The 57671-nt window shown below is 45.4% G+C and carries 55 protein-coding genes and 5 tRNA genes (2 of these 60 only partly in view); 34 read left to right on the top strand and 26 right to left on the bottom strand.

Annotated elements, in window-relative coordinates:
- Positions 1-609 carry the 5' portion of a phosphoserine phosphatase SerB gene (gene serB, locus AOB49_RS05195; RefSeq protein WP_062308707.1) on the bottom strand. The gene continues 282 nt to the left of window position 1, outside the view, so the window shows 609 of its 891 coding nt (coding positions 1-609); its start codon is at positions 607-609; its stop codon lies beyond the left edge, outside the window.
- 14 nt (positions 610-623) lie between these two features.
- Complete coding sequence (mfd, locus tag AOB49_RS05200; protein ID WP_062308709.1) at positions 624-4166, bottom strand: transcription-repair coupling factor; 3543 nt, start codon at positions 4164-4166, stop codon at positions 624-626.
- Between the two features lie 23 nt (positions 4167-4189).
- On the opposite strand from mfd, the gene ispD reads away from it, so the two are divergent.
- From ispD to AOB49_RS05245, 9 genes are all read left to right on the top strand, one after another.
- Entirely contained in the window at positions 4190-4939 is a 750-nt protein-coding gene (ispD, locus tag AOB49_RS05205; protein ID WP_062309335.1) for a 2-C-methyl-D-erythritol 4-phosphate cytidylyltransferase, read from the top strand.
- Positions 4940-4950: 11 nt separating this feature from the next.
- Positions 4951-5454, top strand: coding sequence for a 2-C-methyl-D-erythritol 2,4-cyclodiphosphate synthase (ispF, locus tag AOB49_RS05210; RefSeq protein ID WP_062308710.1), 504 nt, complete (start codon positions 4951-4953; stop codon positions 5452-5454).
- 81 nt (positions 5455-5535) lie between these two features.
- A tRNA-Leu gene (locus AOB49_RS05215) sits at positions 5536-5622 on the top strand.
- Positions 5623-5679: 57 nt separating this feature from the next.
- Complete coding sequence (gene tig, locus AOB49_RS05220; protein WP_062308712.1) at positions 5680-7017, top strand: trigger factor; 1338 nt, start codon at positions 5680-5682, stop codon at positions 7015-7017.
- A gap of 43 nt (positions 7018-7060) precedes the next feature.
- Positions 7061-7690 (top strand): ATP-dependent Clp endopeptidase proteolytic subunit ClpP, encoded by a 630-nt coding sequence (clpP, locus tag AOB49_RS05225; protein WP_062308713.1) that lies wholly within the window; start codon positions 7061-7063, stop codon positions 7688-7690.
- Between the two features lie 25 nt (positions 7691-7715).
- On the top strand, positions 7716-9077 hold the full coding sequence (clpX, locus tag AOB49_RS05230; RefSeq protein ID WP_062308715.1) for an ATP-dependent Clp protease ATP-binding subunit ClpX: 1362 nt from the start codon (positions 7716-7718) through the stop codon (positions 9075-9077).
- A 178-nt stretch (positions 9078-9255) separates the two neighbouring features.
- On the top strand, positions 9256-11688 hold the full coding sequence (gene lon / locus AOB49_RS05235; RefSeq protein WP_062308717.1) for an endopeptidase La: 2433 nt from the start codon (positions 9256-9258) through the stop codon (positions 11686-11688).
- Positions 11689-11814: 126 nt separating this feature from the next.
- Positions 11815-11890, top strand: a tRNA-Val gene (locus tag AOB49_RS05240).
- Positions 11891-11993: 103 nt separating this feature from the next.
- Entirely contained in the window at positions 11994-13460 is a 1467-nt protein-coding gene (locus AOB49_RS05245; RefSeq protein ID WP_062308719.1) for a peptidylprolyl isomerase, read from the top strand.
- Position 13461: 1 nt separating this feature from the next.
- Here the strand turns inward: AOB49_RS05245 and AOB49_RS05250 are convergent, their stop codons facing one another.
- Positions 13462-14115: an arylesterase gene (locus AOB49_RS05250; protein ID WP_062309337.1), complete on the bottom strand. Its 654-nt coding sequence runs from the start codon at positions 14113-14115 to the stop codon at positions 13462-13464.
- A 21-nt stretch (positions 14116-14136) separates the two neighbouring features.
- Here AOB49_RS05250 and AOB49_RS05255 point away from each other — a divergent pair, with 21 nt between their 5' ends.
- Genes AOB49_RS05255 through AOB49_RS05265 form a run of 3 tightly spaced genes read left to right on the top strand, consistent with a single transcriptional unit; the run spans position 14137 to position 19666 of the window.
- Positions 14137-14817, top strand: a complete 681-nt coding sequence (locus AOB49_RS05255) for an ABC transporter ATP-binding protein (protein ID WP_062308721.1) — start codon at positions 14137-14139, stop codon at positions 14815-14817.
- Positions 14818-14838: 21 nt separating this feature from the next.
- On the top strand, positions 14839-18873 hold the full coding sequence (gene purL, locus AOB49_RS05260; protein WP_062308723.1) for a phosphoribosylformylglycinamidine synthase: 4035 nt from the start codon (positions 14839-14841) through the stop codon (positions 18871-18873).
- 16 nt (positions 18874-18889) lie between these two features.
- A complete protein-coding gene (locus AOB49_RS05265) occupies positions 18890-19666 on the top strand; it encodes a spermine/spermidine synthase domain-containing protein (protein WP_245640620.1) in 777 nt (258 codons plus the stop codon).
- A gap of 83 nt (positions 19667-19749) precedes the next feature.
- Here the strand turns inward: AOB49_RS05265 and AOB49_RS05270 are convergent, their stop codons facing one another.
- The gene (locus tag AOB49_RS05270; protein WP_062308725.1) at positions 19750-22335 is read right to left on the bottom strand and encodes a bifunctional aconitate hydratase 2/2-methylisocitrate dehydratase; all 2586 of its coding nucleotides are present in this window, start codon (positions 22333-22335) and stop codon (positions 19750-19752) included.
- A 389-nt stretch (positions 22336-22724) separates the two neighbouring features.
- Between AOB49_RS05270 and AOB49_RS05275 the strand changes: the two genes are divergently transcribed.
- Genes AOB49_RS05275 through ftsB form a run of 4 tightly spaced genes read left to right on the top strand, consistent with a single transcriptional unit; the run spans position 22725 to position 26948 of the window.
- A complete protein-coding gene (locus AOB49_RS05275) occupies positions 22725-24386 on the top strand; it encodes a CTP synthase (protein ID WP_062308727.1) in 1662 nt (553 codons plus the stop codon).
- Positions 24387-24395: 9 nt separating this feature from the next.
- Positions 24396-25259 carry a 3-deoxy-8-phosphooctulonate synthase gene (gene kdsA, locus AOB49_RS05280; RefSeq protein ID WP_062308729.1) on the top strand — a complete coding sequence of 288 codons (864 nt, stop codon included), beginning with the start codon at positions 24396-24398 and terminating at the stop codon, positions 25257-25259.
- A gap of 47 nt (positions 25260-25306) precedes the next feature.
- The gene (gene eno / locus AOB49_RS05285; RefSeq protein ID WP_062308731.1) at positions 25307-26593 is read left to right on the top strand and encodes a phosphopyruvate hydratase; all 1287 of its coding nucleotides are present in this window, start codon (positions 25307-25309) and stop codon (positions 26591-26593) included.
- A 22-nt stretch (positions 26594-26615) separates the two neighbouring features.
- On the top strand, positions 26616-26948 hold the full coding sequence (gene ftsB / locus AOB49_RS05290) for a cell division protein FtsB (RefSeq protein ID WP_062308732.1): 333 nt from the start codon (positions 26616-26618) through the stop codon (positions 26946-26948).
- Here the strand turns inward: ftsB and hslO are convergent, their stop codons facing one another.
- Positions 26949-27914 (bottom strand): Hsp33 family molecular chaperone HslO, encoded by a 966-nt coding sequence (hslO, locus tag AOB49_RS05295; RefSeq protein WP_062308734.1) that lies wholly within the window; start codon positions 27912-27914, stop codon positions 26949-26951.
- Positions 27915-27983: 69 nt separating this feature from the next.
- Here hslO and gltX point away from each other — a divergent pair, with 69 nt between their 5' ends.
- The 4 genes from gltX (at position 27984) to AOB49_RS05315 (ending at position 29790) form a co-directional block, all read left to right on the top strand.
- Positions 27984-29387 carry a glutamate--tRNA ligase gene (gltX, locus tag AOB49_RS05300; protein WP_062308737.1) on the top strand — a complete coding sequence of 468 codons (1404 nt, stop codon included), beginning with the start codon at positions 27984-27986 and terminating at the stop codon, positions 29385-29387.
- A gap of 81 nt (positions 29388-29468) precedes the next feature.
- A tRNA-Ala gene (locus AOB49_RS05305) sits at positions 29469-29544 on the top strand.
- 34 nt (positions 29545-29578) lie between these two features.
- A tRNA-Glu gene (locus AOB49_RS05310) sits at positions 29579-29654 on the top strand.
- Positions 29655-29713: 59 nt separating this feature from the next.
- Positions 29714-29790: transfer RNA gene (locus AOB49_RS05315), tRNA-Asp, on the top strand.
- A gap of 55 nt (positions 29791-29845) precedes the next feature.
- On the opposite strand, the gene AOB49_RS05320 is transcribed toward AOB49_RS05315, so the two are convergent.
- Positions 29846-30571, bottom strand: coding sequence for a M48 family metallopeptidase (locus AOB49_RS05320; protein WP_156471339.1), 726 nt, complete (start codon positions 30569-30571; stop codon positions 29846-29848).
- A gap of 147 nt (positions 30572-30718) precedes the next feature.
- On the bottom strand, positions 30719-31318 hold the full coding sequence (locus AOB49_RS05325) for a hypothetical protein (protein WP_062308739.1): 600 nt from the start codon (positions 31316-31318) through the stop codon (positions 30719-30721).
- A 148-nt stretch (positions 31319-31466) separates the two neighbouring features.
- Here AOB49_RS05325 and hyi point away from each other — a divergent pair, with 148 nt between their 5' ends.
- The 3 genes from hyi to AOB49_RS05340 all read left to right on the top strand — a co-directional run bounded on the left by hyi (position 31467) and on the right by AOB49_RS05340 (position 33944).
- A complete protein-coding gene (hyi, locus tag AOB49_RS05330) occupies positions 31467-32237 on the top strand; it encodes a hydroxypyruvate isomerase (protein WP_062308741.1) in 771 nt (256 codons plus the stop codon).
- Positions 32238-32328: 91 nt separating this feature from the next.
- On the top strand, positions 32329-32928 hold the full coding sequence (locus AOB49_RS05335) for a YqiA/YcfP family alpha/beta fold hydrolase (protein WP_062308742.1): 600 nt from the start codon (positions 32329-32331) through the stop codon (positions 32926-32928).
- Between the two features lie 26 nt (positions 32929-32954).
- Complete coding sequence (locus AOB49_RS05340; RefSeq protein ID WP_062308744.1) at positions 32955-33944, top strand: DUF3108 domain-containing protein; 990 nt, start codon at positions 32955-32957, stop codon at positions 33942-33944.
- Between the two features lie 7 nt (positions 33945-33951).
- Here AOB49_RS05340 and AOB49_RS05345 read toward each other — a convergent pair whose 3' ends face one another.
- From AOB49_RS05345 to mltG, 6 genes are all read right to left on the bottom strand, one after another.
- A complete protein-coding gene (locus AOB49_RS05345; RefSeq protein ID WP_082784067.1) occupies positions 33952-34491 on the bottom strand; it encodes an ion channel in 540 nt (179 codons plus the stop codon).
- A gap of 75 nt (positions 34492-34566) precedes the next feature.
- Positions 34567-35268, bottom strand: a complete 702-nt coding sequence (locus AOB49_RS05350) for an ankyrin repeat domain-containing protein (RefSeq protein ID WP_082784068.1) — start codon at positions 35266-35268, stop codon at positions 34567-34569.
- Positions 35265-36053 carry a TatD family hydrolase gene (locus AOB49_RS05355; RefSeq protein ID WP_062308746.1) on the bottom strand — a complete coding sequence of 263 codons (789 nt, stop codon included), beginning with the start codon at positions 36051-36053 and terminating at the stop codon, positions 35265-35267. Before AOB49_RS05355 ends, AOB49_RS05350 begins: the two co-directional genes overlap by 4 nt.
- Positions 36054-36064: 11 nt before the next feature.
- Positions 36065-37213 carry a DNA polymerase III subunit delta' gene (locus AOB49_RS05360; RefSeq protein WP_062308748.1) on the bottom strand — a complete coding sequence of 383 codons (1149 nt, stop codon included), beginning with the start codon at positions 37211-37213 and terminating at the stop codon, positions 36065-36067.
- Positions 37210-37854, bottom strand: a complete 645-nt coding sequence (tmk, locus tag AOB49_RS05365) for a dTMP kinase (protein ID WP_062308750.1) — start codon at positions 37852-37854, stop codon at positions 37210-37212. Before tmk ends, AOB49_RS05360 begins: the two co-directional genes overlap by 4 nt.
- Positions 37855-37867: 13 nt before the next feature.
- Positions 37868-38944: an endolytic transglycosylase MltG gene (mltG, locus tag AOB49_RS05370; RefSeq protein WP_062309347.1), complete on the bottom strand. Its 1077-nt coding sequence runs from the start codon at positions 38942-38944 to the stop codon at positions 37868-37870.
- 19 nt (positions 38945-38963) lie between these two features.
- Here mltG and ygfZ point away from each other — a divergent pair, with 19 nt between their 5' ends.
- Both ygfZ and AOB49_RS05380 read left to right on the top strand, forming a co-directional pair.
- Positions 38964-39968, top strand: a complete 1005-nt coding sequence (gene ygfZ / locus AOB49_RS05375; protein ID WP_062308752.1) for a CAF17-like 4Fe-4S cluster assembly/insertion protein YgfZ — start codon at positions 38964-38966, stop codon at positions 39966-39968.
- An 11-nt stretch (positions 39969-39979) separates the two neighbouring features.
- The gene (locus AOB49_RS05380; RefSeq protein WP_062308754.1) at positions 39980-40837 is read left to right on the top strand and encodes an NRDE family protein; all 858 of its coding nucleotides are present in this window, start codon (positions 39980-39982) and stop codon (positions 40835-40837) included.
- A gap of 12 nt (positions 40838-40849) precedes the next feature.
- Here AOB49_RS05380 and AOB49_RS05385 read toward each other — a convergent pair whose 3' ends face one another.
- Positions 40850-41332, bottom strand: a complete 483-nt coding sequence (locus AOB49_RS05385) for a PaaI family thioesterase (RefSeq protein ID WP_062308756.1) — start codon at positions 41330-41332, stop codon at positions 40850-40852.
- A gap of 54 nt (positions 41333-41386) precedes the next feature.
- Between AOB49_RS05385 and AOB49_RS05390 the strand changes: the two genes are divergently transcribed.
- From AOB49_RS05390 to AOB49_RS05425, 8 genes are all read left to right on the top strand, one after another.
- The gene (locus tag AOB49_RS05390; RefSeq protein ID WP_062308758.1) at positions 41387-42853 is read left to right on the top strand and encodes a protein adenylyltransferase SelO; all 1467 of its coding nucleotides are present in this window, start codon (positions 41387-41389) and stop codon (positions 42851-42853) included.
- Between the two features lie 17 nt (positions 42854-42870).
- On the top strand, positions 42871-43269 hold the full coding sequence (gene msrB / locus AOB49_RS05395; protein ID WP_062308760.1) for a peptide-methionine (R)-S-oxide reductase MsrB: 399 nt from the start codon (positions 42871-42873) through the stop codon (positions 43267-43269).
- 15 nt (positions 43270-43284) lie between these two features.
- Positions 43285-43833, top strand: a complete 549-nt coding sequence (locus AOB49_RS05400) for a septation protein A (protein ID WP_062308762.1) — start codon at positions 43285-43287, stop codon at positions 43831-43833.
- Positions 43830-44114, top strand: coding sequence for a BolA family protein (locus tag AOB49_RS05405; protein ID WP_062308764.1), 285 nt, complete (start codon positions 43830-43832; stop codon positions 44112-44114). The genes AOB49_RS05400 and AOB49_RS05405 overlap by 4 nt, the downstream gene beginning before the upstream one ends.
- Positions 44115-44190: 76 nt before the next feature.
- Positions 44191-44964: a peptidylprolyl isomerase gene (locus AOB49_RS05410; protein WP_216634675.1), complete on the top strand. Its 774-nt coding sequence runs from the start codon at positions 44191-44193 to the stop codon at positions 44962-44964.
- A gap of 83 nt (positions 44965-45047) precedes the next feature.
- Complete coding sequence (gene gloA / locus AOB49_RS05415) at positions 45048-45437, top strand: lactoylglutathione lyase (RefSeq protein ID WP_082784069.1); 390 nt, start codon at positions 45048-45050, stop codon at positions 45435-45437.
- A gap of 9 nt (positions 45438-45446) precedes the next feature.
- Complete coding sequence (locus AOB49_RS05420) at positions 45447-46619, top strand: GNAT family N-acetyltransferase (protein WP_062308767.1); 1173 nt, start codon at positions 45447-45449, stop codon at positions 46617-46619.
- Positions 46616-46873 (top strand): DUF1289 domain-containing protein, encoded by a 258-nt coding sequence (locus AOB49_RS05425; protein WP_062308769.1) that lies wholly within the window; start codon positions 46616-46618, stop codon positions 46871-46873. The genes AOB49_RS05420 and AOB49_RS05425 overlap by 4 nt, the downstream gene beginning before the upstream one ends.
- Here the strand turns inward: AOB49_RS05425 and AOB49_RS05430 are convergent.
- Both AOB49_RS05430 and AOB49_RS05435 read right to left on the bottom strand, forming a co-directional pair.
- On the bottom strand, positions 46870-48477 hold the full coding sequence (locus tag AOB49_RS05430; protein ID WP_082784070.1) for an ABC-F family ATPase: 1608 nt from the start codon (positions 48475-48477) through the stop codon (positions 46870-46872). The genes AOB49_RS05425 and AOB49_RS05430 overlap by 4 nt on opposite strands.
- Before the next feature lie 101 nt (positions 48478-48578).
- Entirely contained in the window at positions 48579-49289 is a 711-nt protein-coding gene (locus tag AOB49_RS05435) for a queuosine precursor transporter (RefSeq protein ID WP_062308772.1), read from the bottom strand.
- 117 nt (positions 49290-49406) lie between these two features.
- Here AOB49_RS05435 and AOB49_RS05440 point away from each other — a divergent pair, with 117 nt between their 5' ends.
- Complete coding sequence (locus AOB49_RS05440; RefSeq protein WP_062308774.1) at positions 49407-50585, top strand: acyl-CoA dehydrogenase; 1179 nt, start codon at positions 49407-49409, stop codon at positions 50583-50585.
- Here AOB49_RS05440 and mnmH read toward each other — a convergent pair.
- The 10 genes in view from mnmH to soxB are tightly spaced (at most 60 nt apart) and all read right to left on the bottom strand, a layout consistent with a single transcriptional unit that may run on beyond the window.
- On the bottom strand, positions 50582-51655 hold the full coding sequence (gene mnmH / locus AOB49_RS05445) for a tRNA 2-selenouridine(34) synthase MnmH (protein WP_062308775.1): 1074 nt from the start codon (positions 51653-51655) through the stop codon (positions 50582-50584). The genes AOB49_RS05440 and mnmH overlap by 4 nt on opposite strands.
- An 8-nt stretch (positions 51656-51663) precedes the next feature.
- Positions 51664-52083 (bottom strand): acyl-CoA thioesterase, encoded by a 420-nt coding sequence (locus AOB49_RS05450; protein WP_062308777.1) that lies wholly within the window; start codon positions 52081-52083, stop codon positions 51664-51666.
- 20 nt (positions 52084-52103) lie between these two features.
- A complete protein-coding gene (locus AOB49_RS05455; protein ID WP_062308778.1) occupies positions 52104-52448 on the bottom strand; it encodes a TIGR01244 family sulfur transferase in 345 nt (114 codons plus the stop codon).
- A 55-nt stretch (positions 52449-52503) separates the two neighbouring features.
- Positions 52504-52932, bottom strand: a complete 429-nt coding sequence (locus AOB49_RS05460; RefSeq protein WP_062308780.1) for a YeeE/YedE family protein — start codon at positions 52930-52932, stop codon at positions 52504-52506.
- Positions 52933-52935: 3 nt separating this feature from the next.
- Positions 52936-53373, bottom strand: a complete 438-nt coding sequence (locus AOB49_RS05465; protein WP_062308781.1) for a YeeE/YedE family protein — start codon at positions 53371-53373, stop codon at positions 52936-52938.
- Positions 53374-53388: 15 nt separating this feature from the next.
- Positions 53389-54510: a YeeE/YedE family protein gene (locus AOB49_RS05470; RefSeq protein WP_062308783.1), complete on the bottom strand. Its 1122-nt coding sequence runs from the start codon at positions 54508-54510 to the stop codon at positions 53389-53391.
- 18 nt (positions 54511-54528) lie between these two features.
- Positions 54529-54846, bottom strand: a complete 318-nt coding sequence (locus tag AOB49_RS05475) for a hypothetical protein (protein WP_062308785.1) — start codon at positions 54844-54846, stop codon at positions 54529-54531.
- A 60-nt stretch (positions 54847-54906) separates the two neighbouring features.
- A complete protein-coding gene (locus tag AOB49_RS05480; protein WP_245640621.1) occupies positions 54907-55854 on the bottom strand; it encodes an MBL fold metallo-hydrolase in 948 nt (315 codons plus the stop codon).
- Positions 55855-55883: 29 nt separating this feature from the next.
- Complete coding sequence (locus AOB49_RS05485) at positions 55884-56312, bottom strand: DsrE family protein (RefSeq protein WP_062308788.1); 429 nt, start codon at positions 56310-56312, stop codon at positions 55884-55886.
- Positions 56313-56335: 23 nt separating this feature from the next.
- Positions 56336-57671: the 3' portion of a thiosulfohydrolase SoxB gene (gene soxB / locus AOB49_RS05490; RefSeq protein ID WP_062308790.1), read on the bottom strand. Its footprint extends 395 nt past the window's final position; only the last 1336 of its 1731 coding nucleotides appear in the window; its start codon lies off the right edge, out of view; its stop codon occupies positions 56336-56338.

Below are 57671 nucleotides of genomic sequence, written 5' to 3' on the forward strand. Positions count from 1 at the left end.
AGTTTGCTTGAAACCCAATTCCTTCTTTAGTTTTTCGGTAAAGAATGTGAATCCACCAGAAACTAGCAGCGTATAAAGACCTAAATGATTTGCACCTGATAGCAATTCTGAGGCACCGGGATTAGGGCGAAGTCGCTCCCGATATACCGACTCCAAAACATCGGCATGAACACCCTCTAACAATGCAACACGTCTACGCAAACTCTCTTTAAAGTCTTTGATTTCACCGCGCATCGTAGCCTCAGTTATTTCAGAGACTGCAGTTTTTTTACCTGTGAAGTCGGCAATTTCATCTATACATTCAATATTGATGAGGGTTGAATCCATATCCATTGCCAATACCTTGACTTGATCAGGTTTAAAGCCTGCGGAAAGGAATGCTAAATCAACATTGTGAGCGGCAGCAATATCTCGCATTGCAATACGCGCTTCAGGCGTTAAGGATTTATTACTAGACCAGCGGGACGAGAAGTAAGTTATTTTTTGTTCATTATGTTTGATGCCATGAATCTCGATGCCTAGGACTTTGGCATGAGCGTTCAGTGCATCGTTTAGTGCCGCAGGGATGGGCTCATCAGAAAGTGCGACCAAAGTAAGGTGATTGGACATGACGGATATGTATTTTAGTTAACTTGGGCGCTAGTTAGCATAGCGGATTCATTCAGGCTGCGGAGTATTTTGCGAATGTGGTCTAGACGTTGCTCTAGTTTCTCAAAATCCTTTTCTCTTTGGGGGAGAACTTTTAACTTATCCTGCCCGTTAAGTTGAATGAACTTTGATGACTGAATGAGTTGAATAATTTTCATTGGATCAATCGGCGGATTGGGAATGAACTGGATCTGAATAGATACCGGTGTGGCATCAATCTTCTTGATTCCGAAACCAGCCATCTCCAGGCGCAGGCGATGGGTTTCATAGAAAGACTTTGCTTGATCTGGCAAGTCGCCAAAACGATCCACTAATTCTTCGCGCAATCCCATGAGTTCAGAAAAATCGCTTGTCCCCGCAAAGCGTTTATAGAGCGAGAGGCGTTCATGGACATCCGGGCAATAATCATTTGGCAATAGTGCGGGAACACCCAGATTAACATCGGTAGTCGCTTGGAGTGGCGCCAAGAGATCAGGCTCCTTACCACTGCGCAATGATTTGACGGCACGGTTTAGCATCTCAGTGTAAAGCTGAAAACCAATCTCATGGATTTCTCCAGATTGTTTATCGCCCAATACTTCGCCAGCACCACGAATCTCTAGATCATGCATAGCCAAATAGAATCCAGAGCCTAGCTCCTCCATCGCCTGGATCGCATTCAATCTTAATTGTGCCTGTTTACTCAAAGCTTCTGGGTCGGGTACAAGGAGGTAGGCATAGGCTTGATGGTGAGAGCGACCTACACGACCACGTAATTGATGTAATTGCGCTAGTCCAAATTTATCTGCTCGATGCATGATGATGGTATTTGCGGTAGGGACGTCAATACCAGTTTCAATAATGGTGGTACACAAAAGGATATTGGTGCGCTGAGTCACAAATTCACGCATGACCGACTCGAGTTCGCGTTCATGCATTTGTCCATGGGCAACGCTGATACGAGCCTCGGGTATGAGCTCCTGCAAAGCATGCTTACGATTCTGAATCGTTTCCACCTCGTTATGCAGGAAATAAACTTGGCCACCACGTTTAATTTCACGCAATACTGCCTCACGTATAACCCCATCACCTTCACGACGAACAAATGTTTTGATGGCTAAGCGTTTTTGCGGAGCCGTGGCAATAATTGAAAACTCTCTGAGACCTTCCATCGCCATCCCTAGAGTTCTTGGAATAGGGGTTGCAGTTAGCGTCAATATATCGACCTCAGCACGCAAAGCTTTTAATGCGTCTTTCTGTCTCACACCAAAGCGATGCTCCTCATCAACAATGACAAGACCTAGATTGGCAAATTGAGTTTCTTTTGAGAGAAGTTTATGAGTGCCAATAATAATGTCTGCTTCGCCTTTCGCAATAGCATCTAATGCGGCGTTAATTTCTTTGGTAGTTTTAAATCGCGAGAGTTCTACGATGCGAACCGGCCAATCTGCGAAACGGTCTTTCCAGGTGGCTACATGTTGCTCGGCCAGTAGTGTAGTTGGCGCAAGAATCGCCACTTGCTTTCCACCCATGACGGCGACAAAGCTAGCGCGCAAAGCAACCTCAGTTTTACCGAAACCCACATCACCACAAATCAGACGATCCATCGGAGTGCCACTAGTCATATCGCCAATGACTGCTGCAATGGCATTAGCTTGATCAGGCGTCTCTTCAAATCCAAAGCTCTCAGCAAACGCAGCATAGTCGTGAGCAGAATATTCGAATGCATGACCTTTGCGAACTGCTCTGGCGGCATAAAGACCCAGTAACTCTGCTGCTGTATCACGAATCTGCTGAGCTGCTTTCCGTTTGGCCTTATCCCACTGACCTGAACCGAGCTGATGTAATGGTGCAGAGTCAGGATCTGATCCAGCGTAGCGGGTAACCATTTGTAATTGTTGAACAGGCACATAGAGCGTTGCCTCATTGGCATAAACCAAGTGCAAGAACTCCTCAAAAATGGGTTCTTCCTTAGGAGGCGCTAAATTGAGCAATACCAAGCCTTGATAGCGACCGATACCATGATCCGAATGCACCACAGGATCACCTATCTTGAGCTCAGACAGATCCTTAAACAGCATGTCGGGATCGGCACTCTCGCTATCTTTCCCTTTGCGTCTTTGGCGCGCGGTATTGGTAAATAATTCCGCCTCAGTTACTACGATGAGATTTTCTGCGGGCCAAGTAAAGCCATTAAACAAGGGGGCGGTGACTAATCCAAAAAGAGATTCGCTTTTAATAAAGTCCGCAACACTATCAAAGCCCTCAGGTTTAAGTTGATATAGCGGTCGACCGTGATGCCCAGCGACCCCATTGCTTTCTTCAAATAATTGACGAATTGATTCTTTACGACCTGCGGTGTCGCAGCAAATGAGAATGCGTACTTTTTCCTGCGATACGAGTGAGCGTAGTCGGTTGATGGGGTCTGCATCGCGACGATGGACTGAGAGATCGGGGACAGCTAAAAATTGCGGGGTTTCTTTGGATTCTTTTTCTAGTGCTAGGCGCGCATTAGGTTTGATGGCCGTGAAGAATTGATCTACATCTAAAAATAAAGCGCCTGGTGGAAGTATGGGGCGATCAAGGTCATGCTTTAAGAATTCGTATCTCGAGATCGTGTCCTTCCAAAACCCTTTAATGGAATCTTCAAGATTCCCGGAAGTAACAATCCACACCGGATCGCCTGAGCGAGGAAAGTAATCGAAAACGCTTGAGGTCTCTTCAAAGAACAAGGTGAGATAAGATTCGATACCTGCACTAGGTATACCAAGGTTCGCATCTTTATAGATCGAACATCGCGTGGGATCACCCTCGAAAACTTCACGCCAGCGGCCTCTAAAAGCCGTTCGAGAAGCATCATCAAAAGGAAACTCATGACCCGGTAAAAGGCGAACCTCTTTTACTGGGTATAAGCTTCGCTGAGTGTCGGGGTCAAATGCACGAATCTGCTCAATCTCATCGCCAAATAAATCGAGGCGATATGGCAGGCTCGAACCCATGGGAAACAAATCAATCAATCCACCACGAATACTGTATTCACCAGGGCGCATTACAGCGCTTACTGGGTCATACCCAGCTTGTTGTAATTGCAGTTTTAGTGCTGCTTCATTGAGGCTGTCACCCTGTCTGAAGAAAAAGGTATGACCGGATAGAAAATTCGGTGGGCCAAGCCGCTGCAGGGCGGTGGTTACCGGAACTAAAACAATGTCACAGCTACCGTTTAATAGTTCATATAAGGTTGCTAAACGCTCAGAGACTAAATCTTGATGTGGAGAAAAGTGGTCATACGGCAGAATTTCCCAATCCGGAAGTAAGCGAACTTTGAGTTGCGGACCAAAAGCTGGGATTTCGTCCAAGAGACGCTGAGCCTCTTGGGCTTGAGCGCAAAACACCACCATGACAGAGAATTCAGACCGATGGTGAAGGGCCGATTGGGCGATTAGGGCGGCATCAGAGGAGCCAACCAGGCCCGAAAAGGTAAAGCGCTGCCCAGCCCGCGGTGCAGGTATGGGGGGTGCTTGTTTTAATGCATCAGACATCTTTTGTCATTATAGAATCAGGTATGCACGCTAGAACTCAAACCTTGCCCCAATGCCATGCCTTGCTTCCCACGGCCGGGACAGGCTCTCGCTTGGGTGGGCAGCTACCAAAGCAATTTCAGGAACTTGCCGGTAAGCCAATGTTGGCTTATGCATTGAACGCATTTATCAATACACCAACCATTACCTCTATTTGGGTGGGCGTTAGCCCCAGTTTTATCGATAACCCCGTTTTGGGAAATCTCACGAGTGATATTAAGCCCGTTCACTTTTTAGGTAGCGGCGGCCCCACAAGGCAAGAAACAGTTCGCAATACCTTGGCGGCAATGCTGAAGTCCGGTATTCCGGAGACTGATTGGGTCCTGGTTCATGATGCAGCTCGACCTGGAATCACGCCAGAATTGATCCAAAAGCTCATTAAAGTTGTCAGCGAGTCAGGTGAGGGCGGTCTGTTGGCTATGCCATTAGCGGATACGCTGAAGATGGCCGATGCAAATTCCGCTATTGCAGGTAATCCGAATAGGGTGCACAAGACAATCCCCCGTGATCACCTTTGGCAAGCACAAACACCCCAGATGTTTGGCCTTAAACGCCTGCATGATGCGATTGAAGAAGGTATTCGTCTGGAGGCCGATATTACAGATGAGGCCAGCGCTATGGAGTTAGCTGGTTTAAGCCCGTTATTAATTGAAGGTGCAACTTGCAACTTCAAAGTCACCCATCCTGCGGATTGGGAGTTGATGCAATTCATTCTCCGGTCACGAGGACAATAAAGAACTAGGCCATGACACAACATTCCATCCACATTCCACAATTTAGAATCGGCCAAGGATATGACGTCCACGCCTTGGTAGCCGATCGAAAGTTGATATTAGGCGGGGTACATGTACCAAACGACAAGGGGTTATTGGGTCACTCTGACGCGGATGTCCTGTTGCATGCATTGACTGACGCATTGCTGGGTGCTGCTGGCCTGAATGACATTGGGCAGCTATTTCCAGATACCGACCCCCAATTTAAGGATATGGATAGTCGAATTTTGCTCAGAGCTGCCTTGCAAAAGATTCAGGCGGCAGGATTTCAAGTGGGTAATGTGGATGCGACGATTATTTGTCAAAAGCCCAAATTAGCGACTTTTCTGCCCGAGATGGTACGCAATATTGCTGCAGATCTGGCGGTAACCCCAAGCCACGTAAACCTCAAGGCAAAAACTAATGAATCTTTAGGCCATTTAGGGCGGGGTGAAGGTATCGCCGTCCATGCCGTTGCTTTGCTGTACAAGGCTTAAAAGATCCGCCAAAACCACTAAGCATTGTAGAATTACGGACTTTAGAGTGAAGTCTAGCTCGGTAGCGTTTGCGGAATTCGCGCGAGGATGGCGAAATTGGTAGACGCACCAGGTTTAGGTCCTGACGCCAGAAATGGTGTGGGGGTTCGAGTCCCCCTCCTCGCACCACAAGATTGCTACTTGGCTTGGGCTTCACATATTCTGATTTTCAATTAAGAGACGAGAATGGCTGCGCAGATAGAAAATTTAGGTCAGTTAGACCGCAAAGTGACTTTAGAGTTCGCTCGTGCCGATTTGGCAAAGGCAAGAGAAGCCCAATTAGCAAAATTGGGTAAGTCCATGAAAGCTCCAGGCTTCCGTCCAGGCAAAGTTCCAAAGGCCATGGTTGAGAAACAGTATGGCATGCAAGTTGATTTCGAGCTGCAATTCGATAAAGCTTCAGAGCTATTTTTCGAATTGGCTAAAAAAGAAAATATCCTTTTGGCTGGTCAGCCACGTTTGGACCCCAAGAGCGAATTAGATGCTGAAAAAATTGTATTTGATGCTTTCTTTGAGGTGTTACCAGAAGTAAAAATTGGTGACTTCAGTAAAGCAGAGGTAACTAAGTACACCACTGAAATCTCAGATGCAGAAATAGACCGCGCCTTAGATGTTTTGCGTAAACAGCAAGTTCATTACCATCCTCGTGGTGAAGCTGGCCCTCATGGTGACGGTGGCGCGTATACAGCTGCCCAAGCTGGCGATCAAGTTGTCATCGACTTCGTAGGCAAGATTGACGGCGTTGAATTCGCCGGTGGCAAGGCTGAGAATTTCGAATATGTTCTTGGCGAAGGTCGCATGCTTCCAGAGTTTGAAGCCGCCACATTAGGACTCAAAGCTGGTGAAAGCAAAACCTTCCCACTGAGCTTCCCGGCTGACTACCATGGTAAAGATGTCGCTGGTAAAACTGCCGAATTCACGATTACCGTGAAGGCTGTCAATTGGGCGCACCTTCCTGCAGTTGACGATGCATTTGCATTGTCCTTAGGCGTTACTGAGGGTGGCGTTGCGAAGATGCGCGAAGAAGTCAAAGAAAATCTTGAACGTGAAACAAAACGTCGCATTACCTCCTTGCTAAAAGGTGAGGTGATGGATAAGCTCAACAGTCTATGTGAACTTGATGCACCAAAGTCTTTAGTTGCCCAAGAGCAAGAGCGTTTAGTGCAATCAGCTCGCCAAGATCTGATGCAACGTGGCGTTCCTAATGCTAAAGATGCGCCTATTCCAGCGGAAATTTTTGCTGAACAGGCAATCAAACGTGTTCGCCTTGGTTTAATTTTGAGCGACCTGGTAAAGCAGCAAAATTTAGCAGCTACCGCCGATCAAATTAAGGCTGAGATCGATGAGCAAGCCGCTACTTACGAAGATCCAAAAGAAGTGGTTCGTTGGTTCTATAGCAACCCAAGCCGCCTCAAGGATATTGAGAACTTGGTCCTTGAAGATAATGTCATTAAATACTTCACTTCGCAGGCAAAGGTGATTGATAAGGCCGTTACCTTTGAAGAACTCAGTAAATTAAACTAAGATTGATTAATCTTCAGTATTTATCAAATAAAGGTCTGATCACATGAACCAGAATCATTTCCAGTCTGAGAATTTAGAGCCTAAAGGTTTAGGTTTGGTTCCAATGGTCATTGAAACCTCTGGTCGAGGTGAGAGGGCCTATGATATTTACTCTCGCTTATTAAGAGAGCGCGTTGTTTTCTTGGTTGGCGAAGTTAATGATCAAACGGCAAACTTAGTGATTGCCCAGCTACTGTTCCTCGAGAGCGAGAATCCAGATAAAGAAATTTCTCTGTACATCAACTCTCCAGGAGGTTCTGTTTCTGCTGGTTTGGCAATCTATGACACCATGCAATTTATTAAGCCCCATGTCAGCACCTTGTGCATGGGTATGGCTGCAAGCATGGGCGCATTCTTGTTATGTGCCGGCGAAAAGGGCAAGCGTTATGCATTGCCCAATTCTCGCGTGATGATTCATCAGCCTTTAGGCGGTGCACGAGGCCAGGCTTCCGATATCGAAATTCAAGCTCGTGAAATTTTGTACCTACGTGAGCGATTGAATAAGATTTTGGCCGACCGCACCGGTCAGTCCATTGAGACGATTGCTAAAGATACGGATCGCGATAATTTCATGTCTGCTGAACAAGCCCAGGAATATGGCTTGATCGATAAAGTTATCGATAAGCGTCCTTAATTCGACTATTACCTAGATCTATATTTTGAGCGATACAAACTCCAACAATAGCGCAGAGAAAGTTCTTTATTGCTCCTTTTGCGGCAAGAGCCAGCATGAAGTCAAGAAGTTAATTGCTGGCCCCTCAGTCTTTATTTGTGACGAATGCATTGATTTATGCACTGATATTATTCAGGAAGAGCTGGCAAAACTGCCAAAAACTGAAGGTGATGATTCATTACCAACACCACATCAGATTCGTGAGAACTTAGATCAATACGTCATTGGTCAAGACCATGCAAAGAAAACTTTAGCAGTAGCGGTTTATAACCACTATAAGCGCTTACAGTATTTGCCTAAGCCAAAAAAAGAGAAGTTGGATAAAGATGGCAAGCCCGTTGAAGTTGCCGATAAGAAGGAATCCAAAACACCAGCTAAAGCCATGGTAGATGGCGTAGAGCTTGCTAAGAGCAACATTTTGCTTATCGGCCCAACTGGGTCTGGCAAAACCTTACTAGCTCAAACTCTGGCTCGCATGTTGGATGTACCTTTTGTTATGGCTGACGCAACAACGCTGACTGAAGCGGGTTATGTTGGTGAAGACGTTGAAAATATCATCCAAAAACTTCTGCAAGCTTGCGATTACAACGTAGAAAAAGCCCAACGTGGCATTGTATATATCGACGAGATCGACAAGATTTCTCGTAAGTCAGACAATCCTTCAATTACGCGCGATGTTTCTGGCGAGGGTGTTCAGCAGGCTTTATTGAAATTGGTAGAAGGCACCATGGCTTCCGTCCCGCCACAAGGCGGCCGTAAGCATCCAAATCAGGATTTTTTACAAGTTGATACAACCAATATTCTCTTTATCTGTGGCGGTGCTTTTGATGGCCTAGAGAAGGTGATCCAACAGCGTACCGCTAAGACGGGAATTGGCTTTAACGCTACCGTACCCGGCAAGGATGATCGTGGAGTCAGCGACCTTTTGGTTGAAGTGGAGCCGGAAGATTTAATTAAGTTTGGATTGATTCCGGAGTTAATTGGCCGCTTGCCAGTTGTTGCTACTTTAGCCCAATTGGACGAAGCCGCTTTAATTCAGATTCTCACCGAACCTAAGAATGCCCTGGTAAAGCAATATCAGGCTCTTCTGACTATGGAAGGTTCGGAGTTGGAGGTTCGCCCAGCTGCACTGTCAGCCATCGCTAAAAAGGCGATTGCGCGTAAAACTGGTGCTCGTGGGCTGCGCTCTATCCTTGAGGGCTCTCTCATGGATGTCATGTATGACCTACCATCCCTTAAAAACGTCCAAAAAGTCGTTATCGATGAGAGTACTATTGCTGAAGGTGGAAACCCCATTTTGGTCTATAAGCAGGGTGAGCAATCCGAAGAATTGAGCAAAAAAGCTTAATTTTTTACTTTTTTAGTGGTTTTCAGCCAGGTTTTGCTCATATTTGGCATATTTACCCCTTGTTTTTTACTGAGGGGCTCCCATATAGGTAGTATCCTATTCTTGAATAATGACCGTATCTAGTGGTACGGCAAATTTAGAGATTTTTACGGAATGACTATTTTGGAGGAATTGCCCCATGCCTGGCCACTTATTATTACCCTCTGAACCCATTCAACTACCTTTGCTCCCGTTAAGGGATGTAGTGGTGTTCCCACACATGGTGATCCCACTCTTTGTAGGTCGACCAAAATCCATCAAAGCGCTTGAAGCCGCTATGGAAACAGGCAAAAACGTCCTTTTGGTTGCCCAAAAGACTGCTGCCAAGGATGAGCCTGGTGTCGAAGATCTTTATCAGGTCGGTTGTATTGCCAACATTCTCCAAATGTTGAAGCTGCCTGATGGCACTGTCAAAGTGCTGGTCGAGGGCGTTCAGCGTGCTGATGTCACTCAAGTGGAAGATAGTCAAGGCTATTTCAGCTGTGAGGCGACGCCTACACCGGTTAATTCAATTGATGCACATGAAACTGAAGCATTACGACGCGCCATCATGGCGCAATTTGATCAGTATGTGAAATTAAACAAAAAGGTTCCACAGGAAATTCTATCTTCCCTAGGTGGAATTGACGATCCAAGTCGTTTGGCCGATACGATTTGCGCACATTTACCAGTCAAATTGGAACAGAAGCAACGCCTGCTAGAAATGACCGATGTCGTTCAGCGCTTGGAAAGCCTTTTAGCTGACCTCGAGAGTGAGATTGATATCTTGCAGGTAGAGAAACGCATCCGTGGACGGGTGAAGCGTCAGATGGAAAAGAGTCAGCGCGAGTACTACCTTAACGAGCAGGTCAAAGCGATCCAAAAGGAGTTAGGTGAAGGTGAAGAGGGCGCTGATCTTGAGGAACTCGAGAAGCGCATCAAAGCAGCACGCATGCCTAAAGAGGCATTGAAGAAGGCTGAGTCAGAGTTGAAAAAACTCAAACTCATGTCACCAATGTCAGCAGAGGCAACGGTTATTCGTAACTTTATCGACACCTTGGTGAATCTTCCTTGGAAGAAAAAAACCAAGATCAATAATGATCTGGCCAATGCTGAAAAAGTATTGGATGAGGATCACTATGGCCTGGATAAGGTCAAAGAGCGTATCTTGGAATATCTTGCGGTTCAACAGCGAGTTGATCGTGTTAAAGCGCCAATTCTTTGTTTGGTTGGCCCTCCAGGCGTTGGTAAAACATCCTTAGGTCAATCTATTGCACGCGCAACCAATCGTAAGTTTGTGCGTATGGCATTAGGTGGCGTGCGTGATGAATCAGAAATTCGTGGTCATCGTCGCACTTATATTGGCTCAATGCCCGGTAAGATTTTGACGAGCCTAACTAAAGTGGGTGTGCGCAATCCTTTATTCCTCTTGGATGAAGTTGACAAGATGGGCATGGACTTCCGTGGTGATCCAGCTAGTGCCTTGTTAGAGGTTCTCGACCCAGAACAAAATCACACTTTCCAAGATCACTATGTTGAAGTTGATTTTGATCTGTCTGATGTGATGTTTGTTGCCACCTCAAATTCATTGAATATTCCCGGCCCATTATTGGATCGCTTGGAAATTATTCGCTTAGCTGGTTATACAGAAGATGAAAAAACCAGCATTGCGAAAAATTATTTAATACCTAAGCAGATTAAAAATAATGGCTTGAAGAAAGATGAGTTAAAAATTGAAGAATCTGCTGTACGGAATATGATTCGCTATTACACGCGCGAGGCCGGCGTTCGTTCTCTGGAACGTGAAATCAGTAAGATCTGCCGCAAGGTAGTTAAGCTGTTGCTGCTGAAGAAAGAAGCGGCGCCAGTAACTGTTAATGCCGATAATTTAGAGAAGTTCTTATCCGTGCGGATGTACGACTTTGGTCTTGCTGCCAAAGAAAATCAAGTTGGCCAGGTTACCGGTCTGGCTTGGACGGAAGTCGGTGGTGACTTATTAACCATTGAGGCGGCAGTAATGCCTGGCAAGGGTGTCATTACGCGCACAGGCTCGATCGGCGACGTCATGAAAGAGTCTGTTGAGGCAGCAAAAACCGTAGTTCGTTCCCGGGCAAGAGCGCTTGGAATTGCCGATGAGGCATTTGAGAAGAAAGATATTCACATCCACTTCCCGGACGGTGCCACGCCAAAAGATGGTCCATCTGCTGGTATTGCGATCACAACGGCTTTGGTGTCTGTTTTCACAGGCATTCCAATTCGTTCGGATGTGGCTATGACTGGTGAGATTACCTTGCGTGGTGAAGTGCTTCCGATCGGTGGCCTGAAAGAGAAGCTATTGGCAGCGCATCGAGGTGGGATTAAGCTTGCCTTGATCCCAGAAGAGAATGTCAAAGACTTGATCGATATACCGGATAACGTAAAGAATGCTATCGAAATCGTGCCAGTACGCTGGATCGACAGAGTTCTCGAGCTAGCCCTAGAGCGCAAGCCTGAAGCATTGCCCGATCCGACGCCAGAAGAGTTGGCCAAAAAAGCAGCCGAGGCTAGTAAGGCGACTGAAAAACTGTCTTCCGGGGATGCCTTAAAGCACTGATTGATATAGCTTAGTGAGGATGTTGAAGGGATTTTTTGGTTTGGGGAGAATGGTTTTTTCTCTGATTTTCCAAAGAATCCCAACTTTATTTCCACACTAGGTTACAATCTCGTCTGTATTAAATTGGGGCGCTTAGCTCAGATGGTAGAGCGTCTGCCTTACACGCAGAATGTCGGCGGTTCGATCCCGTCAGCGCCCACCAGTTTCCCCAATCCCATTTCACATCTATATACGGCTTTCTAGATTCACTAGACCCTTAGCCTAGTACACTCGTATCATTGTCTTTATTTCCGAGCGATTATTTCATGTTTGATACCGTACGTAAGCACCAAAAGATTTTGCAGCTTGTTTTAATGCTGTTTATTGTTCCTTCATTTGCCATGTTTGGCATCTCTAGCTATTCCAGTTTTATGGATAAGGAAACTGATATCGTCAAAGTGAATGGCAAGCCAATTAGCTCGCAAGAAGTTGATATCGCAGCGAAACGACAAGCAGAACGCGTTGGCGGCAGTCCTCAAATTACCCAAAGCCTACCATTTCGTCAGGCAATCTTAAATGAGCTATTGCAGCAACGCATTTTGGGTTTTGCAGTTAGCGACCTTCGTTTACAAGTTAGCAAGCAAGAGTTAATTAATAGCTTGCAAAAGATTCCTCAAATTCGCGCTCTATACCGAGAAGATGGTGCTTTTGATGACGTTCGTTTCAAGCAGTTATTGGCAAGTAATGGCATGAATGAAGAGCAGTTCTATGCCGGTCAAAGTTTTGAACTCAAAATTGCTCAACTAGTAAATTCGGTCGCTCGAACTGAATTGGCAAATCCCAAGCTTGCTGGAATTATCTCCTCCTTGTACGAGACGGAGCGCCAAGTTCAAACCTTACAATTTAATGCGAAGGATTACCTAAGCAAGGTCAGTCCAACCGCAGATGAACTCAAGGCCTACTACCAGGCTAATTCAACATTGTTTGAGCGCCCTGAATTTATCGACGTGGAATACATTGTCCTCAAGGCTGATCCAAAAGAAGACGCCAAATCCTTTAATGAAAAGGCTGATCAGTTTGCCAACCTCACTTATGATCAATCAGACAGTCTTAAGCCTGCCGCTGATAAATTGAAGCTGACTATTCAGACTCAAAAGGGTGTTACTCGTGCTGGAGCTTCTGGGTTATCTAAAGATCATCCTTTGACAAATCCCAAGCTTGTGCAATCTCTCTATGGTGATGAGGCGCTTAAGAATAAGCGCAACACTGAAGCTGTTCAAGTATCACCAGGCGTATTTGTTTCTGCCCGTGTTGTTACCTTGCATCCAGCCGAAATTCTTCCCTTCGAGCAAGTTGCAGCCGAGGTGAAGCGTCAAGTAAGTCAACGTGCCGCTGAGAAGCTAGCTATTGCTGCTGCAAATGACAAGTTCGCTGCACTCGAAAAAGACCCTAAAAATGTATCTGGATTTGCTAGCCCAACTTGGATCTCACGCAATAAGCCTGGAAATCTTGTTGGACCATCTTTAGATGAAGTCATGTCGGTTAGTGCTGATAAATTACCAGCAGTATTGACTGTTTCCAATCCTGGTGTTGGCACCACTATCTATCGCATTGATCAAGTTCGTCAACCTGCAACAACTGATGCGAAGGTGCATAAAGCGCAAGCACAGCAAATCCAAGCTCTTGCTGCGCAATCTGAATTTGCGGCTTTTATGGCGTACTGGCGTGACGGTGCAAACGTAAAAGTTATCAATCCACTCAAACCACTAAGCAGCGGTGGGGCAGGCGGTTAAGTTAGCGATTCGCTTGCTTTAAAAGATGTTGATATGGGGCCATTGCGCCCCATACGTTTTTGAACATGATGCTTTGCGCCTCTACGTTTGGGTGAATACGATCTGCCTGAAATAAGTCAGCCCTCTCAGCTACTCCTTGCAGGAAAAAGGGAAGAAATTCAATTTTTTCGTCTTTGGCTAAGGTTGAATATAGCGCTCTAAACTTAGAGGTGTATTCCTGCCCATAGTTGGGCGGTATTTGCATGCCCAGGAGAAGCACTTTGGCTCCTGATTGCTTCGCCATTCGGATTATTTTTTTCAAGTTACCTTCAGTTTCAGAGAGAGGTAGTCCACGCAAGGCATCATTTGCCCCAAGCTCAATAATGACAATCCCTGGCTTTTTTTGCTGCAGGAGGGCAGGTATTCTTGCCGCTCCGCCGGAGCTGGTTTCTCCGCTGATGCTGGCATTAAAAATGGTCCATGGACTATTCTCTTTTTTTAGCTGTGCATCCATTAGATTGACCCAACCAGAATTGCGCGGCAAACCATATTCTGCAGATAAGCTATCTCCGAGCACCAAAATGACGGGATTTGTTTGCGCCCAGGAATGAATACTCAGAAAGAGGCAAAATAGGCCTGTCCATATTGTTTTGGCATTTAAATACTTAGTGTGCATGATCAATTCTAGAAAATCCCAATGAGCCTTCAAGCCAAATCTATCGTTGCAAGCCATGTCGGCAAAACAGTTAAAACGGTTGATGGAGACCTTAGCATTTTGCATGACATTGACTTTGAGATTGAGTGTGGGGAAAGCGTTGCAATTGTGGGAGCATCTGGATCGGGTAAAAGTACCTTATTAAGCCTTCTTGCAGGCTTGGATCTCCCATCCTCTGGTCAGGTGGTGCTCATGCGTCAAAATCTTAATGAATTGAGTGAGGATGGGCGAGCCCAATTGAGGGGTCAGCATGTTGGCTTTGTTTTTCAGTCTTTTCAGCTGCTTCCTCAGTTAAACGCCCTTGAGAACGTCATGCTTCCCCTCGAACTGGCAGGGGTTGGAGTGCTAGAGGCCAGGGAAAAGGCGTGTTTTTGGCTCGAAAGAGTGGGGCTTTCGGGTCGGTTGAGTCATTTTCCTAAGACTCTATCTGGGGGTGAGCAGCAGCGTGTGGCATTGGCTAGGGCTTTTATTAACCAGCCTGCTATTCTGTTTGCCGATGAGCCCACAGGAAGTCTTGATGAAACTAGTGGTTTAAGGGTGATAGAGCTTCTTTTTGAGCTAAATCAAGAGAGTTCTTCGACCTTGGTATTGGTAACTCATGATCAGGCCTTGGCTGGACGGTGTGGTCGTCAATTGCTACTCAGGAGTGGGCGCTTAGATTGATCAAAACCTTATAATCTAGGGATGTCATCATTCTGTTGCTTGCCCGGGGCAAATGCCCTTTCAGCCTTCCGCCAACAGCGACTTTTAGCATCGCTTGCCGCCCAAGGAATTCAACTTGAGTCCATAGAGGCTCAGTATCTTCATTTCATTTGGTCTGAGTCGCCCTTGGACCCCAAAGCTACCCAGGTTTTAGAGAGTCTTCTAACCTATGGACAGCCTTTTCAATCGCAAATGAAGGAGGGTGGCTCATGGTTTAGCAAGGGCTCTTCTGTGCGCACAGCAATTGCGATTCCACGTTTTGGAACTGTCTCTCCATGGGCTAGCAAAGCAACTGACATTGCGCATCAATGCGGCTTAAGCATTCTAAGAATTGAGCGCGGCATTCAGTACAGCATGCAATCCAAGAAGGCGTTAAGTGATGAGGAAATGCAGCTGGTATTAGCCGCCTTACACGACCGCATGACTGAGGTCATTATTTCTGATGCCCATGAAGCAAGCGCCCTGTACCAAGCTTTGCCCGATCGCCCGCTTGCGCGTATCCCAGTTTTATCAGAGGGTAGAGCTGCTTTAGATAAAGCAAATCAAGATCTTGGTCTTGCATTATCGGATGATGAGGTTGCCTATCTTGCAGAAAACTTCACTCGCCTAGAGCGCAATCCAAGCGATGTTGAGTTGATCATGTTTGCTCAAGCAAATAGTGAGCATTGTCGTCACAAGATCTTCAACTCGAGCTGGACAATTGATGGGGATGACCAAGAGAAATCTTTGTTTGCGATGATTCGCAATACTCATCAACTACAACCTGAAGGAACCATTGTTGCCTACTCCGATAACTCAGCTGTTATGGTGGGTTGTGAATCTGAAACTTGGGTTCCACAAGGCAAAGAACATCGCTACGAAAAAGACACTCGATTGGTTCATACCTTAATGAAGGTGGAGACCCACAATCACCCAACGGCAATTGCCCCATTTCCTGGTGCATCTACTGGTGCTGGCGGTGAAATCCGTGATGAAGGTGCAACTGGAGTGGGCGGTCGCCCTAAGGCAGGTTTAACTGGTTTCTCCGTTTCAAATTTGAATATCCCTGGTACTGATTTGCCTTGGGAGTCGGAGAAATACGGCAAGCCAGAACGTATCGCTACACCTCTGCAAATTATGATTGAAGGCCCTTTGGGTGGCGCCGCATTCAATAATGAATTTGGTCGCCCAATTCTGGGCGGTTATTTCAGAGTATTTGAGCAAACACTTGAAGGTGTACGTCGCGGCTATCACAAGCCCATCATGATTGCTGGTGGTATTGGCAGCATCGACTCTATACATACTGCCAAAAAAGAGATCAAAGCAGGGCATTTACTTATCCAGTTGGGTGGTCCTGGTATGCGCATTGGTATGGGTGGTGCAACAGGCAGCTCCGTAGCTACCGGAACTAATACTGCAGATCTCGATTTCGACTCTGTCCAACGCGGCAATCCTGAGATGGAGCGTCGTGCGCAAGAAGTTATTAATGCTTGTCGTGCAATGGGTAAAAACAATCCGATTGTCTCCATACATGATGTTGGTGCAGGTGGTTTGTCTAATGCATTTCCTGAGCTAGCTGACGGGGCAGGGCTCGGAGCAAAATTCAAGCTACGCAATATTCCACTTGAAGAAAGCGGCATGAGCCCGGCTGAGATCTGGTGTAACGAGTCACAAGAGCGTTACGTTTTAGCTATTGAATCAAAAGATCTTGATCTATTCAAATCTCTTTGTGAGCGGGAGCGTTGTCCATTCGCAGTGGTTGGCGAGGCTACTGCCCAGCGTCAACTTCAATTGAGCGATAGCAAGCAATTGCCTGATGTTGACGAAGCAATGCCGATTGATATGCCAATGGAGGTATTGCTTGGTAAACCGCCCAGAATGCACCGCGATGTCAAACGAGTTACTCAGCATTTTGAGGAGTTAGACGTCACTGATGTAGAGCTATCACAGTGCGTTGCCTGGGTTCTTCAGCAACCCACAGTAGCTAGTAAATCATTCTTAATTACGATTGGCGATCGTACAGTTGGCGGATTAAATGCACGAGATCCTTTTGTTGGCCCATGGCAAGTTCCCGTAGCGGATTGTGCTGTGACCATGATGGACTATAAAGGCTATCGCGGTGAAGCAATGAGCATGGGCGAACGCACTCCATTAGCCGTGATTGATGCGCCTGCTGCTGCCAAAATGGCTGTTGGTGAGGCGATTACCAATTTGCTCGCTGCCGATATTCGACGCCTTGAGGATGTGAAACTTTCAGCAAACTGGATGGCAGCATGTGGATCGCCTGGTGAGGATGCCAAGTTATATGATTCAGTAAAAGCCATTGGCATGGAGCTCTGTCCCGCTCTTGGAATCTCTATACCAGTCGGCAAGGATTCTCTGTCCATGGCAACCGCTTGGGAGGAGGGCGGCAAAGCCAAGAAAGTTATCTCGCCAGTTTCATTAATCATTTCTGCTTTTGCCTCTGTTCAAGATGTTCGCAAAACAAGCACTCCCTTATTGAAATTAAAGGATCGCTCAGGAACATCTCTTGATACCGAGTTGATTTTGATTGATTTGGGTCGTGGCAAAAACCGGATGGCTGGAAGCATCTTGGCTCAGGTTCTCAATCAGTCGGGCAAGTCAGCTCCAACAGTAGATCATCCTGAGGATCTTAAGGCGCTGGCTAGTGCCATCATCGAGCTTCGCAAAGAAGATAAGTTGCTTGCATATCACGATCGATCCGATGGTGGACTTTTTGCCTGTATTGCCGAGATGGCATTTGCAACGCACTGCGGTATTTCCATGAATGTAGACATGATTGCAGTCGATGTTGGGCAGGAGTCTGACTGGGGTGATGCCAAGAATTGGGCGCAACAAGTTTCAGGTCGTCGTCATGAGCAGACTTTGCGAGCATTATTTAATGAAGAGTTGGGTGCGGTTATTCAAATTCGTAAAGAAGATCGCGAGTCGGTATTTGCTATTTTGCGTAGATTAGGCCTTAGCGCATATAGCCATGTGATTGCAAAACCCAATACTAATGGTCGCATTGAAATTTGGCGCGATGCTAAAAATATCTTTGCTGAACCACGTGAAGTCCTGCAGAAGATGTGGGCTAATACCAGTTATCAAATCGCACGTTTGCGTGACAATCCTGATTGCGCCGACAGCGAATTTAATTTGCTAAATGACCTGGCTGATTCAGGCATGTCACCAAAACTGACCTTTGATATCTCCCAAGATATTTCAGCGCCATTTATTATGCAAAACGCAAAACCTAAGGTAGCTATTTTGCGCGAGCAGGGCGTCAATTCTCATGTAGAGATGGCGTATGCCATGAGCTGGGCTGGTTTTGATAGTTATGACGTTCATATGTCGGATCTATTGTCTGGTAAGGCAAAACTTGATGATTTCAGAGGCTTGGTAGCCTGTGGTGGATTCAGTTATGGCGATGTGTTGGGTGCTGGCGAGGGTTGGGCAAAGACCATTCTCTTTAACGCGCAATTACGTGATCAGTTCTCCTCATTCTTTAATCGTCAAGATAGTTTCGCATTAGGCGTTTGTAATGGCTGTCAGATGATGAGTAATCTTGCGGGAATCATTCCTGGCGCAGAAGCCTGGCCTAAGTTTACGCGCAACCAGTCCGAGCAATATGAAGCGCGTCTAGTTATGGCTGAAGTCATGGACTCTCCATCAATCTTCACCCAAGGAATGGCTGGTAGTCAGTTGCCGATTGCAATCGCTCACGGTGAGGGTTTTGCCAATTTTAGTCAGCAAGGAGATTTGGCAACCCTTCAAAAGCAAGGCTTAACAAGTCTTAGATTTCTAGATCATCAAGGCAAGCCAACGGAAACCTACCCAATGAATCCCAATGGTTCGCCTGGTGGACTTACTGGCGTTACTACTCCAGATGGTCGTTTTACCGTAATGATGCCGCATCCTGAACGTGTATTTAGGTCTGTGCAGATGAGTTGGTGCCCGCCAGAGTGGCTCGATTCCACTGATGGCGCGAGTCCATGGATGCGCTTGTTCCGCAATGCAAGATCTTGGGCAAAATAGGCCATTAGGAATTTGTGTGAGTAATACTTCCTTGGCAATGGAGCCCGTAACATTTTCTGAAAGCGGTGGTATTCGCTATCTACATTTTGGTACGGAGCTCATTCAAGGCGCGATGCGTATTCGAGACCCAGATGAAATCTATCTTGAATACAACCAGCAAATGATGGCTTGGTTGCTTTTCTTAGAAACTAAGCCTGGTATGCAGGTCGCCCAACTAGGTCTTGGTACAGGCGCATTAACTAAATTTACATATCGTTACTGCCCGGCAGTAAAGTCTACTGTAGTTGAATTAAACCCTGCGGTCATCGTATCTGCCCGCAGCATGTTTGATACTCCGGGTGATGATCGTCGCCTAAAGACACTTCAAACAGATGCTAAAGTCTTTGTTCAGGATCCAAAATATCGAGATCATTTTGATGCGGTTCAGGTAGATCTTTATGATGCTATCTGCGATGGTCCAGCTGCCAGCTCATTAGAATTCTATCAAGGTTGTTACGATATTTTGAAGTCTCCTGGAGTTCTCACGGTAAATCTCTTTTCACGACACAAGAGTTTTGATATCAACCTGAATAACATTTGCGAAGCCTTTCACAACAGAGTTTTGCTTTTTCCAGAATCACACGACTGCAATGTCGTTGCCATCGCATTTAAGGGGCCGCTTCTAGACGTTGAGTGGAAAGAGGTTTCTAAACGCGCGAAGCTCATCCTAGAGAGGACTGGCTTAGCAACTAACACTTGGGCCTCTGGTTTACATCGTGAAAATGCTAATCAGGAAAATAGATTGCACATTTAACTGTTTGCACGATAACAAAAAAGGCGATCATCAGATCGCCTTTTCTTTTTAACCCCCCTCATTAGGAGGGGAGAAGGTACAACTTATACAGTCACAGTATCAGCAACGTCGCTAAATGACTTGAGTTTGTCAAAACTCATATATTTATAGACTTCACCGGCTTTAGCATTTAATGCCTGCACTTGATCTTGATACTCTGCAGGAGTCGGCAAGCGACCGAGCAATGCAGCCACAGATGCCAATTCAGCAGAAGCTAAGAACACTCGCGTATCGATACCAAGGCGGTTAGGGAAGTTTCTAGTTGAAGTAGAAACCGCTGTTGAGCCTTTACGAATTTGCGCTTGGTTACCCATACAGAGTGAGCATCCAGGGCTTTCCATACGAGCACCAGCCGCACCAAGCATTCCGTAGTAGCCTTCTTCCATCAAGACCATCGCGTCCATCTTAGTTGGAGGAGCAACCCATAAACGGGTTGGCATATCCTTCTTGCCTTGCAACACTTGGCCAGCAGCTCGGAAATGGCCGATGTTGGTCATGCAAGAGCCAATAAAGACTTCGTCAATTTTTTCTCCAGAAACCTCGGAGAGGAACTTAACATCATCCGGATCGTTAGGGCAGGCTAGGATTGGCTCCTTAATCTCGCTCATATCAATTTCAATAATCTCAGCATAGTCAGCATTAGCGTCGGCCTTAAGCAACTCTGGCTTAGCAATCCAAGCTTCCATGGCTTTGATACGGCGGCTTAATGTGCGCTTGTCTTCATAGCCATTCGCAATCATCCACTTCATCAAAGTAATGTTGGAGCGCATGTACTCGATGATTGGTTCTTTGTTAAGGTGAACAGTACAACCACCTGCAGAACGCTCGGCTGAAGCATCTGACAATTCAAAAGCTTGTTCAACTTTCAGATCTGGTAATCCCTCGATTTCCAAGATGCGACCGGAGAAGACATTCTTCTTGCCTTGCTTTTCAACAGTGAGCAATCCTTTTTTAATTGCATAGAGTGGTATGGAATTGACCAAATCACGCAATGTAATGCCGGGCTGCATTTTGCCTTTAAAGCGTACCAATACAGATTCAGGCATATCCAAAGGCATTACACCAGTTGCCGCAGCAAACGCCACGAGACCTGAACCTGCGGGGAAGGAAATACCAATTGGGAAGCGGGTATGGCTATCACCGCCAGTGCCGCAAGTATCTGGTAATAGAAAGCGATTTAACCAGCTATGAATAACGCCATCACCTGGGCGCAATGAAACGCCGCCGCGATTGGTCATAAATGGTGGAAGTTCGTGTTGGGTGCGAATGTCCACTGGCTTTGGATAGGCAGAGGTATGGCAGAAAGACTGCATGACAAAATCAGATGAGAAGCCCAGGCATGCTAAATCCTTCAACTCATCACGGGTCATTGGACCGGTTGTATCTTGAGATCCGACTGTAGTCATGTGTGGCTCACAGTAAGTTCCTGGGCGAACACCTTGACCTTCTGGCAAACCGCATGCGCGGCCAACAATTTTTTGCGCCAGGCTAAAGCCTTTTTTGTTATCAGGAGGGCTAACTGGCACGCGGAATTCTGTCGAAGCAGGCATACCAAGAGCAGCCCGAGCCTTAGCCGTCAAACCACGGCCAACGATCAAAGGAATACGACCACCAGCACGTACTTCATCCAAAATCACGGGTGACTTAAGTGAGAAAGAGGCAATCTCTTTACCATCCTTGAGTACCTTGCCTTCATATGGACGTAGTTCAATTACATCGCCCATATTCATTTGAGAAACATCTAATTCAATTGGTAAAGCGCCAGAATCTTCCATGGTATTGAAGAAGATTGGAGCAATGTTCGTGCCCAAGCAAACGCCACCAAAGCGTTTGTTAGGAACAAATGGAATATCTTGACCAGTCCACCATAACACCGAGTTGGTAGCGGATTTGCGTGAAGAACCAGTCCCAACTACATCGCCTACATAAGCAATTAAGTTGCCTTTCTTTTGCAAGGCTTCGATCTGCTTCATTGGCCCGCGAACACCTGGCTCATCGGGCTCAATGCCTGGACGTGGATTCTTCAGCATTACTGTGGCGTGCAGCGGAATATCTGGGCGGCTCCAAGCATCAGGAGCTGGAGACAAGTCATCCGTATTGGTTTCACCAGTGACCTTAAATACAGTTAACTTCATACTCTCTGGAACAGCGGGGCGACTTGTAAACCACTCAGCATCTGCCCAGCTTTGCATGACTGCTTTTGCATTGGCATTACCGCCAGAAGCCAACTCTTGAACATCGTTGAAATAGTCAAACATTAAGAGGGTTTTTTTCAATGCTTCAGCCGCAGTAGCGCCGCATTCAGCATCTTTTAATAGATCAACCAAGGGTTTAATGTTGTAGCCACCAAGCATTGTTCCCAAAAGCTCGGTTGCCTTAATGCGAGAAATTAGTGGAGATTTCTCCGTTCCTTTTGCGACGGCATCTAAAAACTCAGCCTTAACCTTTGCAGCATCATCAACGCCAGCTGGAACGCGGTGGGTAATGAGCTCCAGAATTTCCGCCTCTTTGCCCTTCGGTGGATTCTTAAGTAAACCAACCAATTCGGCAGTTTGATCTTTTGTTAAGGGGAGGGCTGGAATTCCAAGGGCTGCGCGTTCGGCAACTTGGGCGTTGTAGGCTTCTAGCATCGTGTTTCCTATTGGGTAAGAGTTATCGACATTAAGGTACAGCAGGGTAATTTCCCTATCCAGTCTATTGTAATTCGGAATCCATGTCTTATATAAGACTTAATTTGCAATTTTTTCATAAAAAATATCAAAAAATAGGGATTTTTCCCTCAATTTCCGCTCAGCCCGATAAATCCAGCCAGCTAAAGTCGGCAAGAGTCACATTGGAAACATGAATTAGCAATTCCATTGCCATCGTCGGTTGGTAAAAAAAGTCGGAAAATCAGCGCATTTTTAGGGTTAACTAGCTGCGGTTAGGCAATGGATTGAAGCGCCTCTTAGGAGAGTGGGAAATTTTTCACTCAAACCTGGCTATCGTTATAATTACTTTTTCCAACAGAGCTTAAGCGATGACCAAATACGTTTTTGTCACTGGTGGTGTGGTTTCTTCTTTAGGGAAAGGAATTGCAGCTGCCTCGCTTGCCGCGATTCTCGAATCCCGCGGCCTGAAAGTCACCCTCCTAAAATTAGACCCCTATATCAACGTTGACCCCGGGACAATGAGCCCTCTTCAGCACGGTGAAGTATTCGTAACCGAGGACGGGGCCGAGACCGATCTTGATCTTGGGCATTATGAGCGCTTTGTTTCAGCCAAAATGCGCAAGAGCAATAACTTCACTACTGGCCAGATTTATGAATCCGTTATTAGTAAAGAGCGTCGCGGTGAATACCTGGGAAAAACTGTCCAAGTCATCCCACATATTACTAATGAGATTCAGGCTTTTGTAGAACTTGGGGCGAAAGCCAGCCACGATGGCAATGCTGATATTGCAATTTGTGAAATCGGTGGAACAGTAGGTGATATTGAATCACTGCCATTCCTTGAGGCTGCACGTCAGATGAGCATTCGGTTGCCAAAGCATAGCTGTGCGTTTGTGCACTTGACCCTTGTTCCATATATCAGTAGCGCAGGTGAATTAAAAACCAAGCCCACCCAACACTCGGTGCAGAAATTGCGTGAGATTGGCATCATGCCAACTGTGTTGCTATGCCGTGCGGACCGCCCAATCCCTGAGGATGAACGCTCTAAGATTTCACTTTTCTCGAACGTACGGGATGAAGCTGTTATATCCGTTTGGGATGTTGACACAATCTACAAGATTCCTGAGATGCTTCATGCGCAAGGGATGGATGATTTAATTTGTCGTGAACTTGAAATAGAGGCCAAACCTGCAGACCTATCAGTCTGGGCCAATTTGGTTTATGAACTAGCCAACCCACAGCATGAAGTCACTATTGGTATGGTTGGCAAGTATGTTGAGCTGACAGAGTCTTATAAGTCTCTGATTGAGGCTCTGCGTCACGCCGGCATTCATAACCACACACGCGTCAATATTAATTACATTGACTCCGAGGTGATTGAGAAAGATGGGATTGACTGCCTGAAAGACCTCGATGCTATTTTGGTACCCGGCGGCTTTGGTAAGCGCGGCACTGAAGGAAAAATTGCCGCAATTCGCTATGCACGCGAGAATCATGTCCCGTATCTAGGAATTTGCCTTGGTATGCAGCTGGCGGTCATTGAATTCGCTCGTCATGTTGCTCAAATTACTGACGCAAATAGCACTGAATTTGATCCCGAAACTAACAATCCTGTTGTCGCTCTTATTACCGAATGGGTCGATCGTGAAGGGCGAGTTGAAAAGCGCTCTAATGAGTCTGATCTTGGGGGCACTATGCGCTTGGGCTCTCAGCGTTGCCCAGTGAAGGATGGCACCTTGGCCCATGAAATCTATGGTGCTGAAGTGAATGAACGTCACCGCCATCGCTACGAGGTGAATAATGCTTACGTTCCGCGTTTAGAGAAGTCTGGTTTGATCATTTCCGCTAGAACTCCAAACGAATCTCTACCAGAGATGATGGAGCTACCTAAATCGATGCACCCTTGGTTCTTTGGTGTTCAGTTCCATCCGGAATTTACCTCTACACCGCGCGATGGTCACCCATTATTCTCCGCATTCATCAATGCATCTCTCATCCATCAAGAAGCTAGCGCTTCGCAAGCTGCCTAAGGAAGATTGATGAGCTCATTCAAGTTATGCGGGTTTGATGTTGGTTTGAAGCATCGCTTCTTTTTGATAGCCGGCCCATGTGTTATTGAGTCCGAACAATCTGCCCTAGATATTGCTGGTGAACTTAAGCAAATTACTGCATCGCTAGGAATCCCGTTTATTTACAAATCTTCCTTCGATAAGGCCAATCGATCTTCTGGCAACTCCTTCCGCGGACTTGGGATGGAAAAGGGGCTTGAAATTTTGGCAAGAGTTAAGCGTGAAATTGGTGTTCCAGTATTAACTGACATACATGATATTAGTGAAATTGAGCCTGTCTCAAAAGTAGTTGATGTTTTGCAAACGCCCGCTTTTTTATGCAGACAGACTGACTTTATTCGAGCCTGTGCCCAGAGTGGCAAGCCTGTAAATTTCAAAAAGGGACAATTTTTATCACCCCATGAAATGCTTAATGTTGTTGAGAAGGCTCGTGTAGCTGCCGCAGAAAAGAACTTGCCAGATCAATTTATGGTCTGCGAGCGTGGTGCATCATTTGGTTACAACAACCTCGTGTCAGATATGCGTAGCTTGGCAATTATGCGTGAAGCAAATGCCCCTGTAGTTTTTGATGCCACTCACTCCGTCCAACTGCCAGGTGGTCAAGGCAATTCCAGCGGAGGTCAACGCGAGTTTGTTCCAGTACTTGCACGTGCCGCTGTTGCTGTAGGTATTAGCGGCTTATTCATGGAAACTCACCCAGATCCTGCCAAGGCATTATCTGATGGTCCTAACGCAGTGCCACTTCATCGTATGAAGGAATTACTAGAGTCATTGGTTGCCATTGATTCAGTAGTAAAAAAATCTGGTTCATTTTTAGAAGATAGTTTTAAGTAACTATTGTTTTGTCGTAAGCAATTTATTTTTTACTTAGGAGAAGGTGCATGAGCGCCATTGTTGACATTATCGGCAGAGAAGTTTTAGATTCACGCGGCAACCCAACTGTGGAATGCGATGTTTTGCTGGAGTCGGGAGTGATGGGGCGTGCAGCTGTTCCTTCTGGTGCATCCACGGGATCACGCGAAGCAATTGAGTTGCGAGATGGAGATAAGGCGCGCTATCTTGGTAAGGGAGTTCTTAAGGCAGTTCAAAATATCAATATTGAAATTGCTGAATCTATTCTTGGTTTAGATGCTAGCGAGCAAGCTTTTCTTGATCACACCTTAATTGAGTTAGATGGCACGCATAACAAAGCGCGTTTAGGCGCCAATGCTACTTTAGCCGTTTCAATGGCTGTGGCTAGAGCTGCAGCTGAAGAAGCAGGCTTGCCTCTATACCGCTATTTTGGGGGCTCAGGCGGCATGCAATTACCAGTACCCATGATGAATATCGTCAATGGTGGTGCGCACGCAAATAATAGTCTTGATATTCAAGAATTCATGATTATGCCGGTGGGAGCGCAAAGTTTCCGCGAAGCTTTACGTTGCGGCGCTGAAATCTTCCATGAGCTCAAGAAAATTATTGGCGCACAAGGTATGCCTACAACGGTTGGTGATGAGGGTGGGTTTGCACCTAACTTCAAGAGTAATCAGGAGTGTTTACAAACCATCATGAAGGCTATCGAGGGTGCTGGCTATCAAGCTGGTGAAGATGTGTTACTGGCGCTAGACTGCGCTGCTAGCGAGTTCTATAAAGACGGCAAGTACAGTTTATCCGGCGAAGGATTGCAACTCAGCTCTAGCGAGTTCTCTGACTACCTTGGCAACCTGGCAGACCAATTCCCGATCGTATCAATTGAAGATGGTATGCATGAGAGCGACTGGGATGGCTGGGCAGATATTACCCAAAAACTGGGCAAGAAAATCCAATTAGTTGGTGATGACTTGTTTGTGACCAATACTCGCATTCTCAAAGAGGGTATTGAAAAGGGGATTGCTAATTCCATCCTCATTAAGATTAATCAGATCGGCACATTAACTGAAACATTTGCCGCGATCGAGATGGCTAAACGCGCCAATTACACTGCTGTGATTTCTCATCGCTCTGGCGAAACTGAAGATAGCACTATTGCCGATATTGCCGTAGGCACAAACGCAGGGCAGATCAAAACAGGTTCATTGTCACGCTCTGACCGTATTGCGAAATACAACCAACTACTACGAATTGAGGAAGATCTAGGCGATGTTGCAAGCTATCCAGGTAAGTCAGTTTTTTATAATCTGAAGCGCTGAAATAGGCTAGATTTTCTAACTCATGAGGATCGTCATCTATTCAATGCTGTTATTGCTTATTGCAATTCAGTACCCACTTTGGCTGGGCAAGGGTGGATGGCTTAAGGTTTATGAGATGGAAAAGCAATTAGAGCTGCAGCAGGCTAAAAATAGCTTGCTCAGCTTACGCAATGCCAAGCTCACCGGCGATGTAAAGGACTTAAAAGAAGGCACTAGAGCTATTGAAGAGCGTGCCCGCGTAGAGCATGGCATGATTAAAGAGGGTGAATTCTTTGTGCAGATTTTGCCATCAGAAAAATCTGCCATGAATACGGCTGATGGTGAAAAACCATCCACCATCAAGAACGCTCAATAATTAATGTCCCTTAGAAGGGGGTCTTGTTGCATCTGCAAGCAAGTCTGTTTTAAAAACCTGACGACAATCGACGGCATCAAATCGATAAAGCTTTCCACAAAAATCACATCCAGTTTCCACAAGGCCTTGTTCTGCAAGAATACTTTCAACCTCTTGCTCCCCCAGCATGCGGAGAACATCTGCAACTTTTACCCTTGAGCAGCGGCAAGAAAATCGAATTGGGCGAGAGGGGAAGCTGCGTACGCCATTTTCAGCAGACTCCTCTAAGAAAAGTCTTCGCAAGATAGTTTGCGGTGGAAGTGTTAACAATTCTTCATTTGTAATGGTTTCACCAAGCGTTTGGATGCGACTCCAACCTTCAGCAGCAATCTGTGGATCTAGGTGAGTGTGGCCACCAGAGTTCGGTAAACGTTGCAACAGAAGGCCGCCGACATGGGTATCGTTAGAAGCTAGCCATATTCGAGTATCAAGCTGTTCAGAATTTTGCATATAAAGGGCAATTGCTTCTGCAGCGCTGGTCACCGGTTTGATCACCGAACCACGATGTTCCTGGAGTGCCACTATTCCTTGGTATGGTGGCTGCCCTGGTTGGCGGTCTGCCGGATCCAATGTAATAACTAGGCGACCAGTATTTTCAGCATCAAGTAAATCGCCTAAGGTAGCATCTGGATCGATAGTATTGGCCTCAACGGATAGCTTTACAGTAGCTCGCATAGTGAGGTCTGATTTGCACTCAACCACGAGGAGTTGAATAGGACCCTTACTTTGCGCCTGAATGATCAGAGTGCCATCAAATTTCAGGCTTGCGCTTAAAAGGGTAGCTGCGCCCACAAAATCACCCAAGATGCGCCTGACCACAGGGGGGTCATTGCGCCTCTCCAGAATAGCCTGCCAAGCGCTACCAATAGAAACAATTTCCCCGCGAACCGGGGCCCCATCACACATAAACACAAGTAATTCATTCATAGGTGAAAGTATCCACTTTTTTGTCCAGCGAGGTCACAATTTAGCGAATTCTATGGCTAACCTGAGATAATGGTATTTATGCATATACGTACACGTTTCGCCCCGAGTCCCACGGGCTTTATTCATTTGGGAAATCTTCGCAGCGCTCTCTATCCATGGGCATTTGCTCGACACAATAAAGGAGACTTCATTCTCCGTATTGAAGACACGGATCTAGAGCGCTCAACCCAAGAAGCCGTTGATGTCATCATCGAGGGGATGGCTTGGTTGGGCCTGGATTTGGATGAGGGCCCCATCTACCAAATGCAACGCATAGATCGTTATCGTGAGGTGGTAAAGCAAATGCTAGATGCCGGCCTCGCTTACCCATGCTACATGAGCGAAGATGAACTAAATCACTTGCGCGATCAGCAAATGGCGAATAAGGAAAAGCCTCGCTATAACGGCCTGTGGCGCCCTGAGCCAGGCAAAACTCTGCCGCAGATACCTGAGGGTGTTTTACCCGTAATTCGATTTAAAAACCCAATTGGTGGCTCTGTAATTTGGCAAGATGCCGTCAAGGGACAAATTGAAATTAGCAATGACGAACTCGATGATCTGGTCATCGCTCGCCCCGATGGCACGCCGACTTATAACTTTTGCGTAGTGGTTGATGATTTAGATATGAAGATCACGCATGTCATTCGTGGCGACGATCATGTAAACAATACGCCTCGCCAAATCAATATTATGAAGGCTCTTGGTGGCACGCCTCCAGTCTATGCTCATTTACCTACAGTGCTGAACGACTCAGGCGAGAAAATGAGCAAGCGCAACGGCGCAATGAGCGTTCGAGACTATCAAAAAGCAGGGTACCTGCCAGAAGCGATTTTGAATTACCTGGCTAGATTAGGCTGGTCACATGGTGATGCTGAAGTATTTACTAAAGAACAATTTGTAAGTTGGTTTGATCTAGAAAGCCTGGGTAGATCACCCGCACAGCACAATCCAGAAAAACTACTCTGGCTCAATCATCAATACATCCAAAATGCCGATCCTAAAAAACTGGCAGAATCTACCAAGCCATTTGCTCATGAGATGGGTATTGATACAGAGAATGGACCCAGCTTTGTTGATGTTGTAGCTCTATTAAAAGATCGCGCGAATACATTGATTGAAATTGCTGAAGAGGCAAAGCTGTTCTATTTACCTGCACCCACTCACACCAGTGAACAAATCGTCGCCAATATTCCAAATGAAATTATTCCCGCACTCAAAGACCTTATTGAGGCAATTAAAAACTGTGAGCACACCAAGGCAGCATATGGAGCAGCTTTTAAGGAGATTTTGGCCAAGTATCAGATCAAAATGCCAGCTTTAGCTATGCCTGTTAGGTATGCATTATTTGCCACCACCCAAACCCCTGCAATTGACTCAGTCCTGGTTGTTTTAGGTAAAGATGAGGCTGTGGATAGGCTTTCCAAGGTTGTCTAATACAGAATTTGCGCACTCGCACAAAAATAGGATAAAATCTTGGATTGTTTTGAATGTCTTGTAGTTTTATTGCGAGATTACGGGGGTATAGCTCAGCTGGGAGAGCGCTTGCATGGCATGCAAGAGGTCAGCGGTTCGATCCCGCTTATCTCCACCAAGCATTTAGAATAGAGGTAGTTGTAGTAGTCCAGGTCCCCATCGTCTAGAGGCCTAGGACATCACCCTTTCACGGTGAGTACGGGGGTTCGAATCCCCCTGGGGACGCCAAAATTTTGGCTAGTTGTGAGTTGTAGAAGTCAGTGACACAAGTAGCAAGCGTTGTATTTGGAGCGGTAGTTCAGTTGGTTAGAATATCGGCCTGTCACGCCGAGGGTCGCGGGTTCGAGTCCCGTCCGCTCCGCCAAATATTTAAAAGCCCCTTTAATGGGGCTTTTTCATTTTCTGCAAAATCAGCACAATTACATATTTTTGCTTGAAGTAGGGGCTTTTGGCGCCACCTTGTATAGCGGCTCAACCGCAGGCATAAGCGCCGTTAATTGCTCTATTCGAGTTTCACCCGAGGGATGGGTGGATAAGAATTCTGGCGCACTCTTTCCCTGGTTAGCTTTGATCATCTTCTGCCAAACTGTAATTGCCCCAGCGGGGTTGTATCCGGCCCTAGCGGCCAACTCTAATCCAATTGCATCGGCCTCTGACTCATTCTCTCTAGAGTTGGGTAATACGAATACGTAGTAAGCAACCTGGTTTGCCGCGCTCACCGCTGAACCATATCCACCAGCAGCTGCCATCGCAACGTTCACGGCTAGTTTTTGTGCCATTGCCTGTGAAACACGTTCACGACCATGCTCTCTTAAAGCGTGTGCAATTTCGTGACCCATAATCGCTGCAATCTCATCATCACTCAAATTAAGCTTTTCGATAATGCCAGTATAAAAAGTAATTTTTCCACCGGGTGCACATGTTGCATTTAATATCGGAGCGTCAATAAGTGTTAATCGCCAAGCCCATTGCCGGGTGTCATCGCGAAATTCTTTAGTTTGTGGAATCAGTCGGTTTGCAATAACTCTCAAACGATCTAAAGTTGGGCCAGATGTGACCAGCACATTTTTTTCTTTTGCTTTTTGATTCTGCTCGTTATAGCTGATTGATGAGAGGCGCTCAACTTCAGCAGAAGAAACCATCATGAATTGGGATCGATTGACCCCTACAACCCCTGGCCGGGTAGTGTTTGCACAAGCCGCGAGAAGGGTGAAGAGGGCAAGAGTTACAAAAAGTCTGATATTCAATTGACTAAAACTTAACACTTGCCCCTACGGCTGATTGCTACAGAATTATTTCTTTTTGGGTGGTGTAATTGATGCTGCCATTGCATCAAAATAGACCACCTTTACTTGCTCACCAACATTAACATCGGCTAATAACTGTGGATTCTTAACAGTAACAACGGTTACTTTACCGCTAGGTCCTTTTACAGAAACCAGTTTTTTAGCGCGATCTACAGCAACAATGTCAGCAATGATTGTGGTGGTATTTGAAATTGTTCTAGAAGGTTTTTCGCCTGCTTTTGAAGCAGTCTCAGAAGATGTTTCTACCTTGCTACGTATTCCATCGCTCTTTGTCTTAATTAACTCAATTGCTACTGCGAGCTCATAAGTAACACTTAAGCGATCACCTTTTTTGATTTGATCAAAGTTTTTAATTTCTGGTCCAGCAACAAACTTGGATTCACCTTCACTATTTTTAAAGAAAATAGTGCGTGTCTTCTTGTCAATTTTGCTCACAGTGCCTTCATACAACTGAAAAATATTGTCAGTCACTGCGGCGTCAACTACAACAGCGTTTGCTGGTGCAGTGCTTTGAGCGATAGTGGCGCCTGAGCCAATCAAAAGAGCGGCGGCAACTAGGGAGACTTGGGCGAATTTGGTTTTCATAACTTTCCTTATTAATAGATATATCTATAGTGATATTAGCGTATTTTCACGCTTAATTAAGCATTATTGACAGTTAACCGACCTAGGGAAAATCATAGTAACTTTGGTAACATCAGCTTTCATTAGTTTTTAAGTCAAAAGGACAGAAATGCCTCGCTTCGCGGCCAATCTCACCATGCTATTTACTGAGCAGCCGTTCATAGAACGCTTTGCGCTAGCTAAGTCCGCTGGCTTTGATGCCGTTGAATTCTTGTTTCCTTATGCCTTTAAGGTTGATGACATCAAAATGGCCCTGAATGACAACAACTTAAAGCTTGTTTTACACAATTTTCCACCCGGAGATTGGGACTCGGGAGAGCGGGGGATAGCCTGCCATCCAGATCGTGTCTCGGAATTTCGTGCAGGCGTGAGCAAAGCTATTGAATATGCAACCGCATTGGGCGTAAATCAACTGAATTGCCTTGCTGGAAAGGTACCCGAGGGGTTTGATTCCAAACTGGTGCGTGATACTTTTATCACCAATATTCAATTTGCCGCAGCGGAACTTAAAAAAGTCGACATAAAAATTCTACTTGAGCCGATTAACACTTTTGATATCCCTGGTTTCTATCTTTCCAAAACCGCACAGGCGATTGATTTGTTAGATGCGATCGAGGCAGACAACGCCTTCTTGCAATATGACATCTATCATGCTCAGCGAATGGAGGGAGAGCTTGCTTGCACGATTCAAAAGTATCTAGACCGGATTGCCCATATTCAACTGGCAGATAATCCCGGCAGAAATGAGCCTGGAACGGGTGAAATTAATTTTAACTATCTCTTTAAGTATCTTGACCGCCTGGGTTATGACGGTTATATCGGCTGCGAATACAAGCCCCTAAAAGCGACAGAAGAGGGGTTAGGGTGGTTGAATTTCTGATTGTCTGCCCAAATGTTACAGAAACTATGATCAGCATCACATTTAAAGGCGATCATTTTTTAAACAATCAATGAATAGGTAAACAAGTTCCATGACCAAAACTCTCCTCGTGTATTTGCATGGCTTTAGATCGTCACCCAACTCCACTAAAGCGGTAATGACTGGCGAAGCGATTAGGGCTCTATCAAATCCCGCTCATTCATACGATTGGTATTGTCCTCAGCTACTAGCTTCGCCCAAAGCAAGCATGGAGATGGTAATTAATCGCATCGAACAATCAGATGCGGATCGCATCATTATTATTGGCTCTTCTTTAGGTGGTTTTTATACCAACTACTTGGCTGAGAAATATCAATGCAAAGGTATTGCCCTTAATCCTGCCGTTTATGCCTCAAGAGAGCTTGAGCCTCATGTTGGCATGATGACTGCGTATGATAGCGATGAACCTTTTGATTTCAAGGCTGAATATATTGACGAGTTAAAGGCCCTGCAAGTGCATAAACTCTCCGATCCCAAGCGCTATTTTTTAGTCGCAGCAAAAGGTGATGAATTACTCGACTGGACAGAGATGGTGAGATTCTATTCAGGATCAAAACAACTTGTTTTAGAAGGGAGCGATCATGGCATTAGCAACTACCAAGATCATCTACCTGCAGTCATTGACTTTATTCAGAGCGAATCACTTGCTTAAGCTGTATTTTTTTCAACAATGGGTGGATGGCTGTGATCCGTAATAAATCTTTATGGATTTTAATTGTGGCAATTTTCCTGTCGATTGCAGGCCACATTATTTTATTTTTTGGAATTCCATTTATTTCTTTTGGAAATACTCCACCCATCTCTGAAGATCTCATCATCAAGACAGAGATTCGCGAAGAGCCACCCAAAAAAATTCAGCTAACTTCGGTTCCAAAGAAGAAATCTCAACCCAAGCAATTGAACGCAATTGCTGCGGATCCCCTTCCCAGTGCGGGTGAAAATGGCAAGGGAAAGGAGGGCGCCTTTGGCGATCAACCCGGGCAAGCATTCAGACTTCCAGAGTCTGGGACCTATTACTTTGACGCATATGTGGATGGACAGCTATACCAAACCGCTCAGCTAGATTGGATTACAGAGGGCAATAATTACCGACTGTATATCAACATCCCATATGCTGTTGTTGGGCCCTTTGTATTTGAGTCAAGGGGCTCAGTTGACGCCTATGGAATTGCCCCATCAATTTATTGGACTCAGCGAGGCACTAAGCCCCCACGTTACTCTCGCTTTGATCGTGACGGCAACGGAGCAGGGAAGATGTTTTTCTCTGAAAAACCTGAATTTACGCCCGATTTAAAGCCTGGCACTCAGGATCGGTTTAGTCTCATGTTTCAACTAGCCTCACTACTTAATGGTAATGACAAGATTGATGAGGCTGGCACAATTCGAGCGCTTCCTGTGGTTGACTACAACACCCTAGAGATGTGGCAATTTAAGAGTTTTGGTGAAGCCGAATCCGATGATATTCCCAGTCTTGGTAAATCCATTAACAGACGGTATGCACTTATGCAGCGTGAAAATGATCAATACAAGCGTCAGGTAGACATCTGGCTGGCGAGAGACCTTGATTGGCTACCCGGAAGAATGCGCTCTCTAGAGGCTAACGGAAGAATTTTGGAGTTAGTTTTTAAACAAAAAGCGCCGATTGATAAGTCAAAACTAGTGAATTAAAGATTTTCTATAATCCAGCACCAGATTTGCCGTTTTGATTTGGCCTAGACAATAAAGCCCCCATCATCGAATACAGGGCCGCACCTGACATCGATACTGCAAAGATGCCTGAGAACGAGATAATAATTGGCAAGATTCTCCAGCGCTGTGACAAGGTGTAATCACCGTAACCTACGGTTGTGTACATTTCGCCTGCGAAATAGAATGTTTGAGGGTTGGTTGGGAATACCTGTAAAGCTACGCAAATATAGGCCCAAGCCACAATTTCAATTAAATGGCTCGCAATAATGAGCAATATTGCCAGAAAATAAGATAAGAAATTAGCGCCATATATCCGCTTATTTTCAAGCTTGCCATCTATCCAATGGAATGTTCCTGCAATCATCAGGACCGCTAATCCATGGAATGTCAGCATTAAGCAGGCTAGCAGCAAAACAAACCAGATCTCACTATTACCCATATCCGTATTGATTTCAGCGAATAAGGTGTCAAAGCTGGGTAGAGCGTTTATACCGGGTAACCGAGCCAGGAAGTCAGCAAATGTCATTGCAATAGATCTCGTTTATCAACTGATTTCTTATTTGACATAATAATGATTATACGCAATGTAAAGGAATCAAACTCAAGAGGCAATCTTCTTTGGACCGCCTGGATATGGCTGTTTATAGAGCTTCTGCCAGCGTGACAGTAAGCCGTCCCGAATATCTGACTTACTAAAGAGTTCGGCAACATCTATTGCAGAATATCCCTCATGATTGCGCATGCGGATATCTGCACCGTTGTCTAGTAAAAACTTTACTAGTTGATCGTTACCAGAGTGAACTGCCATCATCAATGGTGTTGTTTCTCCAGGGCTGAGCGCATTAACTTTTGCGCCATTTTCAACCAAAAATTCTGCCACTTCGCGTTTTCCGGTTGTGCAGGCATAGTGCAAAGGTGTCCAGCCAGACTTATTGACATCAGCCTTTTTTTGCAAAACTAAGGTCTTAACAACTGGCATCTCACCTTCAATCGAGGCCATCATGAGGGGTGTTTCACCGCTCTTATTGGCTAGATTGACATCTATATCCTTATTGCCTAGGAGCAAATCAATTACTTTAAGAGATTTATCGCGGATTGCGACTATTAGCATCGGGTTGCCTCTCGGATCCAATGTATTGGGGCTAACTCCAGCCTTAAGCAAATCCTTGATTTCTGATACATCATCAAATTTAGCCGCTTTAGTAAAGTCGGTAATTTGATCGGCTGTTTGAGCCATTACGGGATGCATGTGAAACAGACCCAAGACTGTCAGGATTCTTAAAAACTTAAGCAAAATTCTCATAAAAAAACTCTATCTATTTGAAAACATTTAAAAAAATTACTAGAAGTATGTTCTGCAAGTTGCTCAATTGAAACCCCTTTTAACTCAGCAACAAATTCTCCAACCTTTGAAACCCAGGCTGGTTCATTAACTTTGCCTCGATAAGGAATTGGCGCTAAATAAGGGGAATCCGTTTCAATTAACAAACGGTCAAGCGGCACGTATTTACAGGTCTCTTGAAGATCTTTTGCGCTCTTAAAGGTAACAATTCCAGAAAATGAGATGTAAAAACCCATTTCCATGGCGGCCTTTGCCACATCAGATGTTTCGGTAAAGCAGTGCATTACCCCACCTATCCTATCAGCACCCTCCTCTTTTAGGATTCTCAAAGTATCTTCAGAGGAGGACCGTGTATGAATGATTAAAGGCTTTTTAGCCGCTATGGCCGCCCTAATGTGCACCCTAAACCGCTCCCTTTGCCACTCCATAGACTCATAGCTGCGATCGCCCATTCGATAGTAATCTAGGCCAGTTTCGCCAATAGCAATGATTTTGGGGTGCTTAGATTGCTCAACTAGAAATTCTACCGAAGGTTCGGGGGTATTTTCATAGTCAGGATGCACGCCAACAGAAGCATATAGGTGCGGATGATCCATTGCCAATTGCCGGACCTTTGGAAAATCCGGCAAGTCGACCGATACGCAAAGTGCATGACTGACTTTGGAGGCGGCCATATTAGCCAAAACCTCAGGTAGTCGAGTTTGGAATTCGGGAAAATCGAGGTGGCAATGCGAGTCTATGAACATGACTCGCTATTTTAGTCTTCAAAAATCTGTTGGTATTGAGAAAGCAAGGCCTCTAACTGAATTCGAGTTGCCAAAGGATGGTTTTCATGGCGACGGGCATGGACCAGAGATTTCCAAAAATTAAGTAATTTGGGCATGCGGGCCTGTTTGGCAAGCGTCTGGATGGCTGCCTCATGCTTTGGGTAATAGCGTGGGTGACCCATTTGAGCGGAACTTAAAAGATCAGCGGTCCAGCGCTGCATAGTTGACAGTAACGTTGAATAGCGGGCTTTTTGAGTTTTTTCAGCCGTATCGAGCCACTCAATTCTAGCGCCCTGGGACATAGCCCTTAGAAGGTTGTTAGACGCCTGTATAGCTATGGTTAGCTCATCTTTGTCATCTTGATGATGCCGAGCAATCAAGGATTGCAAAACGGCGTAAGGCGCCCCGCCCTGCTCATCATAAATGGACTCGATTTCCGCTGAGCTAAATTTAGAGTTAGGCACTAAAGCCATTTGATTGCGCAACCATTCCAACCCAGTCGAGCGATCTGGTCTTGGGGCAGACACAAGACGACAGCGAGATCGAATGGTCGGAAGAACTCTATCTAGTCGATCTGCAAGCAAAATAAAAATTGTATTTTCAGGCGGCTCTTCCAGAGACTTCAATAAGGTATTCGCAGAATCCGATCTCAACATTTCCAGTGGGTAAATTAGGATCACACGGCTACCGCCACGATGAGTGCCGATGGAGAGTCCCTCAATCGCATTGCGAGTTTCTTCGATAGATATATTCTTCTTTTCTTTTTTTTCAGAAGCCTCACCATCACTATCAGATGAAATTGCCTTTGACTTTTTGGATGAATCCGCTTCAACATCGAAATCACCATGAGGCAATAGCTTGCGATGCGTTTCCGGAACCAGGGCAATGAAATCAGGATGATTAGCAGATTCAAACCAATGGCAAGCCTCGCACTCATTGCATGGTCTAGATAAGGGTGCGGCACTCTCGCACAATATAGCTTTTGCAAGCTCTATAGCAAACTCAAATTTACCAATGCCAGATTGGCCATGGATTAAAACAGCACTTGGTAGGTTCAATAAATTCAGACTCTCCCAGGTTGACTTAAACCAAGGGGCAAAATTAGAGGTCTGCTTACCTGATGATTGCGATGTCATCATTTAAGGATGATATTCAGTGACTTCAATCCAGCCCAGATAGCATCCTTGGATTGCGTGGCATCAACAATATGGAAGCGATCCGGATCTGATTTTGCGCGGCGCAAATACTCTTGACGGACCTTCTCAAAAAAATGCAAATCTAATTGCTCGAATTTGTCTGGTGAACGAACCTGAGATCTACGATCCTGAGCAACTGAGCCTGGTAAATCAAAAAGGATCGTCAGATTGGGTTGGAGTAAAGTTCCGTCCGCTCGCCCTTGAACCCATTTTTCAAGGGCATTTAATTTCTCAAGACTTAGTCCGCGTCCGCCACCCTGATAAGCAAAGCTCGCGTCTGTAAAACGATCGGAAATTACAATCTTTCCAGCTAGCAGAGCTGGCTCAATGATTTGAGCGACATGCTCGCGACGAGCTCCGAACATCAAAAGAGCCTCAGTTTCTAAATTCATAGGCTCATTTAATAACAAATCTCTCAAGCTCTCACCCAACTTAGTTCCACCAGGCTCACGCGTCATCACCACTTCACGATCTGGATAAGACTCTTTTAGATGATCGGCAAAAGCCGCAATATGCGTGCTTTTACCTGCACCATCAATACCTTCAAAACTAATGAAATACCCAGGAAATGGCGTGTTCTTCATAATTATTGTGTACTCATTTTTGTGCGGAATTGCGTTTACGCTGATACTGATCGACCGCACTCTCATGATCTTTTAAATTGTTAGAAAAATGGCTGGTGCCATCCCCTTTAGCCACAAAATAGATTGCATCAGTCTTGGCGGGATGTACCGAAGCCTGAAGCGATTCTTTGCTGGGCATTGCTATTGGGGTTGGCGGCAAACCTTTGCGCATATATGTATTGTAGGCACTGTCTTTACGAAGGTCTGCTTTTCGTAGGTTTCCATCAAAATTAGGTCCAATTCCATAAATAATGGTGGGGTCTGTTTGTAGCGGCATTTTTAAATTCAGGCGATTTAGAAATACCGCTGCCACCAAAGATCGGTCGGAATGACGCCCAGTCTCTTTTTCAACAATAGAAGCCAAAATCAATAACTCGTAAGGGGATTTCAGGGGGGAGTTGCTCTCCCGCTGATCCCATGCGGCACTGAGTTGTTTTTGCATTGCTTGTGAGGCACGTTTATAAACTGAAAGATCGGTGTCATCCGGATCAAAAATATAGGTATCCGGGAAAAATAATCCTTCATCGCCTGGGTAATGAAGGTTGAGAGATTCAAGGAGTTGCTTGGCGTTCATTCCCTGGGTTTGATGGATTAAAGCAGGATGTTTATCTACCAGTGCACGAACTTGCCATATCGACATTCCAGGAATAATGGCGATAGATTCTCGCACTCGATCGCCGCGGGCAATCTTCAATAGCACCTTTCCTAAGCTGGCATGCTCAGGCAGTAGATAAGTTCCAGGCTTGAGCTTTGAGCCAACAAATATGCTTCTAGCTGCTATTTGAAAAATGATTGCAGGCGTTTTAAGACCCTGGGCTGATAACTGATCTGCAATTGATCCAAGACTGGATTGAGGTGCAATCTTAACTTTATATGTTGACGGGCCTGGGAACTGGGCTTGAGAGGGTGAGCTAGAGGGTACTACCGGCCAAAGGAAAACTGTCCCGTAAAACAATCCAATGCACAGCGCCATAACGACAAAAAGCCTCCGCCAATGGCTGGGTTCGCGTTGTGTTGCAAATAAGGCTCTTCTCTGAAATTTTCTGCTCATCGAGCTATGATAAAAGCTCATGACAACATACTCTCAAAATTCCCTAGATTCCAGTGCTTTATTTAATGGATTCACTTCCCTGCCAGATTGGGGCTTAATATTGGTCGAGGGGCCAGATGCCGCCACTCTTCTCCAAAGTCAGCTCAGCAACTCAGTAGTGGGAATGGTCAAAGTTAGCCCAGGTCAAATTGCTCGGGGTCCCCAAGCAACCCGCTTAGTTGGATATTGCAGCCCCAAAGGAAGATTGATCGCTAGCGCCTGGGTAGCACTCTCCCCCGAATCAGAAGACTCCCAAGATCGCTTTGCGATGTTTATCTCGAAAGATATTGCAGCCAGTACCGCCAAAAAACTATCGATGTACATCCTCCGATCCAAGGTGAAGATCGTTGATGCTTCCGATTCATGGGAGGTATTTTGCTCCTACTCAAATGAGGGTGATGCAGCCATTCATCATGTTGAGCCTAACAATATCGCGATGGATATTCCTTCCGTATTGAATCATGATCAATTATTTAATCGAACATTGATTGCAAAACCAAGAGTGAGTGTAAGTAAGGAAAATTTAAACCCCATTGCTTTGGAAAATTGGAATTCGCTTGAAGTATTAAGCGGTATTCCACGGATTGTTTTATCAACGCAGGAGCAATTTGTACCGCAGATGATTAACTTTGAATCCGTTTCTGGAGTGGACTTTAAAAAAGGTTGCTACCCAGGTCAGGAGATCGTCGCTCGCAGCCAGTATCGCGGTGCAGTTAAGCGAAGACTCCAATTGGGACATACCAATCTAGATTCGCTGGTTGCGAAGTCTGCTAAGCCTGGCGTTGAAATTTTTCACTCAAGCGATCCAGCACAACCCTGCGGGATGGTTGTTCTTGCATCACCCAATCTCAGAGATGCCGCCAGAATTGATTTTCAGATCGAGTGCAAATTAGACTCTTTAGAGTCCGGGGATATTCATTTAGCTAGCATCGATGGACCTGTGTTAAAAATAGATTCACTACCCTACCCCTTGATAGAGATTTAATTGCCCCTTTTATGTGTTTAATTCTCTTTGCCTGGAAATCCCACCCTGACTACCCATTAGTAGTAGCTGCGAATCGCGACGAGTTTTACGAACGTGATACAGATGCTATGGGTTGGTGGCCGGAGCATCCACATATTTTGGCCGGAAGAGATCGGGCAGATGTTGTTGGCAGCCCCGGTACATGGCTAGGGTTCACCAAAACTGGACGCTTTGCAGCTTTAACAAATGTTCGAGCCCCTAGTGAAAAAAATCCAGATGCAAGGACCCGTGGCGAACTTTCGCTTCGATACCTTGCTGGCCAGACAAAACCTCATGACTTTGTAGTGGAAAACGCAAAGCAGTTTGAAAAATATAATGGCTTCAATCTGCTAATGGCAGACTTAAGCGATCCTGGTAACGCAGAAATGCATTGGGTGAGCAATAGATTGATAATGGGGCAAAACGTCCGCCCCAGAAAAGTATTCCCTAAAAATGCGCTATCTCCTGGCGTGTACGGACTGTCAAATGCCATGCTAGATACGCCTTGGCCAAAAGTAAATCATCGCGTCGCCGCATTTGCTCAGACTCTGGCAATGGATGCCGGTAATTTAAAAAATGCTGATCATTACTTGCGAGTACTTGCAGATACCCATGAGGCAACGCCACAGGAGCTACCAAGCACCGGGATCAATAAAGAGTGGGAAAAAGCCCTGTCTGCCGCATTTATTAAGACGCCGTCCTATGGAACCCGCTCCAGCACCATACTGCGCGTTCGCAAAGATGGGCAATTTGAAATGGTCGAAAGACGCTTTGATGCAAATGGCGCCATAGGTCATGATGTCGTGACTGGGGAGCTGAGCGCTGCTCCAGGATCAAATCTATCTGTATAAGCCTTAATTAACTTATTGCTGACGTAAATCGTCGTTGATAACGCGCTCACCTTGGGCATTTTTGCTGGCTAGACGTTTTAAATATTTAAATGTACCGGTTGCCATACAACAGATTTCACCTTGGTCGTTATAAAGCTTTGCCTCACAAAATGCCATGGTTGCCGTACGCCTGACGGTGTCTGCTTTGACGCGCAAAATTCCGTTGGCTGCCTGCATAAAATTGTTCTTCATTTCAATGGTCACAACACTTCGATCACTGGGGTCACCCGATCTTGCTGCTACGGCCATAGCAACATCCATGAGGGTTAATAAAACGCCGCCATGCGCAACATCCCAAGTATTTGTATGCTCAGGCTTTAAGGCCAAAAGAATTTCCCCTTTACCCATTTCGGCACTGAGACAACGAACCCCAAGTAACTTTAAAAATGGAACATTCAGTTCCTCACCAAGATTTGCTAACTGGGTAGCGGCATTGAGCTGTACTTTATTTGTCATAGGGATATTCTAGGGCCTTCTGCGTCCCGTGTGAATTCCTCATAGAATACAAAAATGCCTTTTACTCTCAGTGGAGACGATACCTGTCAAACCACCACCCCCTCCCGACTCCACGATCCATATTGGGTGGCCATATCGCCAAATGCGGCAGAGCTCATTCAATTGCCACTGGGCTCCGATGGATTGCCGGTCGATCCGCTTTGGCTTGATCTACTGGCGGGAAATACCCTTAAAACTAGCGATATTGAATTCCCAAACCCCATTGCAACTGTCTACAGCGGTCATCAATTTGGTGTCTGGGCTGGTCAGCTTGGTGATGGCCGCGCTATTCTCCTGGGAGATTTACATGGTCAAGAGTTACAGCTAAAGGGTGCTGGAATCACCCGCTTCTCGAGAATGGGCGATGGAAGAGCGGTACTACGCTCATCAATTCGGGAGTTTTTATGTAGTGAGGCGATGCATGCTTTGGGTATCCCAACTAGTCGAGCACTCTCAGTTGTGGGCTCAAAGGAAAAGGTTATCCGCGAATCCGTTGAAACAGCAGCAGTTTGCGCACGGCTAGCACCAAGCTTTATTCGTATCGGCCACTTTGAGCACTACGCATCCCTAGAAAATACTGTCCGACTCAAAGAATTGGCCGATCTATTAATCACTCACTTCTATCCAGAGTGTTCACAGCATGATCAACCATACTTGAGTCTCTTTAAAGCTATCTCCAAACGTAATGCAAAGCTTGTCGCTCAATGGCAATCAGTAGGATTCTGTCACGGGGTTCTTAATAGCGACAACATTAGTGCCTTAGGCCTAACAATTGACTATGGACCTTTTGGATTTTTGGATCAATTTCAGATAGATCATATCTGTAACCATAGTGATTCAGGTGGTCGGTATGCTTATCACAAGCAACCACAAATAATGCACTGGAATATGGCCTGCCTTGCTAGCGCGATGCTTCCACTAATTGAAATTAATCAGACCACAGAAAATGCTCACGAAATACTTCGCTCTGCATTAGATGAATTTCCGGTTACTTATGCAAAAGAATGGCAAGGCTTATTCCGAAGAAAATTAGGGCTTGAGATAGAAATTGATGGAGATATCGAATTAATTGAACGCTTGCTGCAAGCAATGCACGACTCACAAATCGATTTCACCAACTTCTTTCGCTCTCTCGGAAATGTAAAAAAAGGTATGCAGGTAGCCGATATCGATACAAGAAACGACTTTATTGACCGCGAAGGGATTGATCCATGGTTTGGCGACTATCTCACAAGGCTTGAACAAGAGACAGCAGATGATGTCGCTAGAAAAATGGTGATGGATAGTATCAATCCTAAATATATTTTGAGAAATTATCTTGCTCAAGTGGCTATTGAGAAGGCTCAGCGTGATGACTTCTCAGAGGTGGCTACACTTCTCAAGTTACTTAGCAATCCCTATGATGAGCAACCTGAATTTGAAGCCTATTCCAAGCCACCACCGCAAGATATGCGACATATTGCTGTCAGCTGTTCGTCTTAATAACCACGGGATTTGCCATGAATAAAAAATCTGATCAACAGTACAAAGAGTCATTAAGCGATATTCAATATCGCGTCACACGTGAGGCCGCCACAGAGAGGCCATTTACTGGCGAGTATTGGGATCATTGGGATGATGGCCGCTATAGCTGCATCTGCTGTGGCACCCCCCTCTTTCAATCCTCCACCAAATTTGATGCGGGGTGTGGCTGGCCAAGCTATAGCACTCCAGATAATAATGATGCCATCACCGAAATTCGTGATCTATCCCACGGGATGGTTCGCACTGAGGTTCGCTGCTCAAATTGCGACGCCCACTTAGGGCATGTTTTTGATGATGGCCCCCAACCCACCGGCCTTCGCTATTGCATTAATTCAGCATCTTTGCGTTTTGAACCTTCTGGGAATGTGAAATAGCAGGATAATGACGTCATGAAATTTTTATTCGACCTCTTTCCGATCATCCTTTTTTTTATCGCCTTTAAATTTGGTGATATTTACACTGCAACCATTGTTGCGATGATTGCCACCATTGGGCAAATTCTTTGGGTTTACTACCGACATCGCAAGATTGATGCGATGCAATGGGTGAGTCTAGTGATGATCCTGGTATTTGGCAGCCTGACCATTTTTTTGCACGACAAGACATTTATTCAGTTGAAGCCTACCGCCCTCTATTGGCTTTTCTCGGGAGCTTTATTTATCAGTGCTCAATTCTTCCAAAAGAACTGGATTCAAGTGCTGATGGGCAAACAGATCACCTTAAAAGAACACAGCGCCAAATCAGTCTGGCACCAAGTCAATATGGCGTGGGCCGTCTTTTTCTTCTTCATGGGCGTTCTTAACCTCTACATCGCCTTTGAGTTCTCGGAAGAGACATGGGTTAATTTCAAGCTGTTTGGCAGCACAGGTTTATTGGTGATCTTCGTCATCATCCAAGGTGTTTGGCTTAGTCGGCATATGGAGCACCCAGAGGAATGAGTATCAACCAAGAGAGAATTCGCCTTTTTGAAGCAGAACTAAAGAGGGTATTTGAGGTCAAGCAACTTATCATCGAGGATGAGAGCCACCTTCATGCCGGTCATGCGGGAGCTGCTAGCGGCGGCGGCCACTTTAGGATCTCCATTATCGCCCCTGATTTCGAGGGGTTAAGCCTTATGGCCCGCCACCGTGCCATTTACGCTGCCTTAAAAAGCTATTTTCCAGCTGAAATCCACGCCCTTACCATTCAAGCCCTAACTCCTAGTGAAAGCACTGATTAGCCAAGCTTGCTTTAAGATAAGGTTTTATGATCTTCCAACACAAGCACATCCTATTATGTTGAATACACGACAAATTATGACCATTGGCGTATTTGGCGCCACCCTTCTATCATCGATCGCCTTGGCGCAAAATGCGGCAATCGTTAATGGTAAGCCTATCCCAAAAGCGCAGCTAGATAAATTGGTTCAAAAGTCCAACCAACCTGACAACCCCCAAGTACGCGATCAGGCTAGAGAGATGTTGGTGACTCGAGAACTCATTCTTCAAGAGGCCAATAACCGCGGCGTCACCCAAAGAGAGTCAGTTCGCGAACAGCTTGAGCAATCCAGAATGGGCATCCTGATTGCCGCAGTATTTGAAGATTATGTCGAAAAAGAAGGTGTTGCTGAAGCTGACTTAAAGGTAGCCTACGAACAAGTTAAGGGTCAATATAGCGGCAAGGAATATCACGTCGAGCATATTCTCGTTGAAAAAGAGGCTGATGCAAAGGCCATCATCGCCCAAATTAAGGCTGGCGGTAACTTTGAGCAAATCGCAAAAGAGAAATCAAAGGATCCTGGCTCTGCCCCTAATGGTGGCGATCTTGGCTGGGTAAGCGATAAAGCTTTAGTTCCTGAGTTTTCAAAAGCAATGGTTCAGCTAAAAAAGGGGCAGATCACTGACAAACCAGTAAAGTCCCAGTTTGGTTGGCACATCATTAAGCTCGACGATGTGCGAGATGTTAAAGCGCCAAGTATGGATGAAATCAAGGATCAGTTAAAGCAGATGATTACAGCCGATCAAAATTGGCAAAAAGCAAAGTTTTCTGAAATGATGCAAAAGTTACGCGCAAAAGCAAAAATTCAATAGCCCCCTACTTTCACACTGATACCCAGGCCAATGGTCTGGGTTTTTTTATTACAGTAAATCCTAAAAACCGTTATATTTAATTCATGATGATCCTGCATACCATGCTCAGAGTTGGCAATATGACTCGCTCAATAGATTTTTATACTAAGGTGCTAGGCATGAATCTTCTTCGCACTACTGATCGGCCCGAGCAAAAATATACGCTAGCCTATCTAGGGTATGGAAGAGGCAATCAGGATGGGCAATCTGAATTGGAGTTGACATACAACTATGGCGTAGATAGCTATCAACTTGGGGATGCCTATGGACATATTGCCATTAGCGTTCCAGACGCCTATACAGCATGCAAAAAGATTCAAGCTGCTGGTGGAAATGTCACTAGGCCAGCCGGCCCAGTGATGGGTGGCGACACTATCATTGCTTTCGTTACTGATCCAGATGGGTACAAAATTGAATTAATTCAACACGCATAAATATTTATCTTGAGTGAGGATTCATACCAACTACAAATTCTTCAGAAACTTAGCGATATTTCTGCGGATGAGTGGAACTCCCTACTCCCAACTGATTCAGACCCCTTTGTTACGCATGAATTCCTGAATGCGTTAGAACTCACTCATTGCGTTGGCTCAAATACGGGCTGGCAAATCGCCCACCTCATATTACGAGATCGCGAATTTAAGCTTGTAGCGGCAATGCCGATGTATTTAAAGCAGCACTCTTACGGAGAATTTGTTTTCGATTGGGCATGGGCACAGGCCTATGAAGAAAGCGACATTCCCTACTACCCAAAAGCATTGAGCGCTATCCCATTTACACCCGTTAAAGGACGCAGGATCCTAATAGCCCCAAATCAGGATCCAACTGCTATTCGGGTTATTTTGATTAATGCCCTTAAATCACTCGTGACGCAAAATGATTTATCGTCGATGCATATACTCTTTCCCAGCACTGAAGAGGGTGAGGAATTCAAAAAACAAGGTTTCATGCTGCGAGACTCCATTCAATTTCATTGGAGGAATCAGGGGTATAAAAATTTCGAGGATTTTTTAGCCGCTCTTACCATGAAGAGGCGAAAAAATATTCGCCGGGAGCGCTTACAAGTTGCTCAAGAGAGCATTCAATATCGACATATTGAAGGCAAAGACGCCGCCAACAATGATTGGTCATTTTTTTATCGCTGTTATGCAAATACTTACCTCGAACACCATTCATCACCTTACCTGAACGAAGCATTCTTTCAGCTACTGGGGAAAGTGATACCAGAAAATTTGCACCTCATCATAGCTAATCGAGGTGGTCGTGACATTGCCTCTTCGTTAATTGTTCTTGATGGCTCAAAATCTACCGCATACGGTCGATATTGGGGGGCAATGGAATACATCCCCTGCCTACACTTTGAAGTAGCGTACTACCAAGCAATTGAGTATTGCATCAAGCAAGGAATTGGCACTTTCGAAGGGGGTGCCCAGGGTGAGCACAAAATGGCGAGAGGTTTCTTACCCACCACCATTCGATCAGCGCACTGGATTGCAAATGAATCTTTTGCCAAGGCAATCGGACGCTTTTTAAAGCGGGAACGTGAAGGTATGGCCGCTTATGTAGATGAGCTTGAGCAGCACCATCCCTTAAAATCGACTAAAGTACAGCCATGAGTAATTCTGATCATTCCCCTGCGCAATCTGATGGCGCCAACTCTCTAGGTGTTGGTGATGAGAGCTCTGATTCTCCATGTATTGGAGTGTGCACCACCCTCTATGATGAAATTTGCCAAGGGTGTGGCCGAACTCTAAACGAAGTCAGCAACTGGGTTTTCTTCAGTCAAGAAGAAAAAAATGATGTTTGGAAACGCATTCGCGCAGATGGCACGGCAATGCGCTTCCAACGACAAGCCAAGGAAAATAATTAACCAGCCAAGGCCTGGCTACGTAGATACTCTTCGTAAGTTCCAGAATAATCGGCAATAGTGCCATCCATCTTGACCTCTAAGATGCGATTAGCTAATGCGGATACAAACTCTCGGTCATGAGAAACGAAAATTAAAGTGCCTTCATATTTTTCAAGGGCAATTTGCAAACTCTCAATAGACTCCATATCCATATGATTGGTTGGCTCATCCATTGCAAGCACATTGTGCTTTTGGAGCATTAACTTACCCCAGATCATGCGGCCTTTTTCTCCGCCGGATAGAACTTTTACAGACTTACTAATATCGTCACCTGAAAATAATAGACGGCCCAAAGTACCACGAATGACTTGATCATCGTCACCCGTGTTGCGCCATTCATTCATCCAGTCCATTAGCGTTTCATCTTTAGCGAACAATTCGGTATTGTCTTGGGGCATAACACCTACGTTCGCATTTTCCGCCCACTTCACATCACCACTATCAGCCTGAATGCCATCAAAACGTTTACTCAGGATAGTTTTTAGTAAGGTTGTCTTACCTGCGCCGTTCTGACCAATAATGGCAATTTTTTCGCCAGCGCGAATACCAATCTTAAAGTTCTTAAAAATCGTACGGTCATATGCTTTAGTCAGTGCATTACATTCCACCGCCATGTTGTGAAGCTTCTTCTCAGAATCAAAACGAATAAAGGGATTCTGGCGTGAGGAAGGCTTAATCTCGGTGATTTCAATCTTCTCTAACTGCCTTTGGCGTGAAGTTGCCTGACGAGCTTTAGAGGCATTTGCCGAGAAGCGACTAACGAATGCTTGTAATTCCGCAATCTTCTCTTTTGCCTTCACGTTTGAACTCAGTTGCTGCTGACGGGCTTGGACAGAGGCCAGCATATAAGAATCATAATTACCGGGATACACCTTTAGTGTGCCGAAATCCATATCAGCCATATGGGTACACACTTCATTCAGAAAGTGGCGATCATGGGAGATGATGACAATGGTGCTATTAATCTCATTCAGAATATCTTCAAGCCAATGAATAGAGTGGATATCCAAGTTATTGGTGGGCTCGTCAAGCAACAGCACATCCGGATCTGAAAATAACGCCTGTGCAAGCAAAACGCGCAATTTCCAACCTGGTGCGACATTACTCATCGGACCATCATGCTGCTCAATGGGAATGCCAATACCTAGCAGCAGCTCCCCTGCTTTAGCTTCGGCCGTATAACCGCCATATTCAGCGTACTTACCCTCAAGCTCAGCCGCACGCATGTAATCTTCGTCGGTAGCCTCTGGATTGGCGTAGATAGCATCGCGTTCAGCGGCAGCTTTCCACATCTCCTCATGCCCCATCATCACGACATCAAGGACACGCTGATCTTCATAAGCAAACTGATCCTGGCGCAATTTACCCAAGCGAATACCAGGATCTAAACTCACATTTCCACTGCTTGGCTCAAGCTCTCCACCTAAAATCTTCATAAAGGTAGATTTGCCACACCCATTGGCACCAATCAGGCCGTAGCGATTCCCACCGCCAAACTTAACGGAAATATTTTCAAAAAGGGGTTTTGCCCCAAACTGCATAGTGATATTGGATGCGGACAGCACGGATGGATTCTTACTTTCTGATAGATAAATTCAATGAATCTGATGCAGTATTTACTGCAAAGACCATCATTTTAACGGCTTGCGCGTAAAAAAGCGCTAATTTAGACTTTCAGCCTAAATGGCGTGAAATTCGTATGAATATCATAGTAATCTTGATTTTCCTTTCGCTTAAGATACGAAACCACCTGGTAGGTTAATGGTGTTGCCAGCACCTCCCAGCTTGTTTTGAGAATGTATTGCGCCAAAGCAACTGCAATCACCTCATTAATGGGCCAAATGCCATAAAAGGCCAAGACATAGAACAGCGAGGAATCAATCAACTCACCAACAGCAGTAGAGCCGATTGTCCTGAGCCAAAGAAAACGGCCCTCAGTCCACACTTTGAGTTTGGCTAATACATAGCTGTTAGCAAAGCTTCCAAACCAAAAAGCAGTCATTGAGGCGAGAACCACCCTCCACGAATTACCGAATACCACCTCCATGCCCTGCTGATAGCTCGCCATATAGGAGCCAGGAGCTACGGGTAAGGCAATCGCAATCTGAGCCATGATGGCGGCAAAAGCCAATGCCGCAAAACCAGCCCAAACAGCTCGGCGGTCATAGGAATATCCATAAACTTCAGTCAGTATGTCGCCAAAAAAATAGGATATGGGGAAAAAGAGGATGCCAGCACCAAAAACAACCTTGCCAAAATAAGGCAGATCTACCTCAGCAGCCTTGCCAGCACCAATAAAGTTGGAGCACAGCAAAACCACAACAAATGATGCCAAAAGTAGATCGTAATAGCGGTGATGTGGCCTAGGATTGGTCATAAGCTAGCTAAAAAGTTATAGCAAAAAATGTGTAAAAATGGATAGTACAAAGAATAAAAGGATTCCTGAATATCTGCAGGAATATCGTTAACGCAGCTTTTACTAAGGTCGAATGAAATGAGCAAAGCTACCTTTAATTGGGCAGATCCCCTTCTCCTTGATACCCAACTCACCCAGGAAGAGCGCATGGTGCGTGATGCGGCCGCAGAGTATGCCCAAGGTCGCCTAATGCCCAGAATTCATGATGCCTATCGCAATGAAACGACTGATCCGGCGATCTTTCGCGAAATGGGTGAATTAGGCCTTCTTGGAATCACCATTCCAGAGCAATACGGTGGCGCAAATCTGAACTATGTTTCTTACGGCCTGATTGCCCGTGAAATTGAGCGTGTGGACTCCGGCTACCGCTCCATGATGAGCGTGCAGTCCTCATTAGTAATGGTACCAATTAATGAATTTGGTAGTGAAGCGCAAAAACAAAAATACCTGCCAAAATTAGCTACTGGAGAATGGATTGGCTGCTTTGGATTAACCGAGCCTAACTTTGGATCTGATGCAGGTGGAATGATCACTAGAGCAAAGAAAGTTCCGGGCGGATTCTCGCTAACCGGCTCCAAGATGTGGATTTCAAATGCCCCAATTGCTGATGTATTTGTGGTGTGGGCAAAGAATGATGAGGGCTTGATCCGTGGATTTATTCTGGAAAAAGGAATGAAAGGTTTGAGTGCCCCGAAAATATCCGGGAAGATGGGTTTAAGAGCTTCTATTACGGGTGAAATCGTGATGGATGAAGTTTTTGTTCCGGCTGAAAATGAATTTCCTGAAATCACTGGGCTTAAAGGCCCATTTACCTGCCTAAATTCAGCGCGTTATGGTATTGCCTGGGGCGCATTGGGCGCAGCCGAATGGTGCTGGCACGCTGCTCGCCAGTACACCATGGACCGCAAGCAATTTAACCGTCCATTAGCAGCTAATCAGCTTATCCAAAAGAAGTTGGCTGACATGCAAACTGAAATCACCCTAGCGCTGCAAGGCTGCCTGCGTTTAGGTCGTATGAAGGATGAGGGTATTGCTGCACCAGAAATTACCTCCATGATGAAACGCAACTCTTGCGGTAAGTCGCTGGATGTTGCTCGCTTAGCTCGAGATATGCATGGTGGTAACGGCATCTCAGATGAGTACGGTGTTGTCCGTCATATGCTCAATCTTGAAGTTGTCAATACCTATGAAGGCACGCATGATATTCACGCCCTCATTTTAGGGCGCGCACAAACTGGTATTCAAGCATTTAGTTAAATACCGACCTTAGTGATGATGCCTTTCGCTGCCTCAAGAAAGGCCTCATCACCATCACTATCCAATGCAATATAGTGATGCTCGCTATAGTTCGGAAAATTGCGTGAGATTGAGGATTGGTAGGATGGGTCGTAATGTTTGACCAGCAACTCTTCAACCAACTCTTCAAATTTTCCAGCGTCAATACCTTCATGCCATTTGTCTATCTGCGCCTTGCCATAACGAGAATTAAGTAAGCTCAGTTTATTCTTGAAGCTTTCAGGATCGGATACAAAGTGCTTATATTCGCGCAACAACCAGGAAACACGTGTAGCAGTATTCGCTCGCAACTCAATACACTTACCATTACGAATGGATTCCATCAAGGAGTCAGGTATGTGGAGTCCCCCAACTTTTTTACTCTCAGATTCAACGTAAACAATTTTTTTAGAGTCCATCCCATTCAATGCAGACCATAAATTGGTTTCAAAACCTTTTTGGGAGGGTTGATCAACATGGGGTTCATTACCAAGCACTGATCCACGATGAATTGCTAAGGCCTCTAGATCCAAGACTTGCTCACCTAAAGCGCGTATCTCCTGCAGAATACGAGTCTTACCACTACCAGTCATTCCACAGATCACCTGAAAGCGAAAATCCTTTGCAGCCTGATCGAGCTGATCAATCACTACCCGCCTAAAACCTTGATAGCCATGCTCTAACTGCATTGCTTTCCAGCCGACTCGATTGAGAATATGAGTGAAGGCCCCGCTACGCTCGCCGCCGCGCCAACAGTAAACTAATGGCCTCCATCCCCTTGGATGATCCATCAGCGTAGCTTCAAGATGTTGCGCAATATTGCGAGCAACATATGCAGCACCTAACTTTTTGGCATCAAAAGGCGAAACCTGTTTATATAAGGTACCAATTTCAATGCGCTGGTCATTACTCAAGACAGGGAGATTGATTGCTCCGGGAATGTGATCCAATGCATATTCAGCAGGAGTCCTCACATCGATAATGACATCAAACTCGTCAAGACTAGATGAGAGCTTAGAAATATCCAGTATGTGCGGGTTACTCGGCTGCAAATATATTCCTAGCGTAACTTCTTAAGCACATCTTCGGGCCAGGGTGCCGATTTTCCCGTATTTAAATCAACCCAAACCATCGTAGCCCCACCAACCGCAGCCAAGTCATCGGGTGACGTCGTTAACGCCATACTGGTGAACAAATCAACACTAGTACGGCCAATATTACCAATATATGTTTTAAGAATTAGATCGCCGGGATAGGTTAGCTGTTGCAAGAAGTTGCAAAACCCATTGATCATCAACATGGATTCTTTACCAGGTGCAACCTCATACCCCAGAGACGTAATCCACTCTACCCTAGCCTGCTCCATATAGCGAAAATAGACTGTATTGTTTACGTGTCGATATGCATCCATATCGCCCCAACGAATGGGCATGAGCATTTCATGCACAAACTTTTTATCTTGCGGGATTTCGATACGCATTAAGAGAGTTCGCTACTTAATTAACTGACTTGCAAAGCCATCTGATACAAATTGGTAGAGCGTGCTCCAGAGCGGCAAAAAGCTAAAACTGGACCAGGCATCGTTTTCAAAAGTCTTGCCATCTCTACTACTTGATCTGGAGTAAAGGCGCCCGGTACAACAGGCAAATAAGCATAATTTAAACCTAGACGTTCGGCCTCAGCCTGGATAGCCGCATTCGTTGGCTGATCAGGTCCACCCTCAAAATCAGGGCGATTATTAATCACGCTTTTATAGCCCTGCTTTGCAATTTCAGCTAAATGACTGGGATCTATTTGGCCAAGAGTGCCAAATTGAGCGTTATGACAAGAAATTGGAAGACTCATTGAAACCCTGGAATTAAAAAAGAATAAAAGATGACATCATTCTAAATCAGGCTACTCATTTAGATGCACTAAAGAAGCGGCTTGAAATAGTCATGCCAGCCAACATCGCCAAAACGAATACGAAGGCTTTTAGCTGCCCATCGCCCATTGCAACGATTGCGGGACCAGGACAAAAGCCAGCTATACCCCAACCAGCGCCAAAGATGAGGCCGCCAATAATTAAAGGCTTGGAGATATCTCTGCGCGTTGGAATATGAAAGGCGCCACCAAAAAAAGTCTTGCTACGTTTAGAAACTAAATAAAAACCACACAAACCAACAATAACTGCCCCACCCATTACGAAAATCAATGAAGGATCCCAATTACCAGTGATATCCAAGAAGTTAAGGATCTTTGCTGGATTACTCATGCCAGAAACAATTAAACCCAAACCGAATAGCACACCAAGAAAATATTGGCTATATAAACTGAAATATTTTTTCATAATTTATAAACCCAAAATATGTCGAATCAAGTAAACAGTCAAAAATCCAGAAAACATAAATGACATCGTTGCCAACAGTGACCGAGGTGATAAGCGTGATAAACCACAAATACCATGACCACTAGTGCATCCAGAACCATAGTGAGATCCAAAACCCACCAAAAGACCTGCTATGACAATAGCAAACCAATCGGCATCAATTACAGAATTGGCATGCATGCCAAATACCAAAGCAGCCCAAAATGGAGCCGTCAATATTCCAAGAATCAAGCTTAGACGCCAAGCCCAATGGCCCTGCTGTGGCCGTAATAAACCAGAAACGATTCCACTAATACCCAGAATACGGCCATGCAAAAGCACGTAGAGAGAAGCGGCAAGTCCTAATAAAACCCCGCCGAGAAGTGAGGGGCCCGGAGTAAAAGCCAACCAATCAATTTGCATAAGAATTTTCCGTGATTAACTGCAAGGATTTGGAGCGAGTCTCAACTGCAAATAGCGCAAGGCCAGGTAAGCTCCAAATATGAAGCCTGGGAGCGCAATGAGTGATCCAAGGGCTAATGTAGAAATGCCACTAAGCCCCTGCCCTACGGTGCAGCCCAATGCGGTTACGCCACCAAAACCCATCAACGTCGCACCCACTAAATGATTGGCGGTATCCTCAGCATTACGAAAGCTTTCCCAGCGAAATGATTTGGTCAACAAAGCTACGCAAGCGGACCCTAGAATCATGCCCAACACCGCCGTGATGCCAACAGTGAGAACCTTCGATGTATCGCTATACATCATCAAGAGATCTAAGGAGTATGCATAAGGAGCCACAAACGAAAGACTCTCCATTCGCCCTGAATTAGTAACCAGAAACACTTCTTCTAAGGTATTGGGATCTTCAGAGATATAGCCCAAGCTACCCGATACCCACCAAACAGCACAGATGGCAAAGCCAACCAATACACCGGCCAAAACATTCTCGACCGACCAAAATGCTTTAGCAGCTAAGGCATAGGCAATAAATGCAAAACCCACAACTAGTCCCAAGGCGAGATGTAAGTTAGAACGCGCGATACCGGTCACCCCGCTCAAAATGCTTGGCAGATCCTGTGGGGTGCTTAGGGTAATAAAGATCGTATCCAGGGTGTTAATTCGAATAACACCCAAAAACCCCCGCATTGTCATGTATGCAGAAAGTCCCAAAACCAAAAAAACGATCACAGATTTGAGGTTGCCACCACCGATACGAACCAATGTTTTACTGCCACATCCAGAAGCAAGAACCATACCAAAGCCAAAGAGAATGCTCCCGACGATAGCGGATAACCAGAGGAGTTTGCTACTTGTATAGATACTTTTCAGTGGATCGATTAAATCAAAGTAAGACATCAAGGCAAACCCAACAATTGCCACACCAATAGCCAAGAACCATTGCCTCAGACGATCCCAGCTTGACATGATGAAAACATCAGACACGGCCCCCATGCTACAAAAGCCTGTTTTTTGCATCACTGCACCCAGGAAGAAAGTGATCGCAAATGTCGACCACAAAACTAATTTACTACTAGCTGAAATATCTACTGCATCCATATTCAAAATTCTAAAAAATTAAGGTTTAAATTTGTAAAACTGTGTATTCAGAAAAGCAACTACATCTGCCTCATCCTCAGGAAAGAGATCTAGGCGTAATTCAGTGTTGCAGATTGCAACCATCGATTTCAGCTTTTTTAAGTCCGTGACTTTGCTATCACTTCGGGTGTAAATCATGTCACCGTTACCAAATCCTGATTTCTTTGCATGACACGCATAGCATTTGTGCTGATCAATTGCCTTACCATTCGCCAGATCAGGGGCCGAATATGCCGAGAATGATAAGACGCAAAATCCCAGAAAGGTCAAAATAAGCTTTAAAAAGGGTAATTTCATTAGAAATCAGTCATTTAGCCAATTAAAGGTCTATTTTAAAGCCCTATGAGTAAATTTGCCTTATTCCGCCTGAATTGATAAGTAAACGTTATAAGCATTCATTCGGTTAGCCGCCCTAAACAGTGGCATTCCCTCGTATTCAGACCAATCTGCCAGCTGATAGGCCTCATCAAAGGGATCTAAGTTAACGGCCGCATTTGCCATCGAACTTCTTAAATATTTGAGGTAATTTCGCGTGAAAGCAACGTCCTCAACGGGGCTAATGGAATAATTTCCATGCCCTGGAATAACAATTTTTGGATTTAAGCGCTCAATCTCATCTAGAGCTGCAAGCCACCCCCTGCTGTCTGCATTTCCCACAAAAGGAATTCGACCACGAAATACCAAATCACCAGCAAATAGGACGCCCTCAGACGGAACATAAATCATCAGATCTTCAGGCGCATGTGCCGGTCCAACACGCGTGATCCTAAATTCAACGCCGCCTATCTTGATGGCGTACTTCTGATCAACCCAAACATCAGCTCCAACTAATTGGGTGCCTTCATTAACCCAAGGCGTAAAGTCAATGCGTGAGGCAATTAATCTTTGCTTAGCAGTCTCAGAAGCAAGATAGTTGAGGCCTTGATTTTGCGCATAGATCTTTGCGCCAATTTTCTTGAATTCTTGCAAACCATAAATATGGTCAGCATGGTAATGCGTCACAATCACTGCGACAATTTTTTGCGGCGTAATTTTAGAAATTTCCGCGATGAGTTTTTTGGCCAACACAGGTGATCCAAGTGCGTCGACAACAACTACCCCCTTAGGGGTAATGACAAATCCAGCATTTGAAATAAAATTTTGATTTTGACTGCTACCCATCTCCGGAAGGCCACGCACAAAATAGGTGTGTGGAGCTACTTGAATGGGGTTGAGTGCCACATGGCCGGATTGAGCTATTGCTAAGCCACAAAAAAAGGAAGGTAGAGCTACGATAAAACGACTTATCCAGTTTCGCAATCTCACGCTTACCTCTTTTTAAATGAAATACTTACTTAAGGCTTGATATAAGCAAAGTGATTTTGGTATTGCAAATCAGCAATGCGCACAACACCCGAAGGAGTGAAATCAGTATCGAGAATAAATTGATCTTTAGATAAATTGCGATTCTTGAGTGTAATTTCGCAGACCTCAAAACGTACCCCGCGGGATTTGAGTGCGCCAATTAATGGGGCATATTCAATATTATTCTTTTTATCTTTTGCACCGTCCATCATGATGTCAACCCCATTTGCATGGGTGACAACAATAATCTTTGTCTGCGGCGATACATCCAAATGATTGCGAATATTTCGTAAGCCTTTAACGCCCTGGCTTTCAGCATCATCAATATGATAGACCACCTCAGTGGGGCCTGCCGCATACATCACCGGTGAAATTAAAGCAAAGGACAGAGCAACAATATATTGGAGTAATTTCTTCATCTTGCACCTCAAAAAATAAAAGATTAAAGGGAGGCCATCCCTGGATTATTGCTCACGCCTTTAATGATCGGCTCATTTAGCTTCACAGCCTTAACAACTTTGACATCACGCAGATGTCGCTCAATAACATCCCAAATTGGCTCTCCACCAATATTCTTAGCCTCTTCACTAACGGGAGCCCAACCAGCAACCTTGTAGGTCTTCGTTGGCTCAATAGACTTACCGTTTAATGTCATTTCTGAAATGCGCTTACCTGCTGAAGCGACTGGATCAATCGTGTACTTCATACCGCCCACGCGAACCATATCACCGCCCTGCTGATAATAGGGATCAGGATTAAATAGATTATCAGCTACATCCTCAAGAATTGTCTTGATTGTTTCGCCAGTCATGTTGGTTACCGTGGTGTATGGATAGGTAATCGCTGTTTGATCGAGCAGATTTTCACGAGTTATGACCTGCCCCGGTAACAAGCTTGTGCCCCATCTAAAGCCGGGTGAGAATGCAATCTCTGCATTCTTTTGCGCCATTAATCCATCCAAAATTAATTGATCGAAACTGCCGTTAAAGTTACCTCGCCGATACAAGAGTCCATCTGTGGTAGCCAACTTCTCATTGAGCTTAGACTCGTAAGGAGATCTCAATTTAGTAATGAGCTTACTCATCACCGGATCTGCTGGAATCATATTTGAAAAGATGGGAAATAACTTGTAACGGAAATCTACAGGCTTGCCGCCCTTTACATCAAAATCTAAAACTCCCAAGAACTTTGAGTTTGAACCTGCATTTGTTACTAGGGTAACGCCACCAGAATTTTTCACCTTTACTGGAATAGGTACGCCATCATGAGTATGACCGCCCATAATTGCATCTAAACCAGACACACGGGATGCCATTTTTAAATCGACGTCCATTCCATTGTGAGAGAGCAAAACAACTACTTTAGCCCCCTTGCCTCTCACTTCAGAGATAGTTTTTTGCAAATTCTCCTCTTGAATGCCAAATGTCCAGTCAGGAGTAAAGTAGCGCGGGTTTGCAATGGGCGTATATGGGAATGCCTGACCAATAATGGCGACTTGTATCCCATTTTGAACCTTCATCACATAAGGATTAAATACGGAGTCGCCAAAGTCTGCGGTCTTAATATTTTGCGCAATGAAGGAAACTTTACTCTTGAAATCGCCGTTCACAATTTCCATGACGCGCTTTTCACCAAGAGTCATTTCCCAATGCGGAGTCATTACATCAACGCCTAGAGCGAGAGCGGCATCGACCATATCCTGGCCGTTGGTCCAAAGTGCCGTTCCGGAGCCTTGCCATGTATCACCACCATCCAATAACAATGCTCCTGGACGACTT

Origin of the sequence: Polynucleobacter sinensis, from assembly GCF_001595985.1 — a bacterium.
GTDB lineage: Bacteria > Pseudomonadota > Gammaproteobacteria > Burkholderiales > Burkholderiaceae > Polynucleobacter > Polynucleobacter sinensis.

Excerpts from the sequence above, each read along its gene's own strand:
- AOB49_RS05425 (WP_062308769.1), top strand. The coding sequence starts at position 46,616 with ATGAGTAATTCTGATCATTCCCCTGCGCAATCTGATGGCGCCAACTCT.
- kdsA (WP_062308729.1), top strand. The coding sequence starts at position 24,396 with ATGAGCTCATTCAAGTTATGCGGGTTTGATGTTGGTTTGAAGCATCGC.
- AOB49_RS05360 (WP_062308748.1), bottom strand. The coding sequence starts at position 37,213 with ATGATGACATCGCAATCATCAGGTAAGCAGACCTCTAATTTTGCCCCT.
- gloA (WP_082784069.1), top strand. The coding sequence starts at position 45,048 with ATGATGATCCTGCATACCATGCTCAGAGTTGGCAATATGACTCGCTCA.
- msrB (WP_062308760.1), top strand. The coding sequence starts at position 42,871 with ATGAATAAAAAATCTGATCAACAGTACAAAGAGTCATTAAGCGATATT.
- AOB49_RS05470 (WP_062308783.1), bottom strand. The coding sequence starts at position 54,510 with ATGGATGCAGTAGATATTTCAGCTAGTAGTAAATTAGTTTTGTGGTCG.
- AOB49_RS05410 (WP_216634675.1), top strand. The coding sequence starts at position 44,191 with ATGACCATTGGCGTATTTGGCGCCACCCTTCTATCATCGATCGCCTTG.
- AOB49_RS05270 (WP_062308725.1), bottom strand. The coding sequence starts at position 22,335 with ATGCTAGAAGCCTACAACGCCCAAGTTGCCGAACGCGCAGCCCTTGGA.
- tig (WP_062308712.1), top strand. The coding sequence starts at position 5,680 with ATGGCTGCGCAGATAGAAAATTTAGGTCAGTTAGACCGCAAAGTGACT.
- gltX (WP_062308737.1), top strand. The coding sequence starts at position 27,984 with ATGGTATTTATGCATATACGTACACGTTTCGCCCCGAGTCCCACGGGC.
- ispF (WP_062308710.1), top strand. The coding sequence starts at position 4,951 with ATGACACAACATTCCATCCACATTCCACAATTTAGAATCGGCCAAGGA.
- AOB49_RS05350 (WP_082784068.1), bottom strand. The coding sequence starts at position 35,268 with ATGAGAATTTTGCTTAAGTTTTTAAGAATCCTGACAGTCTTGGGTCTG.
- AOB49_RS05475 (WP_062308785.1), bottom strand. The coding sequence starts at position 54,846 with ATGAAATTACCCTTTTTAAAGCTTATTTTGACCTTTCTGGGATTTTGC.
- AOB49_RS05250 (WP_062309337.1), bottom strand. The coding sequence starts at position 14,115 with ATGCACACTAAGTATTTAAATGCCAAAACAATATGGACAGGCCTATTT.
- mfd (WP_062308709.1), bottom strand. The coding sequence starts at position 4,166 with ATGTCTGATGCATTAAAACAAGCACCCCCCATACCTGCACCGCGGGCT.
- lon (WP_062308717.1), top strand. The coding sequence starts at position 9,256 with ATGCCTGGCCACTTATTATTACCCTCTGAACCCATTCAACTACCTTTG.
- AOB49_RS05405 (WP_062308764.1), top strand. The coding sequence starts at position 43,830 with ATGAGTATCAACCAAGAGAGAATTCGCCTTTTTGAAGCAGAACTAAAG.
- AOB49_RS05450 (WP_062308777.1), bottom strand. The coding sequence starts at position 52,083 with ATGCGTATCGAAATCCCGCAAGATAAAAAGTTTGTGCATGAAATGCTC.
- ftsB (WP_062308732.1), top strand. The coding sequence starts at position 26,616 with ATGAGGATCGTCATCTATTCAATGCTGTTATTGCTTATTGCAATTCAG.
- mltG (WP_062309347.1), bottom strand. The coding sequence starts at position 38,944 with ATGAGCAGAAAATTTCAGAGAAGAGCCTTATTTGCAACACAACGCGAA.
- AOB49_RS05485 (WP_062308788.1), bottom strand. The coding sequence starts at position 56,312 with ATGAAGAAATTACTCCAATATATTGTTGCTCTGTCCTTTGCTTTAATT.
- AOB49_RS05385 (WP_062308756.1), bottom strand. The coding sequence starts at position 41,332 with ATGACAAATAAAGTACAGCTCAATGCCGCTACCCAGTTAGCAAATCTT.
- AOB49_RS05460 (WP_062308780.1), bottom strand. The coding sequence starts at position 52,932 with ATGAAAAAATATTTCAGTTTATATAGCCAATATTTTCTTGGTGTGCTA.
- ygfZ (WP_062308752.1), top strand. The coding sequence starts at position 38,964 with ATGACAACATACTCTCAAAATTCCCTAGATTCCAGTGCTTTATTTAAT.
- AOB49_RS05435 (WP_062308772.1), bottom strand. The coding sequence starts at position 49,289 with ATGACCAATCCTAGGCCACATCACCGCTATTACGATCTACTTTTGGCA.
- AOB49_RS05340 (WP_062308744.1), top strand. The coding sequence starts at position 32,955 with ATGGCTGTGATCCGTAATAAATCTTTATGGATTTTAATTGTGGCAATT.
- purL (WP_062308723.1), top strand. The coding sequence starts at position 14,839 with ATGTCATCATTCTGTTGCTTGCCCGGGGCAAATGCCCTTTCAGCCTTC.
- AOB49_RS05390 (WP_062308758.1), top strand. The coding sequence starts at position 41,387 with ATGCCTTTTACTCTCAGTGGAGACGATACCTGTCAAACCACCACCCCC.
- hyi (WP_062308741.1), top strand. The coding sequence starts at position 31,467 with ATGCCTCGCTTCGCGGCCAATCTCACCATGCTATTTACTGAGCAGCCG.
- AOB49_RS05440 (WP_062308774.1), top strand. The coding sequence starts at position 49,407 with ATGAGCAAAGCTACCTTTAATTGGGCAGATCCCCTTCTCCTTGATACC.
- AOB49_RS05255 (WP_062308721.1), top strand. The coding sequence starts at position 14,137 with ATGAGCCTTCAAGCCAAATCTATCGTTGCAAGCCATGTCGGCAAAACA.
- AOB49_RS05345 (WP_082784067.1), bottom strand. The coding sequence starts at position 34,491 with ATGACATTTGCTGACTTCCTGGCTCGGTTACCCGGTATAAACGCTCTA.
- tmk (WP_062308750.1), bottom strand. The coding sequence starts at position 37,854 with ATGAAGAACACGCCATTTCCTGGGTATTTCATTAGTTTTGAAGGTATT.
- hslO (WP_062308734.1), bottom strand. The coding sequence starts at position 27,914 with ATGAATGAATTACTTGTGTTTATGTGTGATGGGGCCCCGGTTCGCGGG.
- ispD (WP_062309335.1), top strand. The coding sequence starts at position 4,190 with ATGCACGCTAGAACTCAAACCTTGCCCCAATGCCATGCCTTGCTTCCC.
- eno (WP_062308731.1), top strand. The coding sequence starts at position 25,307 with ATGAGCGCCATTGTTGACATTATCGGCAGAGAAGTTTTAGATTCACGC.
- AOB49_RS05465 (WP_062308781.1), bottom strand. The coding sequence starts at position 53,373 with ATGCAAATTGATTGGTTGGCTTTTACTCCGGGCCCCTCACTTCTCGGC.
- AOB49_RS05400 (WP_062308762.1), top strand. The coding sequence starts at position 43,285 with ATGAAATTTTTATTCGACCTCTTTCCGATCATCCTTTTTTTTATCGCC.
- AOB49_RS05355 (WP_062308746.1), bottom strand. The coding sequence starts at position 36,053 with ATGTTCATAGACTCGCATTGCCACCTCGATTTTCCCGAATTCCAAACT.
- AOB49_RS05325 (WP_062308739.1), bottom strand. The coding sequence starts at position 31,318 with ATGAAAACCAAATTCGCCCAAGTCTCCCTAGTTGCCGCCGCTCTTTTG.
- AOB49_RS05455 (WP_062308778.1), bottom strand. The coding sequence starts at position 52,448 with ATGAGTCTTCCAATTTCTTGTCATAACGCTCAATTTGGCACTCTTGGC.
- AOB49_RS05245 (WP_062308719.1), top strand. The coding sequence starts at position 11,994 with ATGTTTGATACCGTACGTAAGCACCAAAAGATTTTGCAGCTTGTTTTA.
- AOB49_RS05335 (WP_062308742.1), top strand. The coding sequence starts at position 32,329 with ATGACCAAAACTCTCCTCGTGTATTTGCATGGCTTTAGATCGTCACCC.
- clpP (WP_062308713.1), top strand. The coding sequence starts at position 7,061 with ATGAACCAGAATCATTTCCAGTCTGAGAATTTAGAGCCTAAAGGTTTA.
- AOB49_RS05275 (WP_062308727.1), top strand. The coding sequence starts at position 22,725 with ATGACCAAATACGTTTTTGTCACTGGTGGTGTGGTTTCTTCTTTAGGG.
- AOB49_RS05320 (WP_156471339.1), bottom strand. The coding sequence starts at position 30,571 with ATGATGGTTTCTTCTGCTGAAGTTGAGCGCCTCTCATCAATCAGCTAT.
- AOB49_RS05380 (WP_062308754.1), top strand. The coding sequence starts at position 39,980 with ATGTGTTTAATTCTCTTTGCCTGGAAATCCCACCCTGACTACCCATTA.